Source organism: Sphingomonas sp. P2_B6, assembly GCF_056404755.1.
In genome coordinates this window covers 67,051-121,117 of sequence record NZ_JBFUDK010000019.1, presented here as the reverse complement: position 1 = coordinate 121,117, position 54,067 = coordinate 67,051, and the positions used below count along the sequence as shown (strand labels likewise).

General features: G+C 66.4%; 59 protein-coding genes. 32 read left to right on the top strand and 27 right to left on the bottom strand.

Features of this window, described 5'->3' with window-relative positions; genetic code table 11:
• Window positions 1-27 precede the first annotated feature (27 nt).
• A complete protein-coding gene (locus AC1DX5_RS21360) occupies window positions 28-192 on the top strand; it encodes a hypothetical protein (RefSeq protein WP_478017287.1) in 165 nt (54 codons plus the stop codon).
• 239 nt (window positions 193-431) lie between these two features.
• Here the strand turns inward: AC1DX5_RS21360 and AC1DX5_RS21355 are convergent, their stop codons facing one another.
• The gene (locus AC1DX5_RS21355; protein ID WP_478017286.1) at window positions 432-1,151 is read right to left on the bottom strand and encodes a Crp/Fnr family transcriptional regulator; all 720 of its coding nucleotides are present in this window, start codon (window positions 1,149-1,151) and stop codon (window positions 432-434) included.
• Window positions 1,148-1,423: a DUF6894 family protein gene (locus tag AC1DX5_RS21350; protein ID WP_478017285.1), complete on the bottom strand. Its 276-nt coding sequence runs from the start codon at window positions 1,421-1,423 to the stop codon at window positions 1,148-1,150. Before AC1DX5_RS21350 ends, AC1DX5_RS21355 begins: the two co-directional genes overlap by 4 nt.
• Before the next feature lie 387 nt (window positions 1,424-1,810).
• Here AC1DX5_RS21350 and AC1DX5_RS21345 point away from each other — a divergent pair, with 387 nt between their 5' ends.
• Window positions 1,811-2,560: a Crp/Fnr family transcriptional regulator gene (locus AC1DX5_RS21345; protein ID WP_465174626.1), complete on the top strand. Its 750-nt coding sequence runs from the start codon at window positions 1,811-1,813 to the stop codon at window positions 2,558-2,560.
• Between the two features lie 29 nt (window positions 2,561-2,589).
• Here AC1DX5_RS21345 and AC1DX5_RS21340 read toward each other — a convergent pair whose 3' ends face one another.
• Window positions 2,590-4,809 (bottom strand): hypothetical protein, encoded by a 2,220-nt coding sequence (locus AC1DX5_RS21340; RefSeq protein ID WP_478017284.1) that lies wholly within the window; start codon window positions 4,807-4,809, stop codon window positions 2,590-2,592.
• A 197-nt stretch (window positions 4,810-5,006) separates the two neighbouring features.
• Here AC1DX5_RS21340 and AC1DX5_RS21335 point away from each other — a divergent pair, with 197 nt between their 5' ends.
• From AC1DX5_RS21335 to AC1DX5_RS21320, 4 genes are all read left to right on the top strand, one after another.
• Window positions 5,007-5,612 (top strand): DUF4142 domain-containing protein, encoded by a 606-nt coding sequence (locus tag AC1DX5_RS21335; RefSeq protein WP_478017283.1) that lies wholly within the window; start codon window positions 5,007-5,009, stop codon window positions 5,610-5,612.
• Window positions 5,613-5,750: 138 nt separating this feature from the next.
• A complete protein-coding gene (locus AC1DX5_RS21330) occupies window positions 5,751-6,008 on the top strand; it encodes a type II toxin-antitoxin system Phd/YefM family antitoxin (protein WP_478017282.1) in 258 nt (85 codons plus the stop codon).
• On the top strand, window positions 6,005-6,391 hold the full coding sequence (locus AC1DX5_RS21325; protein WP_478017281.1) for a type II toxin-antitoxin system VapC family toxin: 387 nt from the start codon (window positions 6,005-6,007) through the stop codon (window positions 6,389-6,391). The genes AC1DX5_RS21330 and AC1DX5_RS21325 overlap by 4 nt, the downstream gene beginning before the upstream one ends.
• 65 nt (window positions 6,392-6,456) lie before the next feature.
• The gene (locus AC1DX5_RS21320; protein WP_478017280.1) at window positions 6,457-6,963 is read left to right on the top strand and encodes an FKBP-type peptidyl-prolyl cis-trans isomerase; all 507 of its coding nucleotides are present in this window, start codon (window positions 6,457-6,459) and stop codon (window positions 6,961-6,963) included.
• Between the two features lie 247 nt (window positions 6,964-7,210).
• On the opposite strand, the gene AC1DX5_RS21315 is transcribed toward AC1DX5_RS21320, so the two are convergent.
• On the bottom strand, window positions 7,211-7,588 hold the full coding sequence (locus tag AC1DX5_RS21315) for a hypothetical protein (protein WP_478017279.1): 378 nt from the start codon (window positions 7,586-7,588) through the stop codon (window positions 7,211-7,213).
• A gap of 246 nt (window positions 7,589-7,834) precedes the next feature.
• Between AC1DX5_RS21315 and AC1DX5_RS21310 the strand changes: the two genes are divergently transcribed.
• Window positions 7,835-8,053, top strand: a complete 219-nt coding sequence (locus AC1DX5_RS21310) for a hypothetical protein (RefSeq protein ID WP_465170405.1) — start codon at window positions 7,835-7,837, stop codon at window positions 8,051-8,053.
• Window positions 8,054-8,090: 37 nt separating this feature from the next.
• Complete coding sequence (locus tag AC1DX5_RS21305; protein ID WP_478017278.1) at window positions 8,091-9,329, top strand: esterase-like activity of phytase family protein; 1,239 nt, start codon at window positions 8,091-8,093, stop codon at window positions 9,327-9,329.
• A gap of 299 nt (window positions 9,330-9,628) precedes the next feature.
• Here AC1DX5_RS21305 and AC1DX5_RS21300 read toward each other — a convergent pair whose 3' ends face one another.
• On the bottom strand, window positions 9,629-10,273 hold the full coding sequence (locus tag AC1DX5_RS21300) for a hypothetical protein (RefSeq protein ID WP_465170407.1): 645 nt from the start codon (window positions 10,271-10,273) through the stop codon (window positions 9,629-9,631).
• A gap of 421 nt (window positions 10,274-10,694) precedes the next feature.
• On the opposite strand from AC1DX5_RS21300, the gene AC1DX5_RS21295 reads away from it, so the two are divergent.
• On the top strand, window positions 10,695-13,958 hold the full coding sequence (locus tag AC1DX5_RS21295; protein WP_478017277.1) for a TonB-dependent receptor: 3,264 nt from the start codon (window positions 10,695-10,697) through the stop codon (window positions 13,956-13,958).
• A 17-nt stretch (window positions 13,959-13,975) separates the two neighbouring features.
• Complete coding sequence (locus tag AC1DX5_RS21290) at window positions 13,976-15,334, top strand: pectate lyase family protein (protein ID WP_465174633.1); 1,359 nt, start codon at window positions 13,976-13,978, stop codon at window positions 15,332-15,334.
• Between the two features lie 2 nt (window positions 15,335-15,336).
• On the opposite strand, the gene AC1DX5_RS21285 is transcribed toward AC1DX5_RS21290, so the two are convergent.
• Complete coding sequence (locus AC1DX5_RS21285) at window positions 15,337-16,347, bottom strand: M28 family peptidase (RefSeq protein ID WP_465170410.1); 1,011 nt, start codon at window positions 16,345-16,347, stop codon at window positions 15,337-15,339.
• An 89-nt stretch (window positions 16,348-16,436) separates the two neighbouring features.
• On the opposite strand from AC1DX5_RS21285, the gene AC1DX5_RS21280 reads away from it, so the two are divergent.
• A complete protein-coding gene (locus AC1DX5_RS21280; protein ID WP_478017276.1) occupies window positions 16,437-17,003 on the top strand; it encodes a GNAT family N-acetyltransferase in 567 nt (188 codons plus the stop codon).
• Between the two features lie 119 nt (window positions 17,004-17,122).
• Here the strand turns inward: AC1DX5_RS21280 and AC1DX5_RS21275 are convergent, their stop codons facing one another.
• Together AC1DX5_RS21275 and AC1DX5_RS21270 are read right to left on the bottom strand one after the other, a co-directional pair.
• The gene (locus tag AC1DX5_RS21275) at window positions 17,123-18,820 is read right to left on the bottom strand and encodes an SDR family oxidoreductase (protein WP_478017275.1); all 1,698 of its coding nucleotides are present in this window, start codon (window positions 18,818-18,820) and stop codon (window positions 17,123-17,125) included.
• Window positions 18,821-18,878: 58 nt separating this feature from the next.
• Window positions 18,879-19,796, bottom strand: a complete 918-nt coding sequence (locus AC1DX5_RS21270) for a LysR family transcriptional regulator (RefSeq protein ID WP_478017274.1) — start codon at window positions 19,794-19,796, stop codon at window positions 18,879-18,881.
• 110 nt (window positions 19,797-19,906) lie between these two features.
• Here AC1DX5_RS21270 and AC1DX5_RS21265 point away from each other — a divergent pair, with 110 nt between their 5' ends.
• The 7 genes from AC1DX5_RS21265 to AC1DX5_RS21235 all read left to right on the top strand — a co-directional run bounded on the left by AC1DX5_RS21265 (window position 19,907) and on the right by AC1DX5_RS21235 (window position 25,026).
• Window positions 19,907-20,515, top strand: coding sequence for an FMN-dependent NADH-azoreductase (locus AC1DX5_RS21265; protein ID WP_478017273.1), 609 nt, complete (start codon window positions 19,907-19,909; stop codon window positions 20,513-20,515).
• A gap of 232 nt (window positions 20,516-20,747) precedes the next feature.
• Window positions 20,748-21,494, top strand: coding sequence for an NUDIX hydrolase (locus AC1DX5_RS21260; protein WP_478017272.1), 747 nt, complete (start codon window positions 20,748-20,750; stop codon window positions 21,492-21,494).
• A gap of 2 nt (window positions 21,495-21,496) precedes the next feature.
• Window positions 21,497-22,492, top strand: a complete 996-nt coding sequence (locus tag AC1DX5_RS21255; RefSeq protein ID WP_478017271.1) for an SPFH domain-containing protein — start codon at window positions 21,497-21,499, stop codon at window positions 22,490-22,492.
• A 3-nt stretch (window positions 22,493-22,495) separates the two neighbouring features.
• Window positions 22,496-23,389: a hypothetical protein gene (locus AC1DX5_RS21250; RefSeq protein ID WP_478017270.1), complete on the top strand. Its 894-nt coding sequence runs from the start codon at window positions 22,496-22,498 to the stop codon at window positions 23,387-23,389.
• Window positions 23,390-23,567: 178 nt separating this feature from the next.
• Window positions 23,568-23,963: a hypothetical protein gene (locus tag AC1DX5_RS21245; protein WP_478017269.1), complete on the top strand. Its 396-nt coding sequence runs from the start codon at window positions 23,568-23,570 to the stop codon at window positions 23,961-23,963.
• A 112-nt stretch (window positions 23,964-24,075) separates the two neighbouring features.
• Window positions 24,076-24,480 (top strand): low affinity iron permease family protein, encoded by a 405-nt coding sequence (locus AC1DX5_RS21240; RefSeq protein ID WP_465170419.1) that lies wholly within the window; start codon window positions 24,076-24,078, stop codon window positions 24,478-24,480.
• Window positions 24,481-24,750: 270 nt separating this feature from the next.
• Window positions 24,751-25,026, top strand: a complete 276-nt coding sequence (locus AC1DX5_RS21235) for a hypothetical protein (RefSeq protein ID WP_478017268.1) — start codon at window positions 24,751-24,753, stop codon at window positions 25,024-25,026.
• 147 nt (window positions 25,027-25,173) lie between these two features.
• Here the strand turns inward: AC1DX5_RS21235 and AC1DX5_RS21230 are convergent, their stop codons facing one another.
• A complete protein-coding gene (locus AC1DX5_RS21230) occupies window positions 25,174-25,593 on the bottom strand; it encodes a GFA family protein (RefSeq protein ID WP_478017267.1) in 420 nt (139 codons plus the stop codon).
• Between the two features lie 43 nt (window positions 25,594-25,636).
• A complete protein-coding gene (locus AC1DX5_RS21225; protein WP_465170422.1) occupies window positions 25,637-26,749 on the bottom strand; it encodes an extracellular catalytic domain type 1 short-chain-length polyhydroxyalkanoate depolymerase in 1,113 nt (370 codons plus the stop codon).
• Window positions 26,750-26,891: 142 nt separating this feature from the next.
• Between AC1DX5_RS21225 and AC1DX5_RS21220 the strand changes: the two genes are divergently transcribed.
• Window positions 26,892-28,064, top strand: coding sequence for a serine hydrolase domain-containing protein (locus AC1DX5_RS21220; protein ID WP_478017266.1), 1,173 nt, complete (start codon window positions 26,892-26,894; stop codon window positions 28,062-28,064).
• Window positions 28,065-28,091: 27 nt separating this feature from the next.
• Here the strand turns inward: AC1DX5_RS21220 and rarD are convergent, their stop codons facing one another.
• From rarD to AC1DX5_RS21200, 4 genes are all read right to left on the bottom strand, one after another.
• A complete protein-coding gene (gene rarD, locus AC1DX5_RS21215) occupies window positions 28,092-29,027 on the bottom strand; it encodes an EamA family transporter RarD (protein WP_478017265.1) in 936 nt (311 codons plus the stop codon).
• A 429-nt stretch (window positions 29,028-29,456) separates the two neighbouring features.
• On the bottom strand, window positions 29,457-29,612 hold the full coding sequence (locus AC1DX5_RS21210; protein WP_465174648.1) for a hypothetical protein: 156 nt from the start codon (window positions 29,610-29,612) through the stop codon (window positions 29,457-29,459).
• A gap of 248 nt (window positions 29,613-29,860) precedes the next feature.
• Window positions 29,861-29,995, bottom strand: a complete 135-nt coding sequence (locus AC1DX5_RS21205; RefSeq protein ID WP_465170426.1) for a hypothetical protein — start codon at window positions 29,993-29,995, stop codon at window positions 29,861-29,863.
• 162 nt (window positions 29,996-30,157) lie between these two features.
• Window positions 30,158-31,180: a potassium channel family protein gene (locus tag AC1DX5_RS21200; protein ID WP_478017264.1), complete on the bottom strand. Its 1,023-nt coding sequence runs from the start codon at window positions 31,178-31,180 to the stop codon at window positions 30,158-30,160.
• 161 nt (window positions 31,181-31,341) lie between these two features.
• Here AC1DX5_RS21200 and AC1DX5_RS21195 point away from each other — a divergent pair, with 161 nt between their 5' ends.
• Entirely contained in the window at window positions 31,342-31,545 is a 204-nt protein-coding gene (locus tag AC1DX5_RS21195; protein WP_465170428.1) for a DUF6771 family protein, read from the top strand.
• 121 nt (window positions 31,546-31,666) lie between these two features.
• Window positions 31,667-31,936, top strand: coding sequence for a GlsB/YeaQ/YmgE family stress response membrane protein (locus AC1DX5_RS21190; protein WP_465170429.1), 270 nt, complete (start codon window positions 31,667-31,669; stop codon window positions 31,934-31,936).
• Between the two features lie 51 nt (window positions 31,937-31,987).
• Here AC1DX5_RS21190 and AC1DX5_RS21185 read toward each other — a convergent pair whose 3' ends face one another.
• Window positions 31,988-32,182, bottom strand: a complete 195-nt coding sequence (locus tag AC1DX5_RS21185; RefSeq protein WP_465170430.1) for a hypothetical protein — start codon at window positions 32,180-32,182, stop codon at window positions 31,988-31,990.
• 455 nt (window positions 32,183-32,637) lie between these two features.
• Here AC1DX5_RS21185 and AC1DX5_RS21180 point away from each other — a divergent pair, with 455 nt between their 5' ends.
• Entirely contained in the window at window positions 32,638-33,267 is a 630-nt protein-coding gene (locus tag AC1DX5_RS21180; RefSeq protein WP_478017263.1) for a retropepsin-like aspartic protease family protein, read from the top strand.
• 72 nt (window positions 33,268-33,339) lie between these two features.
• The gene (locus AC1DX5_RS21175) at window positions 33,340-33,834 is read left to right on the top strand and encodes an SRPBCC family protein (RefSeq protein WP_478017262.1); all 495 of its coding nucleotides are present in this window, start codon (window positions 33,340-33,342) and stop codon (window positions 33,832-33,834) included.
• A 169-nt stretch (window positions 33,835-34,003) separates the two neighbouring features.
• Here AC1DX5_RS21175 and AC1DX5_RS21170 read toward each other — a convergent pair whose 3' ends face one another.
• Window positions 34,004-34,774, bottom strand: coding sequence for a MauE/DoxX family redox-associated membrane protein (locus AC1DX5_RS21170; protein WP_478017261.1), 771 nt, complete (start codon window positions 34,772-34,774; stop codon window positions 34,004-34,006).
• A 72-nt stretch (window positions 34,775-34,846) separates the two neighbouring features.
• Here AC1DX5_RS21170 and AC1DX5_RS21165 point away from each other — a divergent pair, with 72 nt between their 5' ends.
• Window positions 34,847-35,254, top strand: coding sequence for a MerR family transcriptional regulator (locus AC1DX5_RS21165; RefSeq protein ID WP_465170434.1), 408 nt, complete (start codon window positions 34,847-34,849; stop codon window positions 35,252-35,254).
• Between the two features lie 317 nt (window positions 35,255-35,571).
• On the opposite strand, the gene AC1DX5_RS21160 is transcribed toward AC1DX5_RS21165, so the two are convergent.
• Both AC1DX5_RS21160 and AC1DX5_RS21155 read right to left on the bottom strand, forming a co-directional pair.
• Window positions 35,572-35,706, bottom strand: coding sequence for a hypothetical protein (locus tag AC1DX5_RS21160; protein WP_465170435.1), 135 nt, complete (start codon window positions 35,704-35,706; stop codon window positions 35,572-35,574).
• A 725-nt stretch (window positions 35,707-36,431) separates the two neighbouring features.
• Window positions 36,432-37,559: an aldose epimerase family protein gene (locus tag AC1DX5_RS21155; protein ID WP_478017260.1), complete on the bottom strand. Its 1,128-nt coding sequence runs from the start codon at window positions 37,557-37,559 to the stop codon at window positions 36,432-36,434.
• A gap of 282 nt (window positions 37,560-37,841) precedes the next feature.
• Here AC1DX5_RS21155 and AC1DX5_RS21150 point away from each other — a divergent pair, with 282 nt between their 5' ends.
• Window positions 37,842-40,766 carry a TonB-dependent receptor domain-containing protein gene (locus AC1DX5_RS21150; protein ID WP_478017259.1) on the top strand — a complete coding sequence of 975 codons (2,925 nt, stop codon included), beginning with the start codon at window positions 37,842-37,844 and terminating at the stop codon, window positions 40,764-40,766.
• Between the two features lie 182 nt (window positions 40,767-40,948).
• Window positions 40,949-41,983 (top strand): aldo/keto reductase, encoded by a 1,035-nt coding sequence (locus AC1DX5_RS21145; protein ID WP_478017258.1) that lies wholly within the window; start codon window positions 40,949-40,951, stop codon window positions 41,981-41,983.
• Window positions 41,984-42,126: 143 nt separating this feature from the next.
• Here AC1DX5_RS21145 and AC1DX5_RS21140 read toward each other — a convergent pair whose 3' ends face one another.
• Window positions 42,127-43,215: an NHL repeat-containing protein gene (locus AC1DX5_RS21140; protein WP_478017257.1), complete on the bottom strand. Its 1,089-nt coding sequence runs from the start codon at window positions 43,213-43,215 to the stop codon at window positions 42,127-42,129.
• A gap of 58 nt (window positions 43,216-43,273) precedes the next feature.
• Window positions 43,274-43,915, bottom strand: coding sequence for a class I SAM-dependent methyltransferase (locus tag AC1DX5_RS21135; protein ID WP_478017256.1), 642 nt, complete (start codon window positions 43,913-43,915; stop codon window positions 43,274-43,276).
• A 163-nt stretch (window positions 43,916-44,078) separates the two neighbouring features.
• Between AC1DX5_RS21135 and AC1DX5_RS21130 the strand changes: the two genes are divergently transcribed.
• The gene (locus AC1DX5_RS21130; RefSeq protein WP_478017255.1) at window positions 44,079-45,851 is read left to right on the top strand and encodes a tetratricopeptide repeat protein; all 1,773 of its coding nucleotides are present in this window, start codon (window positions 44,079-44,081) and stop codon (window positions 45,849-45,851) included.
• A 147-nt stretch (window positions 45,852-45,998) separates the two neighbouring features.
• On the opposite strand, the gene AC1DX5_RS21125 is transcribed toward AC1DX5_RS21130, so the two are convergent.
• The 5 genes from AC1DX5_RS21125 to AC1DX5_RS21105 all read right to left on the bottom strand — a co-directional run bounded on the left by AC1DX5_RS21125 (window position 45,999) and on the right by AC1DX5_RS21105 (window position 48,351).
• Window positions 45,999-46,328: a hypothetical protein gene (locus tag AC1DX5_RS21125; protein WP_465170442.1), complete on the bottom strand. Its 330-nt coding sequence runs from the start codon at window positions 46,326-46,328 to the stop codon at window positions 45,999-46,001.
• 94 nt (window positions 46,329-46,422) lie between these two features.
• A complete protein-coding gene (locus tag AC1DX5_RS21120; RefSeq protein ID WP_465170443.1) occupies window positions 46,423-46,554 on the bottom strand; it encodes a hypothetical protein in 132 nt (43 codons plus the stop codon).
• Window position 46,555: 1 nt separating this feature from the next.
• The gene (locus AC1DX5_RS21115) at window positions 46,556-47,164 is read right to left on the bottom strand and encodes a hypothetical protein (protein ID WP_465170444.1); all 609 of its coding nucleotides are present in this window, start codon (window positions 47,162-47,164) and stop codon (window positions 46,556-46,558) included.
• On the bottom strand, window positions 47,161-47,697 hold the full coding sequence (locus tag AC1DX5_RS21110) for an RNA polymerase sigma factor (protein WP_465170445.1): 537 nt from the start codon (window positions 47,695-47,697) through the stop codon (window positions 47,161-47,163). Before AC1DX5_RS21110 ends, AC1DX5_RS21115 begins: the two co-directional genes overlap by 4 nt.
• Before the next feature lie 45 nt (window positions 47,698-47,742).
• Entirely contained in the window at window positions 47,743-48,351 is a 609-nt protein-coding gene (locus AC1DX5_RS21105) for a class I SAM-dependent methyltransferase (protein WP_478017254.1), read from the bottom strand.
• Between the two features lie 167 nt (window positions 48,352-48,518).
• Between AC1DX5_RS21105 and AC1DX5_RS21100 the strand changes: the two genes are divergently transcribed.
• On the top strand, window positions 48,519-48,920 hold the full coding sequence (locus tag AC1DX5_RS21100; protein ID WP_478017253.1) for a cupin domain-containing protein: 402 nt from the start codon (window positions 48,519-48,521) through the stop codon (window positions 48,918-48,920).
• A 24-nt stretch (window positions 48,921-48,944) separates the two neighbouring features.
• On the opposite strand, the gene AC1DX5_RS21095 is transcribed toward AC1DX5_RS21100, so the two are convergent.
• Window positions 48,945-49,514, bottom strand: coding sequence for a TetR/AcrR family transcriptional regulator (locus AC1DX5_RS21095; RefSeq protein ID WP_478017252.1), 570 nt, complete (start codon window positions 49,512-49,514; stop codon window positions 48,945-48,947).
• 98 nt (window positions 49,515-49,612) lie between these two features.
• Here AC1DX5_RS21095 and AC1DX5_RS21090 point away from each other — a divergent pair, with 98 nt between their 5' ends.
• A complete protein-coding gene (locus tag AC1DX5_RS21090) occupies window positions 49,613-49,990 on the top strand; it encodes a DUF4267 domain-containing protein (RefSeq protein WP_478017251.1) in 378 nt (125 codons plus the stop codon).
• Window positions 49,991-50,025: 35 nt separating this feature from the next.
• Complete coding sequence (locus AC1DX5_RS21085; protein ID WP_465174671.1) at window positions 50,026-50,370, top strand: DoxX family protein; 345 nt, start codon at window positions 50,026-50,028, stop codon at window positions 50,368-50,370.
• A 77-nt stretch (window positions 50,371-50,447) separates the two neighbouring features.
• On the opposite strand, the gene AC1DX5_RS21080 is transcribed toward AC1DX5_RS21085, so the two are convergent.
• Window positions 50,448-50,894 (bottom strand): hypothetical protein, encoded by a 447-nt coding sequence (locus tag AC1DX5_RS21080; protein WP_478017250.1) that lies wholly within the window; start codon window positions 50,892-50,894, stop codon window positions 50,448-50,450.
• A gap of 233 nt (window positions 50,895-51,127) precedes the next feature.
• On the opposite strand from AC1DX5_RS21080, the gene AC1DX5_RS21075 reads away from it, so the two are divergent.
• Both AC1DX5_RS21075 and AC1DX5_RS21070 read left to right on the top strand, forming a co-directional pair.
• A complete protein-coding gene (locus AC1DX5_RS21075; RefSeq protein ID WP_465170452.1) occupies window positions 51,128-51,526 on the top strand; it encodes a hypothetical protein in 399 nt (132 codons plus the stop codon).
• A gap of 65 nt (window positions 51,527-51,591) precedes the next feature.
• Window positions 51,592-53,928, top strand: a complete 2,337-nt coding sequence (locus tag AC1DX5_RS21070; protein WP_478017249.1) for a TonB-dependent receptor family protein — start codon at window positions 51,592-51,594, stop codon at window positions 53,926-53,928.
• Window positions 53,929-54,067 lie beyond the last annotated feature (139 nt).

Below are 54,067 nucleotides of genomic sequence, written 5' to 3'. Positions count from 1 at the left end.
AAGCGGATCTTCCAACAGATGCCGGCGATGTCAAAGAGCGTGAGCGCCGTGAAGGCGCGATTCCGGCCGACGCTGCCACGATCCCGGGCGCTTTTGAATCGACGTGCTGCCTTCGTGCCGATGTTCCGACCGATCCCGGCGCTGCTGCGTGCCGGGTGCGTGCTGACCGTTGTGCTGCGCGAAGAAGGATGATTCGCGCGGAGGCGCGGAGATTGTCGGAACTGCGCGATTCGGCATGATCTCTCCGCGCCTCCGCGCCTCTGCGTGAACCGCTCTCTTCACGGGACGGTGCCGAACGAGGTCGGCAGTGGCCGTGGCATCGTGCCGCGCGCCAACGCCGTGCAGCTTTCGCGGCGCGTTGGATGCCGGAACAAGTCCGGCATGACGGTGTGGTTATGGCTCCTGCCGGAAACAAACCGCGCCCGGCCGGCTTATTGGTGCTGGCGTTCCAGATAGAGATAGCCCGGCTCGAACTCGGCGATCTTGCGCAGCCGGGCCAYGTCCCCGATCGTCACGCGACCCTTGCCGAATTCGACCGCGCCCTGTTCGCGCAATTCCCGCAAGGTGCGATTGACATGGACCGCAGTGAGCCCGAGGCATTCGGCGATGTCGATCTGAGTGAGCTTGAGGTCATAGCTCGTCTCGTCGGCAAGCCCGACCAGCCCGAGCCTGACATGCAGCTCGCAGAACAGATGCGCGGTCTTCGACAGCGCGGTGCGCCGCCCGAGCGACACTTCCCATTCGCGGTGGATCGCCGCGTCCAGGTTGGTCGAAAACCAGTACATCCGGGCGAGATGCGGATGATCCTCGGTGATGCGGGTCAGCCGGTCGTGCGGCACCACCGCGATCCGGCAGGGCGTCAGTGCCATGATGTTGTGGTCGAGCCGCTTCAGCGAGAAGCTGTGCAGATCGACGAAATCGCCCGGCACGTGCAGCTCGGTGATCTGCCGCTCGCCATTGCGCAGGTCCTTGTACCGGCACATCAGCCCGTCGAGCAGCATGGTCGAGGTCGACAGCAATTGCCCGGCATGGATGATCGTGGTGCGCGCCGCCACCTCGCGGGGTTCGAACATGGCGGCGCGGATCGCCTGTTCCTCTTCAGCGCTGACGTCGTCGCGGGCGCGCAGGCGCATCAGATGCTTTTCGATCATCCGCTCTTTTTCCCGGGCTGGCGCACCTCGACGGCTTCGCCGAACGGCACGGTCCGCTCGGCGGCGCCGTCGCCGTTGGTGATCTCGATGCGACCGTCGAGGTCGATCTCGCCGCCTTCGAGCTCGTCCGCGAGGATGGACCGGATACCGGCCAGCGCCGCGTCATGCGCTTCGTCCGGGCCGGACAGTTCCTGCCCTTCCTCGTCGGGGGTGAGGCCGGTGCCGTTATGGATGTGGAAATAATATCTGGGCATCAGGCCCGAACGCCGCACCACCGCTTTCGCTCCGGGGGATGTGACGGGGCCATGCCATCAGGGGTCACCCGGTGCCGACATGACCGGAGAATGGTCAGCCGGACGGGCTGATCTCCACCGCGTCAGCGCGCAGGCAGTGAGCACCGCGCCGTTACGGTCCTTAACCTTGATCGATCCGCGCGACTGTCTCTCAGCCACCGGAACCCAAACGCATATCCCGGTGATGGCGTTTTCATATCGTCGGCACGGCGACGTCACTATCATTTAACATAGGTTGTAGTTGTTTTTTCCAACTTTTGTTCCCGTTGCCGCACTGCATGTGTTAAAGCCGGACCATCGTCATTGGGTTAAGTCCGGGTCCGGCGACTGAGAGATGCGTGAGCTCCCGCCCATCGGAGAGCCTGCATGTCGTCGGACGATCATCCCCTGTCCAAATTGGTGCGCAAGCTGGAAAGCCGTACCGCACTTGGCCCGTCAGATCGCACGGCAATCATGGCGCTGCCCTTCACCGAGCGGACCTATGAAGCGCCGGCCTATGTGCTGCGCGAGGGCGAGCCGGCCAGGAAACAGTGCAGCTTCGTGCTTTCCGGTCTCGCCTTCCGGCAGAAGCTGGCGGCGACCGGCGCGCGGCAGATCGTCTCGATCCATATGGCGGGCGACTTTCTTGACCTGCAGCATCTGTTCCTCAATCGCGCCGACCACAGCATCCAGGCGCTGAGCCGGCTGGAGACGGCCGAGATCGACCGCGTGGCGCTGCAGGAGCTGGTGCTGCGCCATCCGGCGATCGGCCGCGCGATGTGGACCGACGCGCTGATCGACGCGTCGATCTTTCGCGAATGGGTGCTGAATGTCGGTCGCCGCGACGCCAAGGCGCGGGTCGCGCATCTGTTGTGCGAGGTATCCGTGCGGATGGAAGCGGCGGGGCTGACCGATGGCCAGGGCTATCATCTGCCGCTCACCCAGGAGCAATTGGGCGACGCGGTCGGCCTGACCAGCGTGCATGTGAACCGTACGCTCAAGGCACTGAGCGAGCTCGGGCTGATCCGGCGCGACAAGCGCCATGTCCGCTTCGACGATCTCGACCGCCTGAAAGCCGCGGCCGATTTCAGCGCGCTCTATCTGCATCTCGACCAGACGGTGATGCCGCCAGAATAGGCCGGGATTGTCGCCGCATCTGGCCGTGATCAATCCCAGCTGAGCACCAGCCGACCATTGGCCGGCACGACATAGTCGATGCGATCCGCGGTCACGGCTTTCGGGCGGATCACATCGCCGCCCGCCATGGTGACCCGGGTCCTGGGCAGCTTGCGGCGCTTTGCGCGAACCAGGCTGAACGCGGCGAGGCAGGTTTCCCCGCCATCGAGCGAGATCGACAGGGCCCGATCCGCCAGACGTTCGCGCGCGCGGATGAAATGGTTGCAATGGAGCAGGAACGGCGCGCCCTCGACCTGGTGGAAGGAGCGGGTCGCGAACACGAAGGCGGCACCGGCACCGTAAATCTCCTGTCCGACCTGCCCGGCCGGCTGGCCATCGGCGTAAAGGTCCTCCAGCGGGAAGGATAGTTTCGGGTCGATATGGCCGTTGCGGATCTCGGTCGCGAGCATCTCCCTCGGCAGCGCATCGGGATAATAGAACCACGCCCGGTCGAGCGCATATTTGCAATATTCGGCGACGAGCATGCGCACCGCCGGCTCGAGATCGGGCCCGCTATCATCGAGATAATGTTCGAACGCGGCGAAGCTGTCGAAGCATTCGTAGATCGCCATATAGGGCGCGTCCTGCAGGCAGGTGACGGCAAGGAAATTGCGGAAATGCCGCGCGAAGCCGATCTCCGATTCCCAGATCTCGCTGTTGTGGAAGAAGCTGGCGAGATAGACATAGCTCTGGTCGAGGAAGCGCCGATCGTCGGTGATGCGCCATAGCCGCATGCAGGCCGCCGCGCCCCATGCCGTCAGGTTCGCCTGATAGTTGAGGTTGAAGCGCCGGCCCATCGCCGCCTCGATCGCGGCGCGGGCCTCCTGCAGATATTCGTGGCGGTCGGTCAGCTCATAGGCCTGGAGCATGACCCAGGCGTAGATGCCGCCGACATCGGTCTGGCCGCGATCGTCGCCGGCATTCGCCGTAATGACGGAAAAGTCGGTGACGTCGTACATGACCGGCCAGTCATAGTGGAAATGCCGCGCTGCCTTCACGCCGAAATCGACCGATTTCAGGAACAGCCGCCGCATCGCCTTGTCGCCGTGCAGCGCGAGCCGGCCGAGATTGAGCATCGGGTGGTAGAGATACCAGCTGTCGACCGCATCCTTGTTCTTGTCCCTGCCGACATTGGGCAGATAGCGTCGCAGCGTCTTCAGCTTCGGGTCGTAGAAGCGGCTCAGCCCCGCCTTGAACTCCGGCTCGAGCGGGTGCGCGGCGCCGCTCCACCGGCCCCAGTCATGGATCGCCGAGAGCAGCGACATCTGCACCATGATGTCGGGATATTCGGCCGCAGTATAGGGATGGACATAGCGATGACCGTAATGGCGGATCATCGCCTCGGGCGCCGTGTCGAGATCGCGCAACGTGTCTTCGGACCGGGATATCCAGTCGCGATAGTCAGTGATCGGCAGGTCGAGTTGCTTGTAGACGACCCCGAGCATCTGGAGGAATTGCCGCGCCGATTCAGCCTCGGCCTGGGGCGCGTCGTGGCGAAACACGAGGATCGCATCCGACAGCGTGACCGTGACGCCGGCGTCGAGCGCCTTGTCCGGCGTCATCTCGCCCGGCATCGGCGTCGGCACGAGATAACCGAGCTCGGGCCAGACGCCGCCGACCGCCCCGTCGGGCTTCGTGCCGGTCGCGAGATAATAGTCGTTCATCGCGGTCAGGTTCTGGAAATACAGGATGTTGCCGAAGGCCGGCTCCTCCATCCGGAAATAGAGCAGGCCGCTGTTGAGCCCGCGCTGCGCCGCCTCGACATGGCCGACCGCGCCCGCCGGATCGTCCTTGGCATCGAGCGGATAGAGATCGCGCGGCAGGAACGGCACGAGCAGCGCCGTCGCCGGCGTGAGGCATATCGTGACGCGCAGATGCTCCAGCGCCTCGCCGCCGGAGCGCAGGACGATGTCGTGCGTGCCGAGCGGACTCGTCACCTTGAGCCGCGCGGCTTCGTCGGTCCCGACCTTGTGCACGGTGCAGTCGAAATCGCCCTCGGGCACGAAGGCGAGCCGCAGCGCCAGGCCGCCCTTGCCCTCACGCCGGATCAGCGCCCACAGCGAATCGCCGGTCGCGCGGACCTCGATCGCCAGCCCGCCGGCGGTGAAACCCGCGACGCGCCGCGACCCTCCCGTCGTCAGCGCCTTGCGCAGGGCGAGCGCGAACGGCGTGAGGCCCGGCAGCTTCTCGGTCCGTACCAGCGTCGCCATGGCGGCCTCCCTTCCGGCCGCACAACCGGATTCGGCCCCCGCGGTTCCAGTGAGCTGGCCTCCCTTGACGCAGGTTATGACGATCGTCCGGTCAGCGCCGGAACAGCGGACGCAACGCCACCCCGCACCGGAGCGTCGCGGAACGGCGGGCTTGTCCGGGCGTTCGAAGCCGCCTGTACCCAAGGAGTCTCCTTCCAATGAAATATCTCGCTTCCGTCGCGACGGCCGCCCTGGCGCTGAGCCTCGCCGCCTGTGGCCCCAAGACCGAGCAGGCCGCCGACACGGTCGAGAACAGCGCCGGCGAGGCGATGACTGATCTGGGCAATGGCGCCGCCAACGCCGCCGATGCGGTGAGCGACGCGCTCAACCCGACGCCGAGCGGCCAGACCTTCGCCGATACCGCGGCAAAGAGCGACGCGTTCGAGATCGCGGCGGCGAAGCTCGCGCTGACCAGCGCGTCCTCCGCCCAGGTCAAGGCGTTCGCGAACGACATGATCAAGGCGCACACCGCCTCCACCGCGAAGATCGAGGCGGCGGCGGCCAAGGCGCGCCCGGCGATCACCCCCGATGCGACCCTGACCGGCGAGCAGAATGACGACCTGGCCGATCTGGCCAAGCTGAAGGGCGCCGATTTCGACAAGGCCTATATCGACGGGCAGATCGACGCGCATGATGACGCGCTGGAACTGATGGAGGATTTCGCGAAGGACGGCGATGTCGCACCGCTCAAGGCAGCGGCCGGCGAGATCGCGCCGGTGGTGAAGAGCCATCTCGACATGGCCAAGGCGCTGGAAGTGCGGTGATCCTGGGGATGGCGGGGAAAACTGCCGTTCCTTGTTCGGCCAGGACCTGATCCGGGGTTGCCCAAGCCTTGATATGGACCATATGATGGTCTATCTTTCTCCTATATGGTCCATTCAATGGTCCAGGAGAACAGGACGATGCGCGTGTCGGTATCCGATGCAAAAGGGCAGCTTACCGAGCTGGTGCGCCGTGCCGAAGCCGGTGACGAGGTCGTGCTGACGCGGCATGGCCACCCCGCCGTCCGTCTGGTACCGATCCATCCGGTGCCGGACCGCAAGGCGCGCCGGGTCCTGCTCGAGACCCTGCGTGCGTCTGCCGCGGCCAAAAAAACGGCTGGTCCGCCGGCCGCGCGCAGCCAGGATTTCCTGTATGAAGATGACGGCCTGCCCGGGTGATCGCGGTCGACACGTCCGCACTGATGGCGATCCTGCTCGACGAGCCGAAGGCCAATGCCTGTATCGCGGCGCTTGAAGGCGAGGAGGAGCTGATCATTTCAGCCGGCACCATGGCCGAAGCGCTGATCGTGGCGGCGCGGCGCAATGTCGGCGAGGAATTGACCGCGCTGATCGATGGCCTCGGCTTCGAGATCGCGCCGGTGAATTCCGCATCGGCGCGACGCGTCGCCGAGGCTTATGCGCTATGGGGCAAGGGGCTCCACCCCGCCGCGCTGAATTTCGGCGACTGCTTTGCCTATGAAGTGGCGAAGGAGCGTGGATGCGGCCTGCTCTATGTCGGCGACGATTTCGCCAGGACCGACATCGCGCCGGTTCTTGCCTGATCCAATTCCCTTGACCGCGCATCCGGCTATAGAGCGCCCACGACAATGAGCGCGAAGGGCATGTGATGGGCAGGATCTGGGCAGCAGCGGCAGCAGCGATGGTGATGGTGGCGCTGCCGCCGGCGGCATCGGCCCAGGAGGCGCCCGATGCGGTCAACAGCCAGGACGCCGGCTGGCACAACCGCCAGATGCTTTATCTGCTCAGCCTGAAGGAAGCCGATGGCTGGCATTATACCGTCAGCGGGCTGCGCTATCGCCGGATCAAGGCAGGCCCCGCCGGCGCGCCGCATCCCGCGCCGACCGACCGGGTGACGATCCATTATACGGGGAAGCTGATCGACGGCACCGAGTTCGACAGCTCGGTCGGCCGCGGCGCGCCCGCGACCTTCCCGCTGCCCCGGCTGATCCGCGGCTGGCAGGAAGGCGTACCGCTGATGGCGGTCGGCGACACCTTCGAGTTCGCGATCCCCGCCGACCTGGCCTACGGCACCGAGGCGACCGGGCCGATCCCGGGCGGCGCGACCTTGCTGTTCACGATCGAACTGTTCGGGGCGGCGCCCGCCGGGGGTTAGAGCGGAGTGCGTTAAATGTGATCGACCGGAGGAAGTTCGCGCTAGCCCTCCCCGTTCCCCGGCGAAGGCCGGGGCCCAGGTGGGAAGGTTGATGTGACGGCATCCGGCACCCGCCACGATCGTCCCCCAACTGGGCCCCGGCCTTCGCCGGGGAACGGAAAATGTGGCGAGCGCGTCCCGTGAACGCATGGCGCTCCAGAGGCGCAGGCCTGGAACTGAAGTTCGTTCCGTTACAAACCTGCCCTCTCTAAGGCGCGGTCGCGTTGCCGGCGGGCGTCGCGGCGTCGACGTCCTTGGTCGCGATCTGCAGCATGCCGCTTTCCTGGAGGATGACGACCCAGTCGCGCCCGTCCTCGCAATGCGCCGTCCAGGCCGGGCGGCCCTGCACCGGTGCGCGCGGCTCGGAGCTCGACACCGACTGGCAATCGCTGCCGGCATCGTCGAGCGCGCGGTAGAAGACGACATCGCGCTGCTTCGGCGCCAGCGCGTTGATCCGCCCGAGATAATCGATCTGGGGCGTGGCCGGCGCGGCGGCGTTCTGCTGCGGGGCGGGCTGACCGCAGGCGCCAAGCGCGAGAGCGAGGCAAGCAGACATCGGGATCTTCATCGCGGGCGACTCCATCATGATGCGATGCTTGTCGCAGGAATCGGCAGGCGGCGTGAAGATGAAAACGCATCGGGCCGGTGCGCGTTCAGCCAGCGCGGAGCCGCTCCCGCGCACGCTCGACCGGGATCGCCTCAGCGCCGAGCGCCATGACCGGCGGTGCCTGCCAATGCCGGCTTAATGCGGAAACGGTGGTTCGCTCTCGAAGCTTAACGCCCGCCGGGCCCATCTCGGCCGCGCGCCAATCGGGGCGCAGGGACGATGGCGATGCGAACCCGGTACATCGGAGCGGCAATGGTGATGGCGAGCGTGGCGGCGGTGATCGCGCTGCGGTTGCTGGTGACCATGCCGCCGGACAATCATCCGGTAACCACGGTCGAGCTGCTGCTCGCCGCCTTCAGCATCTTGGCCGGCCTGCCCGGCGTCGGCATGCTGATCGAAGGCCCGGCGATCTTCGGCCTGGTCGACCGGCCGCGCGAACGCTGAACGGGCTTCACGGCCGCAAAGCGGCTATGGCGGGGCGATGACCCATCGCGATTCCGTCCATGCCGTCCGTCTCGATTATGCCGATGAGCTGCTGGGCACGCTCGATCTGCCCGGCGGCACGCTCCGCGTCACGCGCGGGCTCGGGTCGGGGCTATCACGGCGGGCGGGGGATGCGCCGGGCGTGGTGTGGGCGGTCGGCGATCGTGGGCCCAACATGAAGATCCCCTTTGCGATCGACCGGTACGGGCTGGAGGGCCTTGACCGTCTTGCCGATCTGGCCGGCGCCAAGATCATGCCCTTTCCCGGCATCGGCCCGGCCATCTCCGAGCTGCGCGTCGAGGGCAATCGGGTGACCTGCCTGCGCACCATCGCGCTGCGCGATCGTAGCGGGCGGCCATTGTCCGGCCTGCCGGTGCCGGGACGGTTCAGCGAACCCGCCTTCGACGCGCATGGCACCCCGATCGCGCCCGATCCGTCCGGCGCCGATACCGAAGGCATCGCGGCCGCGCCCGACGGCAGTTTCTGGATCGCCGACGAATATGGCCCGTCGATCTTCCATGTCGCCGCCGACGGCCTGGTGCTGGTGCGCTGGGTGCCCAAAGGGTGCGGCGATGCGTTTCGTGGGGCCGATTATCCCGTGGTCGAGGCGCTGCCGGCGATCGCCGCGCGCCGCGCGCTCAACCGCGGCTTCGAGGCGCTGGCGCTCTCACCCGACGGGCACCGCCTCTACCTCGCCTTGCAGAGCCCGCTCGCGCATCCCGACGAGCAGACGCATCGCCGCGCGCGGCATGTCCGCCTGTGGGAGATGGAGGTGGCGACCGGCGCGGTGACCCGGCAATTCCTCTACCGGCTCGACAAGCCCGGCAGCTTCCGGCGCGACTCGGCGATCGGCGATGTCGATCGCGCCGACCTGAAGCTGTGTGACATCGCGATGACCGGACCGCGCACCCTGCTGGTGCTCGAACGCGCATCGGCCACGAGCAAATTCTACGCCGTCACGCTCGACGACAAGCGCGCGCTCGACCCGTGCCAGCTCGATATCGCCACCAGGCCGACGGTGGAGGAACGCAGCGCCGCGGGCGAATCGCTTTCGCACCTGGCCAAGACCCTGGTCTTCTCGACGGACGACCATCCTGGGATCGACGCCGATCTGGAAGGCGTCACCCTGATGTCCGCCGACTCGCTGTTGCTGGTCAACGACAATGATTTCGGGGTGGACGGGGTGACGACGCGTTTCTGGCGAATCGCCTTGCCCGCCAATGTGTTGATGGAATGAAAATGCGGGGGAGAGCGCCTTTGGCTGCTCGATCCCCCGCGCTGTCGCGTCGCCGGTGCCGGTCTTTCCGGCGGCTTCCCCACTCCTGTTGTGTTTCGTTTCTTGTTTGAGGCGATACGACGGCGAGTCTCCATAGCCGAATCGCGGACAAAAAAAAGGCCGGTACGAGACCGGCCGTGAAAGTTTTAGGAGAGGATGCCTGAAAGGCACGATCTTTGTGCGCTGCAGCAGGTTTTATCGCAAGTGCAAATATTGCATTGCAGCATCCATAAACTGCAACTGGTAGCGTTACCATCGCGTCAACCATCCGCTCCCCATCGCCCCGGCTGCCCCCGATCCCCGTCCGGCAGCCTGGTGAAATCGGAGATCCAGTTGACCTCCCAGCTCGTGCCGCCATCGTCGGAAAAGGCTTGTTCGATCCGGAAGCGGGTGGCGGTCATGTTCGAGAAGATGAAGCGTACCAGGATCGCGCGGCCGTTCAGCTCCTCCTGATTGTAGAACAGACCCCGGCCATCAGCGAAGCCGCCGACCATCGGCGCGCCCAGCGCCCCGTCGGCGCCGTTCGCCCAGCGGATCTTCCATTGCCGCGATGCCGCGTCGTAGAGCCTCAGGCTCATCCCCTCGATCCGCCCGGCCGGACCCGATATATCGAGCTCGCCGATATTCGCCTTGCCGCCCCAGAGCGGATGCACCACCGAGATGCCGTCATACGCGACCCAGGTCCGGGACCCGGTCAGCGGCTTCACGCGGCGCGCGATATGCGCCTTCCACCGCCCGAACTCGAAATCGAAATCATGCGCGCCGTCGTTCAGCACGGGCGCGGCGCGCGCCTCCGGCGGTGGCGGCGCCACCTGCGCTTGCGCCGTCACCGCGCCCGGCAACGCCGCCAGCCCCGCCGCCAGCAACAGCGGCCGCCAGTGCCGCACCATGCGATCGATCGTCATGACTCCTCCCCTCCCGCACCGGCCCGTTCGCCGTGCGCCTGCTCATTTAGCCGAGATGCGGGGCCGGACAAAGGCAGAGCGACCGCTTCCGCTGTACCGCAGATACGGCGGTTGTTGGCTCTTGACAGCGGCGGATCGCAACGAGATGATACCGGTGTCAAAATGGCACTGCGAGATAATCGCAGGTCTGACGGGGTGGGGATGCCAGTGGGGGTAGTGGTAACGCGGAGACGATCAGAGCTTCACGTATCACGCTGAAAACAATGTCTAATACCGTAGTGGAGGCCCGTGACGGGTCATGGGATCGGAAACAGGCCGTCGGGTAATGGCCTGGCCCGAACGCTACGGAACGGACACCGCTGTCATTCCCGAAACATCACGGCATGGCGGAATGATCCGCCGGCCGCTCGGGAGAGACGGGATGACCTTGGACACGCGCGGCACGGCCGCATCACGGCGCACTCGATGGATGGTCGGCTCGGCAATGGGCATGCTGGCCATGGCCATGCCGGCTTATGGCGAGGCGGCGGACCCCGTGCCGGCGCCGCAGGCGGGCGAGACCAGCGGCACGGACGAGGGCGACATCGTCGTCACCGGCTTTCGCGCGTCGCTGCAGAACGCGCTGTCGCTGAAGCGCCGTTCCGACCAGATCATCGACGCGATCACCGCGGAGGACATCGCCGAATTCCCCGACGCGAATCTCGCCGAATCGATCCAGCGCCTGCCCGGCGTCTCGATCGACCGCGACAATGGCGAGGGCCGCACCATCACGGTGCGCGGCCTGGGCGGCGATTTCCAGATGGTGCGGCTGAACGGCGCGGATGCGCAGAATGTCGCGGGCGGCAATACCTCGGACGCGGGCGCCAACCGCAGCCGCGGGTTCGATTTCAACACCTTCGCCTCCGAATTGTTCGGGGGCGTGACCATCACCAAGACGACCGCGGCGGTGAACGACGAAGGCTCGCTCGGCGCGATCGTCGATCTCACCACCGGGCGGCCGCTCGCCAACAAGGGCAATCGCTTCGCGCTCGGCGCCGAGGGCGAATATCGCGAGAACGGCAAGTCATGGAATCCGCGCCTGACCGGCCTCGCCTCGATCAGGCTGACCGACACGTTCGGCATCCTCGTGTCGGGCGCCTATCAGAAGCAGGAACAGCAGATCGATTCCTATCGCCGCAATATCGGCGCGTTCGAATATAGCTATCGCAACTCGCAGCTGAACGGCGTCACGCCCAACACCTTCGGCTTCGCGCGGCCAGGGGGCACCGGCGCGACCTTCGGGTCGGATCCGGCGGCCTATGCGCTGATCACCCCGACCACGATCATCCCCGCTCTGCCCTCGATCGGCCGGCAGGAGCTGCGCTACGAACGGATCGGCGCGACCGCGACGATGCAGTGGCAGCCGACCAGCCACACCGAGATCATCGCCGATTTCGTCTATTCGAAATATGACCAGGACAGCATCACCGACGCGATCACCACGATCGGCCTGAACCGCAACGGCACCAATGCCCGCGTCACCCAGAACACGCTGCGCGCCGCCGGCACGGCCAATGGCAATGCGGACCGTGTCGCGCTCTACCCCACCTGCACCCAGAGCGCGACGATCGACTGCGGCGACGCGCTCTATGGCGGCGTGCTGGCCGGCATGCTCAACAGCCGCAATCCCAACAACCTCAACCCGTACGACTATTATAACGCCGCGACCTCGGTCGGGCGCGTGCCGACCGCCAACCTGACCGGCTATTACAACGAGCTGATCGGCCGCCCGAACACGAAGATCCGCGGCGCGCATGTCAACGGCGCGGGCCAGGCGGATTATCTGCTGCTCGACGATGTCGACTGGCGCAGCTCCTCCGACGCGCAATATGGATCGACCGAGTTCAAGCAGGCGACGCTCAATTTCCGCCAGGACATCAGCGACGACCTGAAGCTGGACGGGACGATCGGCTGGTCGCGGTCCGAATTCAGCGCGACCGGGCTGCTCGCCGAGATCAACGCGATCGACCGGGACAATTATATCTTCGACGATCGCGGCGGGGACAGGATGCCGATCTTCAACCCCGGCTTCGACGTCGCCGCGCCGGCGAGCTGGACGCTGGTCAAGGGCCTGTCGACGATCCGCTATTTCAAGACCTTCGTGAACAACGAGTTCCGCGTCGCGCGCGCCAATTTCACCTATGAGGCGCTGCCGGAGATGACCCTGCGCTTCGGCGGGACGTTCAAGCAGTTCGATTTCGACAGCGACCAGGGCCGTCGCAGCCAGGACATCGAGGCGATCAACCCGACCCTGCTCGAATCCAACCTGGCGATCACCGATCTCGGCAAGACGGTCGGCTTCGGCCAGGGGCTGCAGGTGACTCAGGGCACGCCGACCAGCTTCTATGCGCCCGACCTGGACAAGTTCCGCCAGCGTTTCGGCATCGACTGCAACTGCATCAACAAATGGGGCGATTACCGTGCCGTGGCGGACGGGCGCCAGCGCAACGCGGTGACCGAGAAGGACATTTCCGGCTTCTTCCAGGTCGATTTCAATGTCGACGCGTTCGGCCGGCCCCTGCGCGGCAATGCCGGCATGCGCATCGCCAATACGCGGGTGAACGGCCTCGGCAATGTCGGCGGCACCGACGGGGTGCTCGGCATCCCGGTGACGGCGCGCAACGAATATTGGGACTGGCTGCCTTCGACCAACATCACTTACGAGCCGATGGACAATTTCCTGATCCGCTTCGCCGCGGCACAGGTGATCTCGCGTCCGCAACTCGCCAGCCTGACGCCGGGCACCACCGCTTTCGCCAGCGGCCTCAACGCGGCCGGCGCGGCGCCGGCGGTCACGGTCGGCAACCCCTATCTCAACCCGTTCCGCGCGACCAATTTCGACCTCAGCTTCGAACGCTATTTCCGCAACAACGGGCTGATCGCGGTGGCGCTGTTCAGCAAGAAGATCGATTCCTTCCCGCAGCAGATCGCGGGCGAGGCGCCGCTCTCCTCGGTGTTCGAGCCGGCGATCTACAATCAGCTGGTTGCGGCGATGACCAGTCCGACGCTGCAGGCCTATACGCTGGCCGGCGGCACCTGGGCGATCCGCCAGTTCCAGGATGCGCCGGGCGGCACGATCAAGGGCGTCGAGGTCAATCTCCAGACCGACTTCTTCTTCCTGCCCGCGCCCTTCGACAAAATGGGCATCGCGGCGAACTACACGCATATCGAGTCGAAGCTGAACTATCTGACCGGCACCGTGCTCTCGACCACCCAGACCGGCACCGCCGCGACCGCGCAGAACAGCTTTGCCGAAGGGCCGTTCCTCAACACCTCGCCCGACGCGTTCAACGCGACGCTCTATTACGAGAACAAGGTCTGGTCGGCGCGCGTCTCCGGCGCGTACCGCAAGCGCTACGTCAACCGCTTCCCGCTCGCGACGGGCACCTGCAGCGTCGGCACCACGACCAATGCCGGGGCCGCCTGCAACTCGCCGGTGCTGGCCGATTTCGGCTATAACGAGGACACGCTGAACGTCGATTTCGCGATCAGCGTGAACGTGACCGATTTCGCCAAGCTGACGCTGGAGGGGCGCAACCTGACCAACGACCAGCAATATCGCACCATGTATGCCGCCAACCCGGTGACCCAGACCTATGCCAGCACCGGGCGGATCATCACCGGCGGCGTGCGGTTCATCTTCTGATGCGGGCGATGCGGATCATGGCGATCGGTGCCGTGCTGTCGGGGGCGCTGTCGGGGACGGGAGCGGGGACGGCACCGGCATCGCCGGCCCATGACACATGCCAGCGCGCCTTCCCCACCGCCGAGGGAGCGGGCGCCTGTTCGGCCGGCGGGCGTGGCGGCAAGGTGCTGCGGGTGACCAACCTGGCCGATGCCGGGCCGGGCTCGCTCCGCGCCGCGGTCGAGACTAGCGGTCCGCGCGTGATCCTGTTCGATATCGGCGGGACGATCACCCTGCTCAAGCCGCTCAAGATCCGTGAGCCGCGCGTGACCATTGCCGGCCAGACCGCGCCGGGGGGCGGCATCACCCTGCGCGGCCAGCCGCTGCTGGTCGACGCCGACGACGTGGTGATCCGCTTCATCCGGTCGCGGCTCGGCGACGAGGAGGGGGTGGAGACCGATGCCATCACGGTCGAGCGCGGGCGGCGGATCATCCTCGACCATGTCTCGGCGAGCTGGTCGGTCGACGAGACCTTGTCGGTCGGCATTCCGCAGCGCAAGCCCGAGGACGATATCCGCGACGTGACCATCCAATGGTCGATCATCGCCGAATCGCTCGACGGGTCGATCCACGCCAAGGGCGAGCATGGCTATGGATCGCTGATCCGCGCGGCGCATGGCGCGGAGATCAGCTTCCACCACAATCTCTGGGCGCACCATATCCAGCGCATGCCGCGCCCGGGCAACTACATGCCGCCCGCCCAGGACCCGGAAGGGCCGCGCATCGAGTTCCGGTCGAACCTCTTCTACAATTGGGGCGGTGCGCGATCGGGCTATAATGCCGATAGCGGGGAGAAGGCGTCGCACAGCGCCTATGCCTTTATCGACAACAGCTATCGCACCGGCCCGTCGAGCAAGGCGGCGATCGCGTTCGACGAGGGCGATCCGCTGGCCAGATCGCTGTTCGCGGGGAATGCGATGAACGGCGTGGTGCCGGCCGATCCGATGAGCCTGGTCACCGGCATCAAGGACCCGGCCAACCGGATCGCGGCGCTCACCATAAGGCCGGTGCGGGCGCAGGGCTGGGCCGAGAGCGAGCAGGCAGTGCTGGCGCGGGCGGGCGCGTCGCTGGTGCGCGACGCGGTGGATGTGCGGATCGTGGGCGATGTGACGGCGGGCACCGGCGGGATCATCAACAGCCAGAAGCAGGTCGGCGGCTGGCCGGACCTGCCGCCCGGCGCGCCGTGGCGCGACGGCGATGGCGACGGCCTGCCCGATCGCTGGGAGCGCGCCCACAAGCTCGATCCGGCTGATCCGGCGGATGCCGCGCGGCCGGCGGGCGGAGGCTATAGCCATCTCGATACATGGCTGGAGGAACTGGCGACGGCCCGGCGCTGACCCTACCGCATCGACCTGATCGTCTGGTCCAGCCCCGACACCAGCCGCGCGAGCCGGTCATAATCGATCTTGTCGGGCGTGTCCGCGAGGCTGTGATAATGCGGATAGCGGAAGGGCGCGGTGTCGGTGACCATCAATGCCGGGAAACCCTCGCCCGAAAAGGCCCAGTGATCCGACCAGTCCACCCCCTGGATGAAGCCGGGTGCCGCGCCGCCGACGCTGGGGAATTGCGCGACCTCGCGGAACGACCGAACCGTCCGCCGCACGAAACCCCGCGCGTCGGTCGTGCCGACGAACGCCACGAAATTCCCGGTCTCCGGATAGAGCATGCCGAGCGGCCAGGGATAATGCTGGCTGTGCGGCGCATCGCTGTAATAGCCGATCGTCTCCAGGCTGATCATGCCCAGCACCGGCTCGCCGCCGCGCTTCAACTGGGCGGCATAGACGACGCTGCCCATCAGCGGGGTCTGGAACCAGGGCGGCTCCTCATTGACGAACAGCACCAGCCGGAGGCGCAGCGCCGCCTTGCCGCGCAGATCGGCGAGGCTGCGCGCCAGTTCGAGCACCGCCGCAGTGCCGCTGCCATTGTCGTTCGCACCGGGCGCGTCGAATGCGCTGTCGTAATGCGCGCCGATCACCAGGGTCTTCGCGTCGGATTTGGCGGGCTCGATCACCACGTCGATATTACGCACCCGCTCCCCGCCGGCACTGAAGCTCAGGCGGCGCACGGTATAACCCATGCCGGCCAGCGCCCCCTCGATATGCCGCGCCGCGCGTTCGAGCTCGATCGGATGCTCGACATTATGCGGCACGCTGGCGATGGCGGTGACATGACCGCGCAGCCTGGCGGCAAGCTGCGCCTCGCCGGCGGTCAGCGGCGGAAGCGGGCCGGCATAGGAAGTGCCCGGCACCGCCGTCAGCCACAGAAGCGTCGCCACCGGAAGCAGGAAGATCGCGGCCACGATCGCGAGCGAAAGGAGCCGGGTCCGCCAAATGCTCGTGTCGTCCATCATTGGCGCCCCTTCCTGGCAGACATGGCTAACAGGCGCACCAACCAATGCCAAACCGGTGCCACGACATCGCCTTGTTCCGGCGTCAGAGCATGTCGCCACGGGAGGGCCACGCGATGTTCGATTTCCAGCCGACCTTGTCAGGCGACCTGCTCAGCTTGCGGCCGCAGGTGCCGGAGGATTGGGAGGCGCTGTTCGCGGTGGCGTCCGATCCGGCGATCTGGGCGATGCACCCGATGCGCGAACGCTATCGCGAGCCGGTGTTCCGCGCCTTTTTCGACGATGCGCTGGCCGATCGCGGCGGGCTGGTCGCCCGCGACCGCGCCGACGGCACGGTGTTCGGCTTCTCGCGCTATTCGGAACTGTTCACCGAACCCGGCGAAGTCGAGATCGGCTGGACCTTCGTCGCGTGCGAGCGCTGGGGCGGGGGGTGGAACCGCGAGATGAAGAGGCTGATGCTCGGCCATGCCTTTGGCAGCTATGACAGCGTCATCTTCCGCATCGGCGAGGACAATCTCCGATCGCGCCGCGCGGTGGAGAAGATCGGCGGCGTGCTGACCGACCGGGTGCAGGAATATCGGATGGGCGACGCGGTGATCCGGCATGTGACCTATGCCATCGCGAAGGACGATTTCGCGGGCGGGCCGATGGGGGGCTGAACGCCGCGTCGCTTCTCCGTCATGCCGGACTTGTTCCGGCATCCAAGTTTCCGCAGGCGCCGCACCCTTGCTTTTGCGGCACGATGGACCCCGGAACGAGTCCGGGGTGACGGGCGAAACTAGGTAGCCAGCCATCCGTCATACCGCACCACGAGCCCGATGAGCGGCAGCGCGGCCGTCACGTCAAAGCGGAAACACTCGCCCTCCTGCCATTCGCGCGCCTGGATGCGCGGGCCGAGCGCCAGCGGCAGCGGCAGGCCGAAACAGGTCCAGCGGCGCATCTCCATGCGGAGACCCTGGTCGTCCGAGGGCAGGTCGAAATGGAAACGCAGCGGCCCGAACCGCTCCACCAGCCGGGCGCCCTTTTGGCTCAGCCGGCTGGAAAAAACATGCTGGCCGAAGGACCGGGTCCAGGTCTCCACGCCATTCCGTTCGGCAAAGGCGACATGCAGCGGATGCGTCCCCGCCGGCGGAAAGCCCATGACCCGCGCGACCGTCCGCGCGACCAGCCCGGTACCGCGCTCCACCCGACCCTCGCCCGAGGCACCGCCGTCGCGGCACACCTCATGCACCCGGCGAACCGCGGCCGGCAGCGCGTCGAAGGCCGGGCCGATCACGCGCCGGTACAGGGGTGGCGGCAGACGAGTCTCGATTGCCTCGTGGCGCAGGGCGAGCGTCCCGAACAAGGGTTCGAACCGGGCGAGATCGAGAAAGCGCGATGCATTCGCCGCCCCGGCCGGAATGCGGCCGGAAAGAATATCCTCGGCGATGAGGACCGCAGCGAGCGTCGGGATCTCGGGGCCGTCGCCCCGTTCGGCAATCAGGGTCCAGCGGCGTTCGACCAGCCCGGCCTCATCCTCTCCCGCCAGACGCACCGACATGGCGGAGCGATCGCTGGTCAACGGCCTGGTCAGGCGCTGCAGCGGCAGCAGGACGGGCGCGAGCGGCGCAGCCGACAGGCCGAGCCAGCGAACCGGCCAGCTCAGCAGCCACAGTCCGATGGTCTGGAGCGCAATCTCCGTGCCGGCGCGAAAGGCCACCGCCGGGCCACCCGGCAGCATGCCGGACATCAGGTCCAGATCGGGCACCTCGGCCAGGGCGACCCAGCGACCGCGTACCGCCGGCACGCCCGCCACCGCAAAGGTCTCGCGCCGCAATTCCTGCCAGCCCCAGCCGGACGTCCAGCACTGGCCGCGCCACAGCCATATCGGTCGTCCGACATAGGACAGGATCGCCGCGGCGACCGACGCGCCGGCGGTCGCGCGATTGGACGCGCTGATCGCGACATCGACCTGAGTGACCCGGTCCATGCCCTTTGCGAGCCGGCGCGCGACCGCGCCGGACAGCGCCGGGACGCTCGACGCGCCGGAAATGATCGTCATGCCCGCCACTTGCGCCGCCGCATCGAGCGCGGCGATCCCGGTCACGAAGTCGCGCGCATCGGCGAGGTCGAGATAGGATATGCCTGCCCGCACACAGGCCAGCGGCACGCCATAGCCGCTATTCTGAAACGGTCCGGCCGCATCGATCAGCAGGTCGGGGCGATGCTCGGCCAGCAGCGCATCGAGATCGCCGTTGCGGTCGGCGAGCACCGGCTCGGTACCGTCGACCTCCGCGCAAAAGGCCTCCGCCTTGTCCGGATTGCGGCCCGCGACGAGGATATGATAGCCACGCCCGGCGAGCCGGCGCGTGAGCCGCGCGCCGAACCCGCCATAGCCGCCAAGGATCAGGACCCGGCTCAGCGCCGTCCCCTTCTGGCATCTACCCTGATGATCGTGGTTGCGCGCAATGCCATGCTCCGTGTCAGCAAAGCGCAATGGCATCCGACACTTACCGGATCAATAACGGCCTATTGCGATGGCGATGCGGGTCCCCTCAATCATGCCCGCCGGGGCATTGAGCGACCGTATCCTTCAGCCGCTCGATCAGCCAGCGCCCGGCCGGGCCCGGCGGCGTATCCTTGCGGTGCACCGCGAGCATCGGCAGCACATTGCCCTCCGGCCAGCCATCCTCCAGCACCAGTTCGACCAGCCGCCCCTCGGTGAGATCGGCGCGCACCAGCGGTTCGGGCAGGCTGCCCCAGCCAAGGCCGGCGCGCAGGAATTCATGCTTGGCGCCGAGATCGGCGATGCGCCAGGTCCTGGGCGAGAGCACGCCGAATTCCTTGCCGCGCGACAGTTCCGACCGGTCGGTGAGGACGAGCTGGACATGCTCGGCAAGGTCGGCCCGGGGAATCGGTCCTGCGCGCTGCGCCAGCGGATGTTCGGGCGCCGCGACCATTATCAGCGGGATCGAGAGCAGCCGTTCCTGCACGAAATCCTCGGGCACGAGCGGCAGGGTGCCGACCACGGCAAAGGCCGCATGTCCCTCCACCACCGGCTCGACCACGGCGCCCAGCGCCTCGACATTCACGCGCAGCGGCGTGTGCGGGAAGGTCGCCTGGAAATCGCGCACGGCATGCGCGAAGACATGGATCGGGAACATCACGTCGACCGCGACCGACAGCTCGGCCTCCAGCCCGCCGGCGAGATCGCGGGCGCGCGCCTTGAACGAATCCATCCGCCCCGCCACTGCCCGCGCCTCGGGCACCAGCGCGCTGCCCGCCTCGGTCAGCGCCGGATAGCGTGCGCTGCGATCGAACAATTGCACGCCGATCTGGCGTTCGAGCGTGCCGAGCGTCTGGCTGACGACGGACTGGGCGCGGCCCAGCCGGCGTCCGGCCGCGGAGAAGCTGCCCTCCTCGGCCGCGGCGAGGAAAGTGCGGAGCTGATCGAGCGAGACGGCGTCAAGCATGTATCGGTTTTCCAGATGGTATCCAGATGAATATATAGGCTGTTGCGCTATATAACGAGTCCATATCTGACGCTTCGCAATCACTTTCCTCGTTTGCGAAGGACACCATCATGAAGCTCCTCCATGTCGATTCAAGCATTCTCGGCCCGGGCTCGGTGAGCCGTCATCTCTCGGCCTCGATCGTCGCACAGCAGCAGGCGCTGCACCCCGGCATCGAGATCGTCCGCCGCGACCTTGCAACCAACCCCGTCGATCACCTTTCCGGCCTTCACCTCGCCGCCGCCCAGGGCGCGGTGCCCGAAGCCGAGCCGCTTCAGCGCGATCTCGCCTCCGGCCAGGCGGCGCTCGAGGAATTCCTCGATGCGGACGTGGTCGTCGTCGGCGCGCCGATGTATAATTTCGGCATCCCGAGCCAGTTGAAGGCATGGATCGATCGCCTCGCGGTCGCCGGCCGCACTTTCCGCTATGGCGCCAATGGTCCCGAAGGCCTGGCGGGCGGCAAGACGGTGATCATCGCTTCGTCGCGCGGCGGCTTTTACGGCGCCGACACCCAGGCGGCGTTCCTCGACCATCAGGAAACCTATCTGCGCGGTGTGTTCGGCTTTTTCGGCATCACCGACATCAGCTTCATCCGCGCCGAAGGCGTCGCGATGGGCGAGCCGCAGCGCCAGCAGGCGATCGACAGCGCCGAGGCGGAAATCCGCAAGCTGGCAGCGTAAAGTCGGGTTCCGCGGGCGCCAATCTCCCACGGCCGCGGCACCCTTTCTCCTTTCCCGGCGAAGGCCGGGATCCAGTCGGGGGACGATCTTTGGCTGGCGTAGCGCTCCGTTACGTCGACCTTCCCTACTGGGGCCCGGCCTTCGCCGGGGAAGGTAGAAGTTTGGCGGTCCTTGACACTTATATCCGACTCGCGCATAAGTAATATGCGAGTTGGATATAAGGTGCCGCGTCGTGGACGAGTCGGACTTCCTCCAGGACTATGATCCCACCGTCTATGAGCCGCTGTCGGTCGCGGTCGATCTTGTCCTGATGAGTGTGGTGGACGGCGCGCCGGCGGCGTTGCTGGTGCGCCGCGCCGACCATCCGCATCTCGGCCGCTGGGCGCTGCCCGGCGGCTTCGTGAAGCCAGACGAGAGCCTGGACGATGCCGCGCGCCGCGTGCTCGCGACCCGCGCGCATATGGAAGGCGCCTGGATCGAGCAGCTTTACAGCTTCGGCGCGGTCGATCGCGATCCGCGCATGCGCATCGTCAGCATCGCCTATTTCGCGCTGCTGCCCGCCGAGCGCTTCGCCGCCGCGCTCACGGCAGCGCCCGAGCTGATGCTCGCCACCATCGTCGTGCCCTGGGCCGGCGAGAGCGGCGGGCCGGTCGCGGCGCACGCGCCCGACGGCGCGGCGCTGTCCCTTGCCTTCGACCATGCCGATATCCTTGGCCTCGCGATGCTGCGCCTGCGCGGCAAGCTCGATTATTCGGCGGTCGCCTTCGCGTTGCTGCCCGAGCGGTTCACGCTCCGCGCGCTGCAGGACGTGCATGAGGCGATCCTCGGCACCCAGCTCAACAAACCAGGTTTTCGCCGCCGCATGCTCGACCGCGGCTGGCTCGAGCCGACCGGCGAGCGCGAGACGGGCGCGTCGTTCCGCCCGGCCGAACTGTTCCGCCACCGCACACCCGCTTCCCCCTTTCCACGAGGAGAATGACCATGGCCTATATCCGCAATTTCGGCTTCCTCGCCCAGCTGCGCAGCGATGCGAGCAATCATGTCATCCGCTATCGCAACGGCCGCATGCGGCAGAGCGGGCGCGGGCTGGTCTTCTGGTTCCGGCCGGAGACCGCCAGCCTGGCCGAGCTGCCGATGGACGACCGCGAGATGGCGCTGTTCGTGAAGGGCCGGAGCCAGGATTTCCAGACGGTCGCGGTGCAGGGCACCCTGACCTGGCATGTCACCGACCCGGAACTGCTGGCAAGCCGGGTCGATTTCACCATCGGCGTGTTCAACGGCGCGCTGAAGGGCGAACCGATCCAGCAGATCGAGACCCGGCTCGCCGGCCTCGTCAACCAGGCAGCGCTGCAATATCTGGCGCAGGCTTCCGTGCGGGCGCTGCTCGATGCGGGGCCGGAGCCGCTGCGCAAGGCCCTCGAGGCAGCACTGGGCGGCGATCCGGCGCTGGCCGAGATCGGCATCGGCGTCGCCGCGATCCGGCTGACCAATCTCGCGCCCTCCAGCGAGCTGGAACGCGCGCTGCAGACGCCGACCTTCGAGGCGCTCCAGCAAAAGGCCGATCAGGCGACCTTCGAACGCCGGGCACTGGCGGTCGACAAGGAACGCGCGATCGCCGAAAACGAACTGGCCAACAAGACCGAGCTGGCGCGGCGCGAGAAGCAGCTGATCGCCGAGGAGACCGGCAACGCGCGCGACCGCGCCACCGGCCTTGCCGAGGCACAGCAGATCGAGGCGGCGGCCGAGGCCGAGCGCATCCGCACCGTGGAAAGCGCCAGGGCGGAGACCGAGCGCGCGCATATCGCGATCTATCGCGACCTGCCGCCCGGAGTGATGCTGGGGCTGGCCGCGCGCGAGCTGGCCGGCAAGCTCGACACGATCGAGCATCTGAACGTCACGCCCGACCTGCTCGCCACCCTGATGGGCGAGTTCAGGCGCGACACGACTGCCCTCCCCGCCACCCTGCCGGCGGCATGAGCGATGTCCACGATCACGCCTCGCGCGGTCTTCGTGACGCGGGAAACCGATTATGAGCTGCTGCTCGCGCGCCATGCGACGCGCGAGCAGGCGCGCTTCTTCCTGACGACGCGCGGGCAGCGGATCGAGGATCTCGAGCGCCACCACGACCAGCTCCATGCCACCCTGCGCGCGGCGCGGGCGGCGGTGCCCGACACCTGGCGCCAGGCGCTGGTCCACCGTGCCGATCTCGACCGGTTCCTGTTCGGACCGGAAGACGCGGTGGTCGCGGTCGGGCAGGACGGACTGGTCGCGAACGTGGCGAAATATCTGACCGGCCAGCCGGTGTTCGGCATCAACCCCGCGCCCGACCTGTATGACGGCGTGCTCGTCCGCGTGCCGATCGACCGGCTCGGCCGGTTGCTTCCGGCCGGCATGGCGGGCGATGCCGGCGCCCAGCACCGCACCATGGTCGCCGCGACGCTCGACACGGGCGAGCATCTGCTCGCGCTGAACGAAATCTTCGTCGGGCATCGCAGCCATCAATCGGCGCGCTACAGCCTGGTCGCGGGCCCTGCGCAGGAGGACCAGTCGTCGAGCGGGCTGATCGTCGCGTCGGGCACGGGGGCGACCGGCTGGGCCCGGTCGATCATGGAAGCGACGCACCAGCCGCTCGCCATCGGCGTGGAGGAACGCGCGGTCGCCTATTTCGTGCGCGAACCCTTTCCCAGTGTCTCGACCGGCACCGATCTGCGCGCCGGCCGGCTGACCGATGCGCCGCTGGCCGTCACCTCGCGCATGAACGACGGCGGGGTGATCTTCGCTGACGGGATCGAGCAGGATTTCCTGTCGTTCGACTGGGGCCGGCGCGTGACGATCGGCCCGGCGGGCCGGGCGCTCAACCTGATCACCGGCTGAGCCTGGTATGTCGCGGCCCGACCCTGTAGCGGAGCGCCATCAGGGCGCCTTCCACGGGAAGGCGCGGATCCGGGAGAATCCGTCGATGCGTGGGTGGTTGGTTACGGTTCTAGGGGCGCCTTTTCTGCTGTCCGGATGCAGCCCCTCCGCGCCCGACCAGAGCGCCACGCAAGGCCCGGTGCCGGCTCCTACGGTCAAGGCCATGGACATCCCGGTCGACAATGCCATTGCCCTGCCACCGACCGCCAATGGCGGCTCCGCAGTATTGAAGCGCGATGCCAGCAAGGTCGAAGGGATCATGCATTACAGCTGCACGGGTGGCGTGACATTGACGATCGATCACGATCTCGCCTGGGACGTGCTGCGCCTGACGATCGATGCGAAGACGTTCCAGCTGACCAACATGCTGTCCGACACCGCCACCACCAGATATCGCTCGGAAACCGGCCGCACGCCCGGCCACAGCCTGATGTGGCAGACCAACGGCGACGAGGGGACCTTGATCGAAGGCCCCGTAAAAGCGCCGGCCGATTCAGCCAGGCAGAAGACGATCAGCTGCCGACAGACTGGCTGAGGGGTTCGATCCAGCGACGAGCGCGTTCCCCGCGCCGGGCGCCTGCGCGACGCATGGCACTATTTCGGAGACGAGTCGTTTCCCGGACAGCTTTTATTCCGGGAGTGCCCCCTTGGACAGTTTCTTCACCAACATCGCGTCGCGCAGCGCGACGATCATGGGGTGGCCCTCGACCTTCCTGCTGGCCACCCTGTGCTGCATCGTCTGGGCGGTATCGGGCCCGATCTTCCATTATTCCGATACCTGGCAGCTCGTCATCAACACGGCGACGACAGTACTCACCTTCCTGGCGGTGTTCCTGATCCAGAACAGCCAGAATCGCGACGGCGCGGCGATCCAGGCGAAGCTCGACGAGATCCTGCGCGCGCTCGACAATGCCCGGGGCGAGTTCGTCGGCATCGAGCATCTGACCGACGCGCAGATCTGCGCGATCCGCACCGCGCTCGAACGCGAAGTCCAGGGTGACGATGCTGAATCCGTCGAGGAAACCGTCGACGAGCTGCTTGCCCGTCGATGAAAAAAAACGGGTGGAATTTCATCCGTTTCCCGGCGCATCGGTGGCAGTCCTCCCTTAAGGGGGACAAATTCACCAAAAATTAATTAATTTGTGTTAATCAGCATTTGCGGGCGCTTCCCGGTCGCGCCTGCCTAGAGCCCCGGCCCCCCCCCCATTCGGCCGGGGCTCTTCTCTTTTTCAGCCGTACCATTTGCCGCCATCGCCCTTCCCTCTCGCGCCGCGCCGCGATTTATGGGACGATGCGGCGCGACGGGCGTGGATCGCGCGACGATGCCGGGGACAACTGGCTGGTCGCGCCATGCCGCAACGTCGCTCGAACAGGGGAGCGGCATGGTCTTTTCCTTTCCCGTCATCGCCTTCGGCGTCATCACCGTGATCGCCGGCGGCGCTGCCATGCTGATGCCGATGGTCAGGGCCCGCCTCGCCCGGTCGCGCAGGCGCCGCCGGTCGAAGAACCGCAGGGACCGCCAGCACACGCCCCGCCAGCGGATCGATATCGTCGCGGCATCCGCCGAGAGCCCGCCTTCCGCCGAGGACAGCAGCTAAAGCGTTTTCGAGCTGGATTGCACCGTTCGGCCCCCGACTTGATCCGGGGGTGTCGAAGCCCTGCTTCTCTTCCTCGAAAGAAAGAACAGCCCTTCGACAAGCTCAGGGCGAACGAGGAGAGGTGATTCCAGCTGACTAAGCTTCGCGCTAGGAGTCCGGCATGGTGGGGAAGACCGTCATCCCCGGCGGCAGTACCGCCCAGTCGGGGCGGTCGCGATCGAACAGCACCATGGTCGGCGTGAACAGGGACGGATCGTCGAGCGTGCCGGCATAGATGGTGTGGGACTCGTCCTCGCCGACCACGCCGCCGAAGACGAGGCTGCCACAGCCCGCACATCGGTTGCGCACTGCCTCCCCGCCGCGAAACGCGGGCGAGCGGACCTGCATCGTCTCGCCGCTGAAGCGCAGCACAGCAGCCGGGAAACCCATGAACGGGATATAGGCCGATCCCGACGCGCGGCGGCAATCGCCGCAGCAGCAATAGCCGGCATAATCGGGTGCGGCGACCGCCTCATAGCGCACCGCGCCGCATAGGCAGCCGCCGGTGATGGAGACGGTACCGGCCATGGCGCACTTCTATGAGAGCGCCGAAGCCCCGGCAAGCATTGCCTTAGCGCATCAGCCCGGCGGCGCGCAGCGCATCCTCGATCACCTTTTTCACGCCGGATATTTCCACCTGCGGGGCCGCGGTGGAAACGCGCCGGGGCCGGACGGGCACCGGGCGATCCTGGCGCGGCACGGCCCGTGCCTTGCGCGCAGACGCCGGCGCGGCATCGGCAATGCCCCAGGAAGCGGCGATGTGCCCCGTCGAGCAGATCCCGACATCCAGCATATAGGGCATGGCCGCGCCGCATCCCTCGGCCGGCGCGATCGGCGTGCCGTGTCCCATGCCGGCGATGGCATGCGCCTCGATCCGGACGCGGCCCTTGGCGTCAGTCCAGGTCCGCCTGGTGTGGCCGCCGATCGTCTCGGCCAGCGCCGGCGCCGAGTCCAGGCCCTGGAGCAGGCGCCATTGCTCGACGATATCCTCCATGTTGGAGGCGGCGACGGTCGAATCGGCAGTGCCGTGCCAGACCGACAGCATCGGCCAGGACCCGTCATGGTCCGAGGCCTGGCGGACTCGCGCGGAGAGTTCCTGACCCTTGGGCCCGCCATGGCCGCGCATCCGGTCGAACGCCTGGGGCACGCCCGCTGCCGTACCGTAAGGCAGCCCGGCGACGATCGCGCCGCCGGCGAACAGCTCGGGCCAGGTCGCGAGCATCACCGCCGTCATCGCACCGCCGGCCGAGAGGCCGGTCACGAACACCCGTGACGGATCGAGATCATGCTCCGCGATCATCTGGCCGATCATGTTCCGGATCGACAGCGGCTCGCCGCCGTCGCGGCCGACATCGCCGGGTTCGAACCAGTTGAAGCAGAGATTGGCGTTGTTGCTGCGCTTCTGCTCCGGATAGAGCAGCGCGAAGCCGTGCCGGTCGGCGAGCGTCGACCAGCCCGATCCGTGATCATAGCCCGCAGCATTCTGGGTGCAGCCGTGCAGCACCACGACCAGCGGCGCACCGGGCCGCAATCCCTCGGGAACATGGATGCGCGCCGCGAGCTGGCCCGGATTGGCGCCGGTGAGGACCATGTCGGTCAGCCGGTCCGCGCCGCCGGCGAACGCCTGCCCCATGCCGGCCTGGGCCGCGGCGAGCCGCGTGATGGTGTCGGAAAGCGTACGCATGATCGGTCCCCCAGGGGGCGAACGAGTCGTCCGCACCTGCTCAACGGATCATAGGCCGGTTTGTTGCTGCGGTGCACAATAAACATTGCCCGCGTCAAACTTCCGATGGCCCCGCGGCCCCGGCGCGGATAGATTCCGCGGCATGCGAACCCTGGTCTTTTGCCTGATGGCGTTGATCGCCACCCCCGCGAGCGCCCAACGCCTCCCGTCAGCAAAGGCGATCGACGCGCGAGCCCGCGCCGCCATGGCGGAGACCGGCGCGAAGGGCATGGCGATCGCGGTGATCGACAAGGGTAAGGTGGTCCATGTCCAGGCGTACGGCATCCGCAATGCCAAGGGCGATCCGCTGCTGACCGATACCGTGATGTACGGCGCCTCGCTGACCAAGACGGTGATGGCCTATACCACCCTGACCCTGGTCGACCGCGGCGTCCTCTCGCTCGATACGCCGTTCGCCGCCGATCTCGACCGGCCCCTGCCCGATTATGACAGCGCGGCGATCGCGCCGGGCAAATATGGTCCGTACAAGGACCTGGCGGGCGACGATCGCTGGCGGCGCATCACGCCGCGCATGGCGCTGACGCATTCCACGGGCTTCCGCAATTTCTGGTTCCTCGAACCCGATGAAAAGCTGCGTATCCATTTCGATCCGGGCACGCAGTTCAGCTATTCGGGCGAAGGGTTCAGCCTGTTGCAGTTCGTCATCGAGCATGGCCGGAAGGCCCAGGGCCTCGGCCTCGATGTCGGCGGCCTGACCGATGCGATCTTCGCGACGCTGGGCATGACGCGCACCAGCCTCACCTGGCGCCCCGATTTCCGCCCCAACCTGGCCGATGGCTGGAACGACAAGGGCGAGCCGGTCGAGCATGACGAACGGTCGAACGTGCGCGCGGCCGGATCGATGGACACCAGCATCGCCGACCTTGCGACATTCGTCGCGGCGCTGGTGCGCGGCGACGGCTTGTCCCCTGCCTCACGCGCCGAAATGGTCAAGCCGAGCCTGCCGATCGCGACCGCGCATCAATTCCCCAATCTCGCGCCCGATCTGCCGGTGGCCGAGCGCCGCAAGGGCCTGGCGGCGGGCCTCGGCGTTATCGTGTTCGACGGGCCGCAGGGGCATGGCTTCTTCAAGGGCGGGCATGACGAGCAGACCGGCAACACCATGGTCTGCCTGGAACGAGGCCAGCGCTGCGTGCTGATCCTGTCCAACGACGTGCGGGCCGAGGCGGCCTATCCCGCGCTGGTCCGCTTCATCCTGGGCGAAACCGGCACTCCCTATGACTGGGAATATGGCGACCATGCGGGGAAATCCTGAGCCGTTCGGCGGCGGACGACGACCGATCTACCGGGTCGAGGGCCGAAGCCCGACAACATCCCGCGCCGCCGCCCGAGTCGCGCGGATACTGTCCGAGGCATAGACCGCCAGCCCGGTCCAGATCAGCGCAAAGGCGGCAAGGTCGTGCGGGCGCAGATGCTCGCCGAACACAAAGACGGCGAGCAGGAACTGCAAGGTCGGCGCGATATATTGCAGCAGGCCGAGCGCCGCATAAGGCATGCGCCGCGCGGCACCCGCGAACAGCAGCAGCGGCGCCGCGGTGACCGCGCCCGCCACGACCAGCAACAGGTCGGTCGCGGTCTCGCGGCCGAACGCGCCCTCGCCGCCGCCATGCGCGACCAGCAACAGGCCGAAGGCGAAGGGCGCGAGCAGGATCGTCTCGATCAGCAGCCCGCCCAGCGCATCGATCGCCACCACCTTGCGGATCAGGCCATAGATGCCGAAGGTCAGCGCCAGCACCAGCGAAATCCAGATGCTGCTGCCGTTGGACAGCGCCATCACCAGCACCCCCGCCGCCGCCAGCGCGATCGCCACGCCCTGGACGCGCCGCACCCGTTCCCCCAGCACCGCCACGCCCAGCGCGACATTGACCAGCGGATTGATGAAATAGCCCAGGCTCGCATCGAGCACATGGGCATTCTGCACCGCCCAGATATAGACCAGCCAGTTGACCCCGATCAGCAGGGCACTGGCCATCAGCATCAGCAGCGTGCGCCGCGTCACCGCCGCGAGGATCGACCGCACGCGCCCGAACAACAGCGCGAGGACGACCAGCATCAGCACCGACCACAGGATGCGATGCGCCAGGATCTGGCTGGCCGGCACATGCTGCAGCAGCTTCAGGTACAGCGGCAGCACGCCCCAGACTATATAGGCCGCGACGCCCAGCATGATGCCGGTGCCCGCGGGCGCCAAGGAAGGGGATGGAGCGTGGTCGGTCACGGTTTTGCCTGTGCCCGGGCGTTGCGCCGCAGACGGAGTGGAGGAGGCAGGCAAATGGTCGGCATCGGCCGCCATGGCAACCCGCTTGCCCCCGCACTTTTCCTTGGGGCTGCGATGGCCCCGTTATCGACCGGCTCTGACCGATCCGATCATGCCACCGTCATGCGATCGCCGCGGGAAACGGCGCATGCCGCCGGTCCAGCTGGGCCCCGCTAGAGCGAGCGCTAAATCCGATCCGTTTGTCCTGAGTAGGGAGCGAGGTGCCGAAGGCGTATCGAGAGCCCGTATCGAAGGACAGGTTGTCGCACGGAACCTGTCCTTCGATACGGGCTCTCGATACGCCGCTACGCGGCTCCTCGATGGCTACTCAGGACGAACGGGTGTTGGTGGCGCCGATTTAATGCAAGATACTCCAGATACGAAGGACGGTTATCGCACCAGGGGCCGGACCCGCCTGGCCTGGGTGGGCGTCGCGACGGACGATGCAAGCGCGGCGACGCGTCTGCGCTCCGCCAGCAGCGCGGCGATCTCGGCGCCCTCATAGCGGAAGGGCGGCTTGCAGCGTTCGGGAAAGGAAATGCGCATGCGCGGGATATCCCCCGCGAAGCCGGCAGCAATGCTATCAAGTACGCGCGTCAGCGACCCTTGCGCAACGACTTCCAGATCTCCGCTCGCCCTGTCGCCGTCGCGCGGGCGAACCGCTGCGACTGCATCCTCGTTCCACGAAATCTCCACAGGCCTGTCTCCTCGTGAAGGAGCATCCACCCGCGGAAACGGGAGCGCAATGATCTGGGTCAAGAGGCGGCGCGGTATGACGCCGTCCTCTGGTCATCTCACAGAATAAGAAGGAGCAGCACCACCCATATCGCCAATGACAAGATCGTGGCAATCATGAAACCCACGACACCGGAAAGCCTGGCGTGTCCCCGCAGCAAATCAAGCTGGTGCGGCAGCATCACTTTGCTCATTTAAGCGACCTTTTCGGCTTGTATCCTCTCGCAGCAACAATGCACCAAAGTGATGGCAGTTCCAACAAAAATGACGCGATTGTCATCAAATTGAACTTTGTTGGCGCCAGCTCCGTACCCAATGCTCTAAAAGGCGTGATCGCCGGGTCGCGCGCACGGATTCTAACGCGGCACCACCTCCAGAATCGAGTCCCCGGCTTCGAGGCGCCCCGCCTCGATTTCCCAGAAGCCGAAGGCGCTGTCGCCGCGATAGATGCGCATGCCGAGGCCGGTGCCGATCTGGGCCAGCGGGCGGCCCACCTCCTCCGCCTTGACCGGCCGTTCGTGCAACGCGACGCGGCCGTCCGCGGCCGCGAGATCGGCCATATAGTCCGCGATGTGCGGCCCGTGGGTCGACCCGGCGAGCAGCAGCCCGGCAAAGCTCGCCGGGTTGATCACCGTGGTGGCGCCGGCCTGTTTCGCCAGCGCCTCATTGTCCTCCGAGCGGATGATGACGCTGATCGGCACGTCGGGCGCGAGGCGCCGCGCGGTCAGCACGATCAGGATCGAGGTGTCGTCGCGCCCGGCCGAAATGATGATCGCGCGCGCCTTGTCGATCTTGACAGCCTCGAGCGTCGCGTTGCGAGTGGCGTCGCCCTCCAGCACCGCCGCGCCGCATTCCTCGGCGAGGCGCAGCGCCGCGGCGCGTTCGTCGATCACCACGATGGTGTCCGCCGGCTTGCCGCGGCGGATCAGCTCGCACACTGCCTCCGCGCCGCTGGTGCCATAGCCGGCCACGACGAAGTGGCCGCTCAATTGCCGCTGGATCACGCTCATACGCCATTTCTCCCAGACGCGCTTGAGGAGGAAATCATAGGCCGTGCCGAGAAAGATCAGCCATACGAACAGCCGCACCGGCGTGACCACGAAGGTGTCGAACATCCGCGCCTGCGGGGTGACCGGCACGATATCGCCATAACCGACCGTGGTGATGGTGATCATGGTGAAATAGAGCACATCGAGAAAGGTGACATGGCCGTCGACATTGTCGCGCAGGCCATCCCGGTCGAGCCAATGGACCGACAGCGCGATGCCGATCAGCCCGAGCGCGAGCAGCACCCGGCAGACGAGCGACAGCCAGATGGGCGTCCGGCTCTTGCGGCGCAGGTTGAGGAAGCTGTCCTTGGGAGCGGGGCCGCGCAACATCACACCGTGTAACGCGCCGGCGCGAGAAGAAGAAGCATGCTTGCCGGCGCTTCGCCTAACGCCGCCGGATCGCCGCCCCGCCAACGCCGTCTGCGACATCCCCTCGGGATATCACCATTTTGGCGCTTTCCGATGTTCCCGTTTTGATCTAGTTTCACGACATGAGCCGATTCGCCGCAGACCTTGCCCCAGCCGATCTCGCCCCTGTCATCCTGGCGGCGCCCGCCTGGGCGCGGATCGGCATCGCCGTCCGCGATCCGCGGCTCCGCGCGCGGGCGGCGGAAACGCTCGCCCGCGCGATCCTGGAGGGGCTGGACGCCGACGAACCGGCGCAGGACGTGAACCAGCTTTTGCTCGGCCTGTAACAACTTCGTTACAGGGGAAGGAACGCCAGGCGATTCCGTCCGTTATGTTGCCAGGTCTCATGAAAGAGCCCGGCGCGCCCGCGAAAGCCTCCGCGCTGTTTCATTGGTCATGGAGAGCAAGATGGGTCTCATTATACTTTTGATCGTCGGCGGCGTCATTGGCTGGCTTGCCAGCATGATCATGCGCACCGACGCGCAGCAGGGCGTTTTCCTGAATGTCGTGGTCGGCATCGTCGGCGCGGTCCTTGCCGGCTTCCTTCTGTCGCCGCTGCTCGGCGTTCCGCCGATCACCAGCGGTGGGTACAGCATCTCGACGATCCTGGTGTCGCTGCTCGGCGCGGTCGTGCTGCTCGCGATCGTCAACCTGGTACGTCGCGGATCGGTTCGCTAACCGGTTCCCGAAACCAACGGCGCGGGGCGGCTTCGGCCGCCCCGTTTGCGTTCAGCCGCCGAGCAGCCAGAGCCGCCCCGCATGGCAGAAAAGCAGGACGGAAAGCCCGGCGGAACAGCCGAAACAGACATGGCCGACATAGACCAGGACCGGCGGATTGGGCTGCCGTTTCTTCCGATTGAGACTTGCGCCCGACAACACGAAGCTGGTCAGCAGGCCATAGGCAAAAGCGATCGCACCAAACATCAATCGTCCCGCTCGTCATTGCTCAAGCCGGGCCCCCGCCCCGCCTGCGCGTTGCTCAATCACAAGCTGGTGAGGTGATCAAGCGGACGACACGCACGGGTTCGGCGAACCGCGGCAAAGGCACGATGGTGCGCTGCCGAAACGGCATCGGAACTGGCGGGGGAAACGGGCGGGAAATGAAACCAGGCCGGACGATGCTGTCCGAACCGGCCTGGTTTACCCCCGACTAGGTGTGAGCCCGATGCGGTTGGCGTGGCCTGAACGATCCGACCTTGAAACTGTTCCGTCGGCCGACGGCATTTATGGAAGCGCTTACGCTGCGCGTCGTCCAGCCACTCCGATGCGGGCGCTTCGCTACGAATGCCGCCAGCCTTTCGCGGAACGGTCAGGCTTCATACATGGTGACGGCTGGATATTTACGCGTTCGACGATAGCCGCATGGACGAAGAGGCAGGATGCTCCCCGATCTTGGCGCCACCACGCCGCTCTACTTGCTGCTCGCCGGGCTGCTGATCGCGGCGGTGATCGGGCGGCGCATGCCGGTGGTGCGGACATTGACCACGCTGGTCATCTGGCTGGTGCTCGGCGGGCTGGTGGTGATGCTGGTGCGCGACCGCGGGCGCTTCGATCCCTATCTCGCCAAGGTCGCCGCCATGCTCCAGGCCGACAAGCAGGAAGTGGTCGGCAAGGAAGTGCGAATCCGCATGGCGAATGACGGGCATTTCTGGGTGCATGCGCGCATCGGCGGGGTCGAGCGTCGGATGCTGGTCGACAGCGGCGCGACGGTGACCGCGCTCTCCGCCGGAACCGCGGCCGACGCCGGGGTAGAGGTGAAGGATACCCCCTTCCCGGTCGTGCTGCGCACCGCCAATGGCACGGTCAACGCCTTGACCGGCACGATCCCGGAACTGCGCTTCGGCACGATCGTCGCGCGCGACCTCGCCGTGGTGGTCTCCCCCGCCTTCGGCGACACCGACGTGATCGGGATGAACTTCCTGTCGCGGCTCAAATCCTGGCGGGTCGAGGGCAAGACGCTGATCCTCGAGCCGAACCATCCCCAGCCGGTGAAACCCGACACGGCGTGACTCGAACAATCACTTTGGCATCCTCCGGCAATCGCCATAGGAAGGCGCGGAAACCACCGGACAGGATGACCGATGATCGCACGTGCCGCCCTTGCCTCAGCCCTTGTCGCCCTGATGGCCGCCGCCACGCCGGCCGCGGCATCCGACTATGTCGTGATCCGCAAGGAGATCCTGGTCGACCGCTCCGCCGACGCAGTGTGGAAGCGGGTCGGCGGCTATTGCGCGATCGCCGAGTGGCTGAAGGTGAAATGCGAGATCGTCTCGGGTAGCGGCGATGTCGGCACGATCCGCCGTCTGAACGACACCACGCTCGAACCGATGGTCGCCAGCACCGCGCACTCCTATACCTATGGCCAGACCGCCGGCGGCATGGCGACCTTCGCCTATAACGGCACGCTCGCGGTCGAGCCGGCCGGCACGGGCAAGTCGCGCATCGTCTACACGCTGATCTACGACGCCGCGCTGATGCCCTCGGACGAGGTGCGCAAGGCCCAGTTCGACCGCGTCAACCCGCGCTTCCAGGGCGCGATCGAGACGATGAAGGCGCTGGCCGAAGCGGAGAAATAGGGCCCCGAAGGCACAAACCCACCCGTTCGTGCCGAGTAGAGATCGAGTAGCCGAAGGCATATCGAGAGCTCGTATCGAGGCACAGGTGGAGCACGATACGCTTGTCCCTCGATATGCCATCTCGACAAGCTCGATGGCTACTCGGGACAAACGGGTGGAGTGCCCACTTCTAGCCCCCCATCGTCATCGCGCCGGCCCCGAACAGCATCCACAGCGCCATCGCAACCATCATCACATTCTCGGTCAGCGAGATGAAGCCGAGCGGCACCTTGCTGTCGCCGCCGACGCACGCGCATTTGATGTCGCGCCGCTCGATATAGACTGCCTTGAACACCGAGACCGCGCCGATCCCGCCGATCACCAGCGCGATGGGCGCCGACAGCCAGGTCAGCGCGCCCGAGACCATCAGCACGCCGGCCAGGCCCTCGGCATAAGGATAGATCGTCCCGTACGGCACCCAGCGCTTCGCCAGCAGATCGTAATTCAGGAACATCGCCGAGAAGCGCTCGACATCCTGCAGCTTGAGCAAGGCGAGCACGCACATGCTGAAGGCGATGAACCACTCGCCCGCACGGATCGTGAAGGGGGTGCCGAACACGGCCTGGCTTGCGGCCAGCGCCATCAGCGCGGTCATCGCGAACAGCATGATCACCGGGCGATAGGTCACCGCATTCGGATCGCGCACCGGCTTGCCGAAGAAGCGGCGAAGGTCGTCATAGCCGCCGATCCGCGCGCCATCGATGAAAGTCTGCGGCGTGGTCTTCACATTGTGCTCGGCCTTGAACGCATCGGTCTCTTCGCGCGTCCTGAGCCACCGATCGTCCACCTGATAGCCCTGGCGGCGGAGCAGGTCCTTAGCCTTCAGCCCCCAGGGACAGACATGATCGGGCATGACCATGCGGTAGAGGGTGGCCTGTCCGGCCGGGCGGGTCGTCATCATGCATCTCCAGCGCCCTTGCTCGCGGGCGGACCCGGCCCATATGGGGTCCGGACCATGGTACGGAGTCAAGCGATGGCGGAGATAACGATCGCGGGGCTGGCGCGCGAAGGTGGCGTCGGCGTGGAAACGGTGCGCTATTATCAGCGCCGCGGCCTGATCGACGAGCCGGCACGCACCGGCGGGTCAGGCCTGGCCGGCGGCATCCGCCGCTATGGCGCGGATCATGTGCGGCGGCTGCGCTTCATCCGCTCGGCGCAGGGCGCTGGCTTCACGCTCGAGGAGATCGGCGAGCTGCTCGCGCTCGACGCGACTGAGGACCGCGACCGCGCGAGGCGGCTCGCGACCGAGCGGCTCGCCGCGCTCGACGAGAAGATCGCCGAGCTCGAGCTGGCGCGCACTGCGCTCAAGCGGCTGGCGCACGCGTGCGACACCAGCGCAAGCGGCCCCTGCCCGATCCTCGACGCGTTCGACCGGGCTTAGGAAGCGAGTTCGATCATCCGCGCCGGCATGTGCCGGCACGGCCCGAGATGACCGCGTGGCCGGGTGCACAGGCTTTCGCCCGAACCTGAGCCGGCGGCGCGCAGGCAGGTGGAGCCAGGACGCAATCTGAAGGCCGCAGGAACGGCCGCTACAGCATAGTTCATCGCTTCCCCTTTTCGCTTTCGCGAAACGATCAACGACGACGCGGCCTTCGCGTTCCGACCCCGAAACGGAATCCTGTGGACAAATCTACAAGCAGTCCGGATTCCAGCAGGTTGTGGATCCGAAAAATTTCGGCGGCGACCGGCCCGTATCGATCAGAAGGGCGAAGCACCGATATATTTCAACAGACCGAGCACCGCGATCAACACCGCGATGGCGATGATGATGTTCGCGATATTGATGCTGCTCTTTGCGACCACGACCTTTTCGTCGCTGTTGATCTCGGCCATGACTCTACTCCCTTGATGATTCGCCCTGAAGCGATCTACCGACCCCAACGCGCCATCGGCCTCGCCGTTCCTGTGGCGCTCTCCGTCCCGGCAACATCGTTCTTCCAAGCATTTGCAGGGCGGAAGGAGGTCGCTCCGGCGACTGCGTTGGGGCCTGCTCTCCTCATCTCGTGTACCGAATTCGAGCCGGTCCTGGGGTAATTAGGACTAATTCATGCTGCACCCTTTCCCGCAACAATATTGCAACCGCAGTTCATGCAGATTAGGACCGCCGGGCACGTCGACGCCGGCGGACCGGAAATATCCGCTGTCGGCTCGTCTTGCCTGTTCAGGGAGTATCATGAGTGAAGTCGTCAAAACCCAGCGTATTGGGACGCTTGAAGTGTGCGTTCGGAAAGCATGAGCCTGACCGACGCAAGGCGCGCAAGGTCTCTGGAGTATGGCGCGGATACTGCCTGCATTGTAACCGCAGCATGGAACGCGTCGATCGCAAATGGCGCTGCATAACGCGCTAGGCAGGGCATTTCGTTAGCAGGGATCATCGCCGCCGGCCGACATTTCGCCCAAGCATCGCGATATGTATCGATCGGGCCGGAATAGAGCCGAAATGCTGCGCCGCTCGCCCGCGGCTTGTCCAAGGACTGAGCTCTTCCGCTAAAGCATGGTTTCGACAATCCGGTGAGCGTCCGGGGCGGAATCGGGGGTGGGGTTCCAGCCCGGTTTCGCTACCGCCGGACGCCAAACCTGTAGATCGTCGTCGACCGAAACGTCTCGCCCGGGCGCAATATCGTCGAGGGGAAAGCGGGCTGATTCGGGCTGTCGGGATAATGCTGCGTCTCGAGCGCGAAGCCGGCGCCCTGGCGCAGCATGCGGCCGTCACGCGTCATCTGTTTCCCGTTGAAGTGATTGGCAGTGTAGAATTGCACCCCCGGCTGGGTCGTGCGCATCTCCAGCGTGCGGCCGCTCGCCGGGTCCCAGGCGCGCGCGCCGACGGGGATGGGGTCGGCCGCCGGCTTGGTCAGCACGAAATTATGGTCGAAGCCATTGCCCAACAGCATCTGCGGATCGTTCGAGGCAACGCGTTCGCCGATCCGCGTTAGCTTGCGCAGGTCGAACGGGGTGCCGGTGACCGACCGTATCTCGCCGACCGCATTGCGCTTGTCGTCGATCACCGCGAAACTGTCCGCGACGATCTGGATGCGCTGGTCGTCAACGCTGCCCGCCCGGTCGCCGCCCAGGTTGAAATAGCTGTGGTTGGTCAGGTTCACCACGGTCGGTTTGGTCGTGGTCGCGAGATAGTCGATCCGCACCGCATCGTCGGCGCCGAGCGTATAGGTCACTGCCACGTCCATCGCGCCGGGAAAGCCGTTCTCCCCATCGGCGCTGTGATAGCGCAGCGTGAGGCTGCGGCAGCCGGCAGTGGTGCACGGCTCGGCCTTCCATACCCTGGACGAGAAACCCTTGCGCCCGCCATGCGAGACGATCGCGGTCGGATCCGGCGAGAGCGGGTAGCGCACACCGTCAATTGAAAAGCCGCCATGCGAGATGCGGTTGGCATAGCGCCCGATCACCGCGCCGACGGTCGGCGATGCCTCATAGGCCGCGACGTCGGGCAGCGCGATGACGACATTGGCGATATGGCCCGTCCGGTCGCGCACGCTGATCTCGTCGATCGCCGCGCCGAGCGTCAGCACGCCCAGCCGCGTGCCGCGATCGTTGCGCAGCACATAGCGGTCGACCGTCCGGCCCTCCGCCGTGACGCCGAAATCGCGCCGTTCCGGGCCCGCCGGTGGCGCCGCGGCGGCGAGGGGAAGGGCAAGCAGGACGGTGAACAGGCACTTCGCTGGATTCAAGACAACCTCCCCTTTTGGCGCCCATCCTAGCCTGGCCGATGGTCAGCACCAATCGGATTGGCCGGCGGGTTTGCACCGTTTTGGCTGCGATTAAATCTGACAATAAGGCATCGGAATGCAATCCGCCATATTGTACACAGACAGTTGTCACTGTATGCAAGATATGTCTATGGCGGCCAAGTGCAGTCAGAGGCTCCAATAATAAACGACGCGACTCCGGCTTCCCGCTGGAGGACGCCCATCGGGGAGAGAGAAAATATGATTTCTGTCAAGAATCGAGTCGTGACCCGTCGCCTCGCGCTGCTGGCCGCGACGATGCTCGCCGGCACGGCCGTGCCCGCCTTTGCGCAGGCCGCCGCCGCGCAGGACTCGCCCGCTGCCCCCGACGACCAGCCCGCCCCGCCCGGCACCGACATCGTCGTCACCGGATCGCGCATCCAGAATGGCAACAACCAGCCGACGCCGGTCACGGTGGTCAATGCCCAGCTGCTCCAGGCGACCACGCCGACCAGCATCCCGGACGGCCTCAACAAGCTTCCCGCCTTCAATTCGACCTCGACGCCCAACAACGCGGTCAACGCCAATGGGCGCGGCTTCGGCACGCCCGGCAACTTCCTCAACCTGCGCGCGCTCGGCCCGATCCGCACCCTGATCCTGCAGGACGGCAATCGCGTGCCCGGCACCTTCTTCGACACCACCGTCGACACCAACATGCTGCCGCAGCTGCTCATCTCGCGCGTGGAGGTGGTCACCGGCGGCGCCTCGGCCGTTTACGGGTCCGACGCGGTAACCGGTGTCGTGAACTTCATCACCGACAATAAATATGTCGGGATCAAGGGCCTGCTGCAGACCGGCATCTCGGATTATGGCGACGCCTTCTCGGTGCGCGGCGGTGCCGCCTGGGGCATCAATATCGGCGAGCGCGGGCATCTCGAGCTCAGCGGCGAATATTACAAGCGCAACGGCATCGACGACACCGCCAGCCGCCCTTACGGCAATCTCTATCCGGCGGTGGTCGGCGCGGGCACCGCGGCCAGCCCGTTCACGCTCGTCTACAATGCGCGGCAGAGCAACGCCTCGGCCGGCGGCCTGGTCCGCACCGGGCCGTTCGCGGGCATGCAGTTCCTCCCCGACGGCTCGCTGGCTGCGTTCAACCCGGGCACCGCGACGGCCACCGCCAATGCCGCGGTCGGCGGCGATGGCGGCTATGTCCATAACGAATGGCTACTCTATAATTTCAAGTCGGCCCAGGCGTTCGGCCGGTTCGACTATGAGTTCAGCGACACGATCAAGGGCTATGTCTCGGCGCGCTACGCCAAGAACCGCTCGTTCGGCGCGAGCCAGATCTATACCAACATCACCAATGCGACGGCGGGTGCGCCGAACAATTCGGCCGGCTCCTATCCGCTGTGGATCTATAGCGGCAACGCCTTCCTGACGGCGGCGCAGCAGACCGCGCTGACCAACAGCAACACGAGCAGCTTCGCGATCAACCGCTTCGACAGCGATCTGATGAAGGATCTGGCGCTCGAGACGCGGATCAATTCCTTCTCCGCGACCGCCGGGCTGGAAGGCGGGCTGTTCGGCGATTTCGCCTGGGACGCGCATTACACGCACGGTTTCAACCGCACGCGGCTGACCTCGCAGAACAACGTCAACAGCATGAATTTCTTCGCCGCGGTCGACGCGGTGCGCGATCCGGCGACCGGCAATGTGGTGTGCCGGGTCAGCATCACCGCGCCGGGCGCCTTTCCGGGCTGCGCGCCGCTGAACCTGTTCGGTGAGGGCCGCGCATCGCAGGCAGCGAAGGACTTCATCTTCGAGGATACGTCGTGGAGCGCGCGCAACACGCTCGACGATTTCGGCCTGAACATCACCGGCACCGCGTTCGACGGCTGGGCCGGGCCGGTCAAGGTCGCGGTCAGCGGCGCCTATCGCCGTGCCGGCCTGCGCGTGACGACCAGCGTGCCGGACAATAGCTTCAACCCGCAATATCTGCGCCTCGGGCCGGCGGGCAATGCGCTGGCGGCTTCCTATCCCGTATCCAATCTCGGGCATTTCAAGGAAGTCCAGTCGGGCGCGATCGGCAGCGAAGACATTTACGAGGGCAATATCGAGGTCAATGCCCCGCTGCTGAAGGACGTGCCGCTGGTCGAGCTGCTCGCGTTCAACGGGGCGTATCGCTATGCCCGCTACGACGCGGTCGGCAACAGCAATGTGAAGGCGAATTTCTCGTCGAGCACCTGGAAGCTCGGCCTGGAATGGAAGGTCAGCGAGGACTTCAAGCTGCGCGCCACCCGCTCACGCGACTTCCGCGCGCCGACCTTGTGGGACCTTTACCAGGCGCAGGTCATCTCGGCATCGGGCGTCACCGATCCGCTGACCGGCGTCGCCGCGCAGCTCAACACCCTGGCCGGCGGCAACCCCAATCTCGAGCCGGAAGTCGCGCAGAACTTCACCGCCGGCGCGGTACTCACCCCGCGCTTCATGCCCGGGTTCAGCCTGTCGTTCGATTATTTCCATGTCAAGATCGACAATGCGATCGGCGCGGTCGCCGGCACCAATCCGATCGTCCAGTCGCTCTGCCTCGCCTCGGACGGGTCCTCGCCCTATTGCGCGCTGCTGGTGCGGCCGATCTCGTACAACAGCACCTCGCCGGCCAATTTCCCGACGCTCAACATCTCGCTCAGCCAGAATATCGCGCGGATCGAAGCGAAGGGCTTCGACGTCGAGGCGAACTATACCACCGCCTTGCTGAGCGGCCGGTTGAACCTGCGCGCACTCTGGACTCACCAGCCGACGCTGACCACGGAGACCATCCCGGGCGCGGTCATCACCAACGCCGCCGGCACCGAGACTCAGCCGCGCGACAAGGTGAACTTCACCGTCAATTACCGCATTGGCCGGTTCGGCTTCGATTTCCTCGAACGCTTCGCTTCGTCGATCAAATGGACCGGCAACCCGACCCAGGTGTTCGCCATCCCGGATGTGCCGGCCTATTTCCAGAGCGACCTGAACCTGTCCTATGATCTGGGTTCGGACTCGCAGGTGACGACCTTCGTCAATGTCGCCAATGTCTTCAATGCCAAGGGCGGCATCTACCAGACCTCCGGCTTCACCGGCAGCATTGGCCTGCGTTATCCCAATGTGGCCTATGCCGACGCGATCGGGCGTTATTTCACCGCCGGCGTGCGCTTCAAATTCTGACGCCGCACGGGTTTTCGCGGGTGTCCGGCAATGATGCCGGACGCCCGTTCTGTCTTTCGCGATGCGGGGCGCGGGCCTTTCGAGTCGGGGCCTGCCAAAACCAGGGAAAGCGCTGTAACCGCAATGCCGCGCCGCGGATGGCATGTCGCTCGCGAGTCGCGTCTGGAACAGGGATCTCAGCCATGGAATATCGGCGTCTTGGTGCCTCGGGCCTTCGCGTGCCCGCCTTGAGTTTCGGCACCGGCACGTTCGGCGGCGGCAACGACTTCTTCAAGGCCTGGGGATCGACCGATGCCGGCGGCGCGGCGCGGCTGATCGATGTCTGCCTCGACCACGGCGTGTCGATGTTCGACAGCGCCGACGTCTATTCCTCAGGGCTCGCCGAGACGATTCTGGGCGACGCGATCAAGGGCAAGCGCGACCGGCTGCTGATCTCGACCAAGGCGACCTTTCCGGGCGCGGCCGGCGACGGCCCGAACGCCTTCGGCTCCTCACGCCAGCACCTGATCAACGCGGTCGACGCAGCGCTCACGCGGCTCGGGACCGACCATATCGACCTGTTCCAGCTGCACGGCCAGGATTACAACACGCCGGTCGAGGAGACCCTGGCGACACTCGACCAGCTCGTCCGCGACGGCAAGATCCGCTATATCGGCGCCTCCAACTTCTCCGGCTGGCATTTGATGAAGTCGCTCGCCGCGTCGGACCGCCATGGCTGGCCGCGCCATGTCGCGCACCAGGCCTATTATTCGCTGCTCCACCGCGATTACGAATGGGAGCTGCTGCCGCTGGCGCGCGACCAGGGCGTGGGCGCGGTGGTGTGGAGCCCGCTTGGCTGGGGCAAGCTGACCGGCAAGATCCGCCGGGGCCAGCCCGCCGCGCCCGGTACGCGGGCGCACGACATTGCCGGCACGGGCCCGCAATTCGCCGACGAACATCTGTTCAAGATCGTCGATGCGCTTGACGCGGTCGCGGACGAGACGGGCAAGTCGATCCCCCAGGTCGCGCTTGCCTGGCTGCTCGGCCGCCCGACCGTCTCGACGCTGATCATCGGCGCGCGCGACGAGGCGCAGCTGGTCGAGAATATCGGCGCGACCGGCTGGAGCCTGACAACGGAACAGGTCGCTTCGCTCGATGCGGCGAGCGAGCAGACGCCGACCTATCCGGTCTGGCACCAGCGCAGCTTCCCGATGCTCAATGAGGCGGGCCAGGGCTGACGCTCAACCATATCGGCCGTCACCCTGAACGTGATTCAAGGTCCATGCGCGGTCCGGTGACACAAGCGCGTCACCCATGGATCAAGTGACCGCGCATGGATGCTGAAACAAGTTCAGCATGACGAAGAACGAATGTGCCACCGCTACTGCCCCACCGGCACCAGCCGTTGCATCCGGCGGCCCTGCACCTCGGCCACATACAGCACGCCCTTGCTGTCGGTGGCGATCAAATGCGGGCCGGTGAACTGGCCGGGCGCGGTGCCCTTGCCGCCGATCGTGCCGATCGTCGCGAGCGTGGCGCGGTCGAGCACCAGCACCGCCGAATTGCCCCAGTCGGCGACGTACAGATAACGCTGCTTCGCATCGGTCGAGAAGGCGATGCCGGACGCCGTTTGCGGCGAAGCCATGTTGCGGTCGACAAAGCCCTGCTTCACGAAGCGGCCGGCTTTGGTGAAGACTTGGATCCGCTGGTTGTTGCGGTCGGAGACATAGACCAGCCCGTCGCGCGACAGCTCGACGCCGTGCACCCCGCTGAAGCCCTGCGGCCCTTCCCCGCTCTCGGGCGTGAAGGGCGCACCCACCGCGCGCAATGCCGGGGCGGGATCGGCCGGGGGCGGCTTGCCGAAGCCGCTCCACATCCGCTTGAACGCGCCGGTCTCGCTGTCGAAGACGATCACCCGGCGGTTGACATAGCCGTCGGCGACATAGGTTTCGTGCGCGGCGTCATCGACATAGATGTCGGCCGGCGCGTGCAGGTTGGCGGTATCGAGATCGCCCTTGCTTGCCCCGCGCCTGCCGATCTGGCGGATCAGTGTGCCGTCATTGGCGAATTCGAGCAGCATGTCGTCGCCCGCCGCCGGATCGGTCCGGGAATTGCCCGCGATCCATACGCGCCCGCTCTTGTCGACCGCGATGCTGTGCTCGATCGCCGGCCATTCCCAGGCAGTGGAAGGCCCGCCGAACCCGCGCAGATAGGTGCCCTTCCGGTCGAACAGCATCACCGGCGGCGCGGCACTGGGCTGATCCTCCTTCGCCAGGCTGCGCGGCCGGTGCAGCACCCATAGCTGGTCGTGGGAATCCACCGCGACCGCGGTGATCTCGCCGAGCTTCATCGCCGGCGGCAGCTTCAGCCACTGCGTGTCGGCCCGAAAGACCGGAACGCGCGGCGGCGCTGCAGCGGACAGCGACAGCGCGCCGAGCATCACGCAGGGGAGGATCCACCATCGTCGCATCTTTCTCTCCCTTGGGCGCTCTTGCGGCGCCGGACGAGTATAGCGGCCCCGGCACCGTTTACGAGGCGGTGCCGACCCAGCCACGAAAGGCGAACCCGGCATAGAACAGCCCGACATCGTCGAAGCCGGCCTCCCGGAGCAGCGCCTCGTCCTCCTCCGGTGACAGGACCGGCAAATGCTCCATGATACCCGCGGCCGAGGCCGACGCCCGTGCCGGATCAATGCCGGAGGACATGGCGAACGCCGCCGATCGGGACAGCCAGCGCTCCGCCTGGGCCAGCGGAAAGCTGTAATGCGCCATCACGAACCGCGCACCCGGCCCGAGCCGCCGTCGCACCGCCTTCAGGGTACGGAGCCGTTCCTCCTTCGCAAGGAAGTGAAGCGTCAGCAGGCACGCCGCCCCGTCGAACGGCCCCGCTGGCGCGTCGTCGATATAGCCCTGCAGCAACCGGACGCGCGACGCCAACGGCCCCAGGGTGACGAGCGCCAGATCAAGCATCGCTGCCGACGGATCGACGCCGAGCAAACGCCACCGCGGCCGTCCTTCCGCGAACATCTTCAGCTCGAGTCCGCCGCCCGCGCCAAGGACCAGAATGTCCGCCGAATCGGGCGCCTGTTCCGACAGGAGCAGCATCGCCATGCGCTGAAGATCGGCCAGACCGGGCACTTGCCGGGGCGGTCCCTCCGTATAGCGCGCCACTGCCGCCGGATCGCTGAAAGGGCAAGACATGTAACATACCATGATGCATGATTTTTGGCGCGTCAATCGACGCGATTGAACCAGACCGGAGCAAACATGATCTGGTCCATGACCGCCCCGATCTGCTAGACAGTTCAACGGGATGAGCCCCGGAGATTGTGCAATGTCGGTCGGTCGGTCGTGCGTTCTGCTGCTCTTGTGTCTCGCATCGCCCGTCATCGCCCAGGGGCGGACCGACAAAGCCCCCACCCCGTCGCGGCAGCCCGCCACGACCAGCGGGCAAGCGGGCAGCCCCGACGTCGTCGTCACCGGCGTCGTCGACAAGAAGAAGGGCAGCTGGAAACGGGCCGAGTCCGACCATCTGATCGTCTTCAGCAAGGACAGCATGGGCGATATCGCCCGCATCACCAACAATCTCGAGCGGCTCTATACCCTGATGTCGCGCCTCTATCGGCAGGGCGGCCAGCCCGACGAGACGGCGAAGCTGCAGGTGACCCTGATCGACACGCCAGCCGCATTCAGCACGATGGAACTCGAAAATCTGCGCGCGGAAGAAGGGCCGTATCTCGCCGCCTTTCCCGATCGGACCTATTATGACCCGCGCGAGGACGGCGAAGTGCTGGCCATCGCGCGGAACGACCAGGTCATCGAGCTCAACACCAACCGCGCCTACAATCTCGACTGCGATGATTCGATGGCGGAGGGCGCGCGGGAGTGCAGCGGCAACGTGCCCTATCACGCGCCGGCCGTCCGGACCTGGGAAGAACTGCTCTATTCCGCCTTCGCGCAGCGCTTCGTTCTCACCGCCGATCCCGCGGCCTATCCTCGCTGGTATCTCGACGGGGTCGGCGCGCTGTTCTCCACCGTGCGGATCCGCGACAATGGCGCGATCGACTACGCCCTGCCGCCCGAAAACTACAAGCTGGTACTGCGAGCCTATGGCGATCTGAACGTCGGGGACGTCCTGTCGGGCCGTTATCTCGACGCCGCCGGCCGGAAGGCGAGCTGGTCGCCCTATCACGCCTGGCTGCTTGCCCATTATTTCCTGTTCTCCAATCTGAAACCGGAGCGCAGCCAGCAGTTTCGCGACTATATGACGGCGATCCACCGCGGGGTGCCGATGGCCGAGGCCGCCAGGGCTTTCGGCGATCTGGGCAAGCTCCAGCGCGAGATGGTGAAATATGTCGCGGCGCAGAAATCCTTTGCGCGCGCCGATCCGCCCCAGACGTCGCTTGCCGACCCGATCGTCACCTCTTTGTCGCCCGGGAGCGCAGCGCTGGTCGAGGCGCGGGTCGAGCTCGGCACGCACCTTGCCACGATCCCGACGGGGAGCAGCACCGCCACAACCCTTTCGGCCACGGAAACGCAGCGCCGCGAAGCCTGGCTCGCCCGGGTCCGCGATACGGTGGCGCACCTGCCCTATGACAGCGAGGCCCTGTTGTTCGCGGCGGAGGCCGAATGCCGCAGCGGCCATGACGGCGCGTGCCTCGGCGACGCCGAACGCGTGCTCGCCCGATCGCCCGACAATGCCCGTGCCCTTGCCTGGAAAGGCGTGGCGCTGACGGGTCAGGCCGTTACGGGGCCCGCGACGGACCGATCGGCCAAGCTCGCCGATGCACGGAGGACGATCGAGCGCGCGATCGAACTCGACGGCGACGCCCCTCTGCCGCTGATCGCCTATTTCCAGAGCTTCGCGCGCGCCGGCGAACGGGTTCCGGACCCGGCGATGCTGGGCATGGCGAAGGTCATCCGCAGCGTGCCGGCCGCGCCGGCGCCGCGCCTGTATCTCGCCGAGGAGCTGCTGCGCCAGGGCAAGGCCGACCTTGCCCGCCGGGTGGTCTATACGGTGCTCTACGGCGCCTATGACTCGCCGGAAAAGACCGCGGCGCGGGCCTTGTTCGCCTCCGCCGGCGGCCCGCCGCCTACGGGCCACTGAACCCGGCGGCGGCCGATGGTTACCAATTGCGGCATATGCAACCGCGTCGGCGGTGTCGCGCTGCTGTCGCCGAACAGACCCATGAAAAATCCGCCCGGCCATTGCTGGCCGGGCGGACAAAGGCACGTCAGGTGACGGTACCGAATCCTATTTCTTGTCGTCCTTCACGCCGACCACCGGCACGTCGATCGTTTCCTTCTCGGTCTTGACCTTGGGGACGTCGATCGTCTTCTGCGTGGTGCCGACCACGACTTCCTTCGACTTCAGGTCGACGTCCGGCAGCTTGCCGCCATCGGCGCTGACATTGACCTTGGGCAGCGCGCCGTCCTTGACGTCGGCGCTCCAGAAACCCGTCGCGAACAGGAGGGCGACCACCAGGGCGATGGCCACCAGCACAATGCCGGCAATCGCGCCGCCGCTCATCCCGCGTCGTTCCACCACCACGGTCTCGCGGTCGTCATATCTCGTATCGGCCATGCTATCCTCCTGATTTAACTGGAGGCGCAACGCCGGTTCGGCCGTGAATGTTCCGGACCGGACCATTGTCGCGTTCGCGCATCATCGCCGATAGTCACCTCATCAGGGCCGCGAAGAGGTCCGGTCTCAGCGCGACGAACAGGGCGATGATGAGGCCCGCGGCCATTCCCATGATCGCGCCGGCGGCGACACCGCGCGCGAGCAGCTTTCGTTTCCCGTTCGTCATTTCATTCCTTCCCGCCCAGCAGTGTATCCCCCAGCAACGTATCAATGTCGTCGATCTGCGCGCGCAGCTGCGCCGCGCCGCGCCGGTTAAGCAGCCACACGCCGGCAAAGGCCAGCGCCGCGCCGATCAGCACGATCCAGGTCTTGAGCGGCACATGCAGCAGGCCCGCCACGCCGCCATGCTCCAGCACGGGGCCGATCGTGAAGACGAGGAAGCCGGGGACCAGGGGCAGCAGATACCAGGTCAGCACGCCGGCGAGCGCATCGCGCTGGCGGGCGAGCTGGGCGCGCTGATGGACCAGGATCGGCTCAGCGGCGGCACGTTCGGGCGGCGGTGTGGCCGCGGCGAGACGGTGGAGCTGCCGCACGACGAACAGGGTGCCGATGATGATCATCGCCGACCCGATCCGCATCGCGAGCGAGGGAAGGAACAGGACATAGGCCGAGAAGCCGAGGACGACGACGACCGCCGCGGCATATTCGACCCTGTTGCGGCGACGGACGCGGGCGTAGAAGCGGTCGACACCGGCGCGCACCGCGGCGAGATCGGGCAGGGCCGGATCGGCGGCGCTCGCCTGCCACGCCTGTTTGACGATATCGGGCTCACTCATGCGGCAGCTCCTTTTTCGGCATAGGGCCTGGCCAGCAATGCCTTGATGCGGTGGATGCGCACCGCGACGGCGCCGGGGGACATGCCGGTCACGTCGCCGATCTCGGCAGCGCTCAGATCTTCGAGGTAGAGCAGCATGACCTGCCGGTCCGCCGGCGCGAGCCGGTGGATCGTCGCGAGCAATTGCTCGACCAGCCACCGCCCGGCCGCCTCCCGTTCGAGATCGCCGCCGTCAGGGAGCAGTTCGATCTCGTGCAGCCCGGCAAGACTTTCGCGCTTCAGGCGCCGGCGGGCGATGAGATGCGTGACCGCGACGTTATGCGCGATGCGATAGACCCAGCTCCGTTCCGAACACTGCCCCTCGAAATAGCCATAGCTGCGCCAGATGGCGGCGTGGATCTCCTGGACGAGATCGCGCCGCAGCTCGGCGTCCGCCTCATAGCCGCGCGCGAGACGCTCGATCGCCGCGCCATAGCGGCGCGCGGCATCGGCATAGCGAGCGTCCCGATCCTGGGTGGCGCGGCGTTGGTCCATCCATTCCCTCCGTTCGAGTCTATAGTCGAGCGGCAGCGGGAAATCTTACAGACGCAAAAGCGCTTTGCCGGGCGATAAGGGCCTGACCGCGTCGAAATAATGGTTTTCGCCCTCGTCGAGGCGACAATCGAGCAGGCGCAGTCCCGACGCGTCGAGCAGGCGTTCATATTCCTCCCGGCCAAGCGAGCGCGACAGCCGGCCGGTCAGCACGTCCCGCCATTCACACGCCTCGCGCGGCGCGCTGAACAGGAACCGTCCGCCCGGCTCCAGCGCCTGTGCCACGCCGTGAAGAACCCGGTGCTGGTCGTCCATATCGAGCAGGAACAACAGGCCGACGGAAATGGCGGCGGCAAAGCGGCGGTGAAAGAACATGCTGTCCTGCGCGGCCTCACAGGCAGCCTGCATCGATGGAAAGCGGCGGCGAAACGTCGCGATCAACTGTGGCGACGCATCGACGCCGAAGACCGTGAAACCATCCTCGACCAGTGCCTGCGCGATCGGCACGCCCGAGCCGCAACCGACGTCCAGGATGGCGGTCGCCGGGGGCAGCGCGTCTCGCGCCCAGGATCGCACCAGCGTCGCTCCTATGCCCGATCGGGCGGCCATGAACTGCTCGGCGACGGCGTCCCATCCTTCAGAACGATCGACGGTCATGGCGGCGAACTCCCTCTCGCCGGGATCCTATCAGATGGCGACGAAGGGAACAGCCGATGTCCGCACGCTCGACCCGCCCGATCGCCATCGTCCAGGCATCCCTATTCGCGCTCGCAAAGGGGAACGGCCAGGTCCAGACTGTCTGCCTCGCATCGAGAGGTCAAACCATGCAAGCGATCCCCCTCACCCTGGCGGCCGCGGCGATCCTTCTCGCCGGGGGCGCATCGCCGGCACCCGTGCAGACCCGCCCCACCGGCACGACGCGTACCGACCTTCAGCGACATGATCTCGGCCTGCCCGGACGGGAGGTGCTTCAGGCGCGTGTCGACTTCGCCCCGTTGAGCAGTTTCCCGCGCCACACGCATCCGGGCGAGGAGATCATCTATGTGCTCGAAGGCGCGCTGGATTATGAGGTCGCGGGCAAGATTGTCCCCCTCAAGGCGGGCGAGGTCCTGTTCGTTCCGGCGGGTACCGTGCACGCGGCGCGCAACACCGGCACGACCAGAGCGGCCGAGCTGGCGACCTATGTCCTGGAAAAGGGCAAGCCGCTCACCACGATCGTGGAGTGAACGGCCGGGCGCCTGAATGCCCTGTCAGCGCTCGCCGAGATGGCCGACGAGCAGGTCGAGGCGCGCCTGCTGACCCTCGGGCGGGATGCGGCCGCCGCGGCACAGGACCGCCAGGCCGTGCAGCGCGGCCCAGACCAGCTCGGTGCGCAGATCCGGATCGGCGTCGAACGGCCTGATCGCGCCGGCCAGCTCGGCAAAGGCCGCCTTCAGGGCCGAGGGCGAGTCGTCGCTGGCGAATCTTAGGGCGATCGGCAGCACGAACATCGCCTGATACAGCGCCGGCCGCTCGGCGGCGAAGGCCAGATAGGCGCCGCACACCGCCCGCAATACAGGCCCGGGCTCGGAAAGGTCGGCGCGCGCCTGACGCAGCCGGTCGGCAAGCTCGGCAAAGCCCTGGATCGCGACGGCGCGGACGATCGCGTCCTTGCCGTCGAAATGGCTGTAGAGCACCGGCTGGCTATACTCGACGAGATCGGCGAGGCGACGCGTGGTCACCGCCTCCCACCCCTCGGCCTCGGCGAGATCGCGCGCCGTCGCCAGGATCAGATCATGGCGGCTGGCGCGCTCTCGCTGGCGGCGGTCTGTCACGGACATATGCTTGTCTCGCCGATGCTCGCTATTCGGTCAATGCTAGATATTCATTGACATATTATCTAGCGTTGCTAGATTCCGTGACCACAGGAGATTAGACCATGGTCACCACCTTCGCATCCATCATGGCCGGCGCGATCGGCGCCGGCATCATCTTCATCGGCGCGCGCTTCCTCGTGGCGCCGCGAACGGCCGCCGCCGGATATGGCGTTCCGGCCGGGGAACAGGCCCGGTCATCGGCGCCCTGGCTGTACGCGAAGGGCGTGCGCGACATCGCATCGGGGCTCTTCATCTGGATCTTGCTGGCCAACCGCGCGCCGCATCTGCTCGGCGCGTTCCTGATCGCCGCCAGCATCATCCCGATCGGCGACGCGGCGATCGTGCTGCGCAGCGGCGGCACCCGCGCGGCGGCCTATGGCATCCACGGCGCCACCGCCGCAGTCATCCTGGCCGCTGGCGCGGCGCTGCTCCTGGCCTGAACGCCGATCCCTTTCACGACATACCGGAGCACATCATGACCCTGTTCGGCCTGCCCGCCACCGATATACTATCCTGGCTTCTCGCGCTCGCCTTTTTCGGCGCCGGCGTCGTCAATGCAATTGGCTCGGCCGCGATCAGGGACGATTTCGTCCGTTGGGGCTATCCGCGTTGGTGGCATCTCGTGACCGGCGGGCTGGAGGTGCTGGCGGCCGCGCTCATCATGGTGCCGGCCATACGCGTTGCCGGCCTTGGGCTGGGTGCCGCGATCTGCGTCGCCGCGGTCGCCACCGTGATCCGGCACCGGGACTATCGCCATGTCGCGCCGGGCCTCGTCCTGGCCGCGCTGTCGGCGCTCGATCTCGCGCTGCTCGCCGGGTGACGCAAGAAGCCGCCCGACCATCGCTGGCCGGGCGGCAGGGAGTCAACGCGTGCAGCGTCGATAGGGAATGTCAGGCCTTAGCGACGATGGCCGCCATAACCGCCATGGCCGCCATAGCCACCACCGTGGCCGCCGTAACCGCCACGGCCATAGCCGCCGCGATACCCGCGATCATAGTCGCGATAGCCGCGGTTGTAATAGCCACGGTCGACATAGCGGTCGTTGTAAATCACCACCGGAGGCGCGCGATAATAACCGTCATAGGCATAGCCGCGGTCATAATAGCCCTGATCATAATAGCCCTGGTCGTAATAGCCATCGTCATAATAACGGTCGCGATTGCCGTTCGACGCGAGCGCCGCGCCGATCGCCAGGCCGGCCACGCCCGCGACGATCGCGGTGCCGGTATTGTCATGGCCACGATAGCGCCCGCCATAACGCTGCGCCTCGGCAGGGGCAGCGACGGTCAGTGCGGTGGCGCTCAGCGCGAGCGCAAGGCCCGCCTTGGCAAACAGGGATTTCATCAGTTCACTCCTCGGGGGCGGGCGCGAAGACGTTTCCGAATTGAACGTCGCCCCGTGCCGGCTTGCTCTCCATATAGGGATAAGCAACTGAATATGCACGGAACGCGACTTGCAGCACGCGTTCATCTGTTCCGGATGCGAGACTATTCGAGCGCGATGCTTGCGAAGATGCTTTGCGGAGATGCCACCGCATTGAAATCGACAAACCCGCCTCGCCTCGCTAGGCCCGGCCGATGACCGCGCTCCGCCGCCATTTCCTGCGCCATCGCGCCCTTGCCGGGTGGATCGTCGCGGCTGCGCTGCTGATGAAGCTGCTGATCCCGGCCGGCTATATGCCGGGCATGTCGGGCAACAGCATGATCATCCAGATCTGCTCCGGCTATGGGCCGATGACCATGACCATGCCGATTCCCGGCAAGGAACAGGGCCAGGACCATCAGCAGAGCAAGGCGGAGATGCCCTGCGCTTTCTCCGGCCTGTCCGCGCCGACGCTCGCGGCAGCCGACCCGGTCCTGCTCGCGCTGGCCATCCTGTTCGTCATGGTCATGGGCGCGCGCTTCGTCGTCCCCCTGCCGGCGGCATCGCCGGCCCATCTGCGTCCGCCCCTGCGAGGACCGCCCGCTACTTCCTGATCCGCCATTTTTTGCAGCGCGCGCCGCCGATGCGGGGCGCGTGCCGATCAGGAAGATAATTTCCCATGAAGACCCTGTTGATCGCGGCCGCGTCCGCCATCGCCCTTTCGTCGGCGGCATCCGCCCAGACGAGTATTGACCAGAAGCGCGCCGACCTGCTGCGCCAGCGCGCCGAGATCGATGCGCAGCTCGCCACGCTAGACCAGAAGGCGCCCGCCGTTGCAGAGGATCGCGCCGAAGCGCCCGCCACGGACGACATCATCGTCACCGGCCATGCCTTGTCGCTGACCACGCAGGTCACCGGCCAGACGGTCACCACCATCGACGCCGCGGTGTTCCGCAACACGCCCGCGACCACCATCGCCGATATCGTCAAGCTCTCGCCCGGCGTCGCCGTCACGCAGGGCAATGGCCCACGCGACGTCAGCGTGTCGGTGCGCGGCTCCAATGCCCGCAACGGCTTCGGCGCGCGCAACATCCAGGTGTTCGAGGATGATTTCCCCGTCACCCAGCCCGACGGCCTTGCCCGGTTCGACCTGACCGACCCGCATGCCTATGGCGCGGTCGATGTGGTGCGCGGGCCGTCGTCGGCGCGCTACGGCAATTATGCGCTGGGCGGCGCGGTCAATTTCCGCACCCGGCGCGGGCGCGACATCGACGGGATCGAGGCCGGCGCGGATGCCGGCGGCGACGGTTATGCCAATGTCTATGCCACCATCGGCCGTGCCGGCCCGAAATACGAATATGCCCTGTTCGGCAGTTTCGTCCGGGCCGACGGGGCGACCGGGCATAGCGGCTACGAAACCGGTACGATCAACGCGTACGGCACCTATGCGCTTGGCGACCACGACCGGGTCGCGGCCAAGCTGATCTACAATGAAGGCGAGTTCCGCCTGTCGACCCGGCTCTCCTACAACCAGTATCTCGCCAATCCGTACCAGCAGGGATGCGCGGCGGCGGCGACCGCGGCACCCGGCTGCGGGACGATTTCCGTGCTGGTCAACGGCATCAACGGCGCGCGCATTGCGCAGACCGCGGCCGAGGGCGATCTCGCCCGCAACGACCGGCGGACGATTGTCGGCACGCGTTACGAGCATGATTTCGGCCCGGACACGACCTGGCGGACTCAGGCGACGTTCGACAGCCGCGTGGTCAACCAGCCGACCAGCGCGACGCCGTTCAAGGGCACGCTCGATAGCTACAATATCACCTCGGACGTGACCAACCGGGGCACGCTGTTCGGCATGGACGCGACCAGTTTCGTCGGGGTGTTCTACAATTATCTCGATAACCAGAGCTTCAGCTTCAACAAGACGCCCGCCGGCCGCAACGGCTTCGGCGCGCCGACCCAGACGGTGTTCGGCGACATCCGCAACATGGGCGCGCGGGCGCGCGAAGAGCTGCAGATCACGCCGCGGCTTCAGCTCATCGCGGGGGTCGGCGTGGAACGATCGATCATCGACGTGCGGCAGACCGCGTACAGCTATCCCGTCAGCGGCAATCCGGTGCTCAGCCTGATCCCGGCCGAGCGGCATCTCTCCAACGTCGCGCCGGAGGTGGCGCTGTTCTGGCAGGCGATCGATGCGGTGCGGCTGCATGCGCGGGTCGGCACCGGCTATGGCATTCCCCAGGCGGGCAATCTGTTCGTTACCGCGGCGGGCGTGCCGGGCGACAATGCCGATCTCAAATCGCAGCGCAACACCGGCGTGGATGTGGGCGCGGAGATCGCGCTCGGCGATACGCTGAAGGCCGAAGTGACCGGCTATTATGAGTGGTTCACCAATGAGCTGGTCAGCCAGTCGGCCGGAATCGGCCTGCTTGCCTATACCTCCAACGTGCCGCGCTCGGTGCATCGCGGGGTCGAGCTCGGGCTGAGTTGGCGGCCCGTTTCCGGCGTGAAGCTGGAGGGCAGCTACAGCTATAACGACCATCATTATACCGACTTCACCGAACGGCTGAGCGCGGGCGGTTTCTCGAAACTGCTCGACCGCGAGGGCAAGGCCATTCCCGGGGTGATCCCGACCTTCGTCAACGGCCGCGCCGGCTACGATCAGCCGCATGGCCCGCTGGCCGGGCTGGGCGGCTTTGCCGAGGTGACCTATCGGGGCCGGTACGTCATCGACAACAGCAATCTGCTGGCGATGCCGGCTTACACCCTGGTCAACCTCAACCTGCATTACGACCCGCCCAAGGGCGACGCCTGGTGGTCGCGGATCAGCCTTTATGCCTCGGTGCAGAATCTGTTCGACCGGACTTATGTCGGATCGGCCTCGGTCATCTCGAACAGCCTGAACGCCACCACCGGGCTGGAGAACCCGGCCTCGGTACTCTCGACCACCACCGGCTCGATCTATGCGGGGCAACCGCGGACCATCTATGCCGGCATCAGGGGGCGGTTCTGAAGATGCGCCGCGGCTTGGCCGAGCGTAAACTTTCAGCCCTTCCCCTTCAGGGGAGGGGTTGGGGGTGGGGGCGCGCGTCTGCGCGCACAAAAGGACGCGTCACCCCAAGCATCGAAGCGCCGAGCGGGGCATCGAGCCC

What these genes read in the sequence shown, in the direction of transcription:
- AC1DX5_RS21360 (WP_478017287.1), top strand. Translation starts at nt 28, where the DNA reads ATGTCAAAGAGCGTGAGCGCCGTGAAGGCGCGATTCCGGCCGACGCTG.
- AC1DX5_RS21345 (WP_465174626.1), top strand. Translation starts at nt 1,811, where the DNA reads ATGTCGTCGGACGATCATCCCCTGTCCAAATTGGTGCGCAAGCTGGAA.
- AC1DX5_RS21340 (WP_478017284.1), bottom strand. Translation starts at nt 4,809, where the DNA reads ATGGCGACGCTGGTACGGACCGAGAAGCTGCCGGGCCTCACGCCGTTC.
- AC1DX5_RS21335 (WP_478017283.1), top strand. Translation starts at nt 5,007, where the DNA reads ATGAAATATCTCGCTTCCGTCGCGACGGCCGCCCTGGCGCTGAGCCTC.
- AC1DX5_RS21330 (WP_478017282.1), top strand. Translation starts at nt 5,751, where the DNA reads ATGCGCGTGTCGGTATCCGATGCAAAAGGGCAGCTTACCGAGCTGGTG.
- AC1DX5_RS21320 (WP_478017280.1), top strand. Translation starts at nt 6,457, where the DNA reads ATGGGCAGGATCTGGGCAGCAGCGGCAGCAGCGATGGTGATGGTGGCG.
- AC1DX5_RS21315 (WP_478017279.1), bottom strand. Translation starts at nt 7,588, where the DNA reads ATGATGGAGTCGCCCGCGATGAAGATCCCGATGTCTGCTTGCCTCGCT.
- AC1DX5_RS21310 (WP_465170405.1), top strand. Translation starts at nt 7,835, where the DNA reads ATGCGAACCCGGTACATCGGAGCGGCAATGGTGATGGCGAGCGTGGCG.
- AC1DX5_RS21305 (WP_478017278.1), top strand. Translation starts at nt 8,091, where the DNA reads ATGACCCATCGCGATTCCGTCCATGCCGTCCGTCTCGATTATGCCGAT.
- AC1DX5_RS21300 (WP_465170407.1), bottom strand. Translation starts at nt 10,273, where the DNA reads ATGACGATCGATCGCATGGTGCGGCACTGGCGGCCGCTGTTGCTGGCG.
- AC1DX5_RS21295 (WP_478017277.1), top strand. Translation starts at nt 10,695, where the DNA reads ATGACCTTGGACACGCGCGGCACGGCCGCATCACGGCGCACTCGATGG.
- AC1DX5_RS21290 (WP_465174633.1), top strand. Translation starts at nt 13,976, where the DNA reads ATGGCGATCGGTGCCGTGCTGTCGGGGGCGCTGTCGGGGACGGGAGCG.
- AC1DX5_RS21285 (WP_465170410.1), bottom strand. Translation starts at nt 16,347, where the DNA reads ATGATGGACGACACGAGCATTTGGCGGACCCGGCTCCTTTCGCTCGCG.
- AC1DX5_RS21280 (WP_478017276.1), top strand. Translation starts at nt 16,437, where the DNA reads ATGTCGCCACGGGAGGGCCACGCGATGTTCGATTTCCAGCCGACCTTG.
- AC1DX5_RS21270 (WP_478017274.1), bottom strand. Translation starts at nt 19,796, where the DNA reads ATGCTTGACGCCGTCTCGCTCGATCAGCTCCGCACTTTCCTCGCCGCG.
- AC1DX5_RS21265 (WP_478017273.1), top strand. Translation starts at nt 19,907, where the DNA reads ATGAAGCTCCTCCATGTCGATTCAAGCATTCTCGGCCCGGGCTCGGTG.
- AC1DX5_RS21255 (WP_478017271.1), top strand. Translation starts at nt 21,497, where the DNA reads ATGGCCTATATCCGCAATTTCGGCTTCCTCGCCCAGCTGCGCAGCGAT.
- AC1DX5_RS21250 (WP_478017270.1), top strand. Translation starts at nt 22,496, where the DNA reads ATGTCCACGATCACGCCTCGCGCGGTCTTCGTGACGCGGGAAACCGAT.
- AC1DX5_RS21235 (WP_478017268.1), top strand. Translation starts at nt 24,751, where the DNA reads ATGCCGGGGACAACTGGCTGGTCGCGCCATGCCGCAACGTCGCTCGAA.
- AC1DX5_RS21230 (WP_478017267.1), bottom strand. Translation starts at nt 25,593, where the DNA reads ATGGCCGGTACCGTCTCCATCACCGGCGGCTGCCTATGCGGCGCGGTG.
- AC1DX5_RS21225 (WP_465170422.1), bottom strand. Translation starts at nt 26,749, where the DNA reads ATGCGTACGCTTTCCGACACCATCACGCGGCTCGCCGCGGCCCAGGCC.
- AC1DX5_RS21220 (WP_478017266.1), top strand. Translation starts at nt 26,892, where the DNA reads ATGCGAACCCTGGTCTTTTGCCTGATGGCGTTGATCGCCACCCCCGCG.
- AC1DX5_RS21210 (WP_465174648.1), bottom strand. Translation starts at nt 29,612, where the DNA reads ATGCGCATTTCCTTTCCCGAACGCTGCAAGCCGCCCTTCCGCTATGAG.
- AC1DX5_RS21205 (WP_465170426.1), bottom strand. Translation starts at nt 29,995, where the DNA reads ATGAGCAAAGTGATGCTGCCGCACCAGCTTGATTTGCTGCGGGGACAC.
- AC1DX5_RS21200 (WP_478017264.1), bottom strand. Translation starts at nt 31,180, where the DNA reads ATGTTGCGCGGCCCCGCTCCCAAGGACAGCTTCCTCAACCTGCGCCGC.
- AC1DX5_RS21195 (WP_465170428.1), top strand. Translation starts at nt 31,342, where the DNA reads ATGAGCCGATTCGCCGCAGACCTTGCCCCAGCCGATCTCGCCCCTGTC.
- AC1DX5_RS21190 (WP_465170429.1), top strand. Translation starts at nt 31,667, where the DNA reads ATGGGTCTCATTATACTTTTGATCGTCGGCGGCGTCATTGGCTGGCTT.
- AC1DX5_RS21185 (WP_465170430.1), bottom strand. Translation starts at nt 32,182, where the DNA reads ATGTTTGGTGCGATCGCTTTTGCCTATGGCCTGCTGACCAGCTTCGTG.
- AC1DX5_RS21180 (WP_478017263.1), top strand. Translation starts at nt 32,638, where the DNA reads ATGCTCCCCGATCTTGGCGCCACCACGCCGCTCTACTTGCTGCTCGCC.
- AC1DX5_RS21175 (WP_478017262.1), top strand. Translation starts at nt 33,340, where the DNA reads ATGATCGCACGTGCCGCCCTTGCCTCAGCCCTTGTCGCCCTGATGGCC.
- AC1DX5_RS21170 (WP_478017261.1), bottom strand. Translation starts at nt 34,774, where the DNA reads ATGATGACGACCCGCCCGGCCGGACAGGCCACCCTCTACCGCATGGTC.
- AC1DX5_RS21165 (WP_465170434.1), top strand. Translation starts at nt 34,847, where the DNA reads ATGGCGGAGATAACGATCGCGGGGCTGGCGCGCGAAGGTGGCGTCGGC.
- AC1DX5_RS21160 (WP_465170435.1), bottom strand. Translation starts at nt 35,706, where the DNA reads ATGGCCGAGATCAACAGCGACGAAAAGGTCGTGGTCGCAAAGAGCAGC.
- AC1DX5_RS21145 (WP_478017258.1), top strand. Translation starts at nt 40,949, where the DNA reads ATGGAATATCGGCGTCTTGGTGCCTCGGGCCTTCGCGTGCCCGCCTTG.
- AC1DX5_RS21140 (WP_478017257.1), bottom strand. Translation starts at nt 43,215, where the DNA reads ATGCGACGATGGTGGATCCTCCCCTGCGTGATGCTCGGCGCGCTGTCG.
- AC1DX5_RS21130 (WP_478017255.1), top strand. Translation starts at nt 44,079, where the DNA reads ATGTCGGTCGGTCGGTCGTGCGTTCTGCTGCTCTTGTGTCTCGCATCG.
- AC1DX5_RS21125 (WP_465170442.1), bottom strand. Translation starts at nt 46,328, where the DNA reads ATGGCCGATACGAGATATGACGACCGCGAGACCGTGGTGGTGGAACGA.
- AC1DX5_RS21120 (WP_465170443.1), bottom strand. Translation starts at nt 46,554, where the DNA reads ATGACGAACGGGAAACGAAAGCTGCTCGCGCGCGGTGTCGCCGCCGGC.
- AC1DX5_RS21115 (WP_465170444.1), bottom strand. Translation starts at nt 47,164, where the DNA reads ATGAGTGAGCCCGATATCGTCAAACAGGCGTGGCAGGCGAGCGCCGCC.
- AC1DX5_RS21110 (WP_465170445.1), bottom strand. Translation starts at nt 47,697, where the DNA reads ATGGACCAACGCCGCGCCACCCAGGATCGGGACGCTCGCTATGCCGAT.
- AC1DX5_RS21105 (WP_478017254.1), bottom strand. Translation starts at nt 48,351, where the DNA reads ATGACCGTCGATCGTTCTGAAGGATGGGACGCCGTCGCCGAGCAGTTC.
- AC1DX5_RS21100 (WP_478017253.1), top strand. Translation starts at nt 48,519, where the DNA reads ATGCAAGCGATCCCCCTCACCCTGGCGGCCGCGGCGATCCTTCTCGCC.
- AC1DX5_RS21095 (WP_478017252.1), bottom strand. Translation starts at nt 49,514, where the DNA reads ATGTCCGTGACAGACCGCCGCCAGCGAGAGCGCGCCAGCCGCCATGAT.
- AC1DX5_RS21090 (WP_478017251.1), top strand. Translation starts at nt 49,613, where the DNA reads ATGGTCACCACCTTCGCATCCATCATGGCCGGCGCGATCGGCGCCGGC.
- AC1DX5_RS21085 (WP_465174671.1), top strand. Translation starts at nt 50,026, where the DNA reads ATGACCCTGTTCGGCCTGCCCGCCACCGATATACTATCCTGGCTTCTC.
- AC1DX5_RS21080 (WP_478017250.1), bottom strand. Translation starts at nt 50,894, where the DNA reads ATGAAATCCCTGTTTGCCAAGGCGGGCCTTGCGCTCGCGCTGAGCGCC.
- AC1DX5_RS21075 (WP_465170452.1), top strand. Translation starts at nt 51,128, where the DNA reads ATGACCGCGCTCCGCCGCCATTTCCTGCGCCATCGCGCCCTTGCCGGG.
- AC1DX5_RS21070 (WP_478017249.1), top strand. Translation starts at nt 51,592, where the DNA reads ATGAAGACCCTGTTGATCGCGGCCGCGTCCGCCATCGCCCTTTCGTCG.